We start from the raw sequence: 56,101 nt of genomic DNA, 5'->3' as shown, positions 1-56,101 counted from the left end.
CCCGCAGGCGAAACGCGCCTCAACATCGTGCCTGGCCTGATGGGGACGATATTGACGCTCACCATGCTGATCTTCACCGCCCTGTCGGTGACCCGCGAGGTGGAGCGCGGCACCATGGAGAGCCTGCTCTCCATGCCGATCAGGCCGGTCGAGATCATGCTCGGCAAGATCGCGCCCTATCTGGTGGTCGGCGGATTGCAGGCGGGTCTGATCCTCGGCGCCGCGAAGCTGCTTTTCGGCGTGCCGGTCGTCGGAAGCCTCGGACTTCTGGTTGTGCTGACCCTGCTCTTCATCCTGGCGAACCTGTCGGTGGGCTACACCTTCTCGACCATCGCCAAGAGCCAGCTTCAGGCGATGCAGATGTCGTTCTTCTTCTTCCTGCCCAACATCCTGCTGTCGGGCTTCATGTTCCCGTTCCGCGGCATGCCGGATTGGGCGCAAGCGGTCGGCGAGATCCTGCCGCTGACCCATTACTTACGCATCGTGCGCGGGATCATGCTGAAAGGCGCGACCTTCGTGGACCTGCAGGTGGATGTGCTGGCGCTCGGCCTCTTCACCCTCGCGGCAATGGGACTCGCGGTGGCGCGGTTCCGCCAGACCCTCGACTAGAGCCTTTTCTGGCAAAGCGGGACCGCTCCCGCAAAACCGTCAATCCGCGATCGCCGCCTCCGCCGCCTTGACCGATCCGCCGCGCAGGGGCCGCTCTTCCATGGCAAGTATGAAGGCGAGCGCCAGACCGAAGCCGACGACGGCCGCCATGAACACATAGGCGAACACGTCCGCGAGATTCACGCCGCGGCTTGCCGCCGTGGCGGCGAGCGTCTCGAAGCTGCCGCCCTCGCTCAATCCGGCTCCGCCAAGCACGATGGCGCCGAAGATCGCCACGATGAAGGCGCCGCCGAGAGACCGGAAGAAGTTGGCCGCTCCGGTCGCTGCGCCGAGATCGTGCAGCGCCACCGCGTTCTGGATCGCCACGGTCGAGACCGGAAGCAGCGTCCCGAGCCCGATGCTGATCACTCCCAGGATGATCTCGATGCCGATGAACGGAACCCGGCCGGCGAAAAGGGCGAGCACGGCCGTCGCCAGAATGGCGACCGACAGTCCGACCATGGGCAGGCGTTTGTAATGCTTCACCCGAGCCATGGCGCGGCCCGAGAATGTCGCGCCGGCGACGGTGCCGACCATGAGCGGGATCAGCGCGAGACCCGAGGAGCTCGCGGATATTCCGCGCACAGCCTCGAAATAGATCGGGAGGTAGATGGTGAGGCCGATATAGGTCCCCATGCCGAAGCAGGCGGACAGGGTGCCCATGCGGACCACGGGATTGTGCAGGACGCCCGGCGGAATCAGCGGCTCCGGAGCTGTCCGCATGCGCAGGCCGAAGAGCACCCAAAGGACCACCGACGCCGCGACTAATCCGAGGATCGGCAGGGATCCCCAGGGATAGCGCAATCCACCCCAGCTCAGCGCCAGCAGGAGCGAGACGGTCGCCGCGACGAGAAGCAGGGCGCCGAGCAGATCGAGCCGGTGCGGGCGGTCGTGCCGCGGCAGCTTCTTGAGACCGTGATAGGCGATCAGCAGCGCCACGAGGCCGAGGGGCAGGTTGATCCAGAAGATCACCGACCAGTGCAGATGCTCCGCGAAGAAGCCGCCGAGTACCGGCCCGATGAGGCTCGACGTCATGAAGACGCTGGCGAAGTAGACCTGATATTTCGCGCGTTCCTTCGGCGCCACGAGGTCGGCAACGATGGTCTGGCCGAGGGCGATCAGTCCGCCGCCGCCAAGCCCCTGGAGACCGCGGGCGAGGATCAGCACGATCATGGTCGGCGCGAGCGCGCAGGCGATGGATCCGATCATGAACACCACGATGCCGATCAGCATGGTGATGCGCCGGCCATGGCTGTCGCTGAATTTCCCATAGAGCGGCGTGACGGCCGTGGCCGTCAGCAGATAGACCGTCACGATCCAGGGCAGATGCTCCAGATCGCCGAGGTCCCGGCCGATGGTCGGCAGGGCGGTGGCGATGATGGTCTGGTCGAGCGCCGCAAGGAGCATCGCCAGCATGATGCCGAGGATGATCGTGCGAATCTCGGCTTGGCTGAGGGCCGGAGCCTGTGGCTGCCGCAGGGTCTGTGACGTGGGCTGATCCATGATGTCCATCGCGTTGCTGCCGCCCTTCTAGGAAAAGAGGGCCGGTTTGTCCTGGAACTCTGCCGCAGGCCAGATATGCGTATAGACCGCCATGAGGATTTACGCACCGGCGGCGTGCGGGTTCCGACGCTGACCTGTCTTCTCCGGCGACAATCCGAGGCAATCCATGGGGGAAGAGCGCAGGAATGGGCTTGCCGTTCCGTTGCGGATCGGGCTAGCTGGACGAAAGTTCTACAATTGTTCACCCATGGCTGCCCGAACCCGCTTCTCTCTCGCCCAGGCGCGCCGCGTCGCTCTTTCGGCCCAAGGTTTCTCCGACGGCCGTCCCGACGCACCCTCCTCCCGCCACCTGGCGCGGGTGCTCCAGCGTTCGAATCTGCTTCAGATCGATTCGGTCAATGTCCTGGTGCGGGCGCATTACATGCCGCTGTTCTCCCGGCTCGGCGCCTATGACCGCGAGCTTCTGGAACGGGCGGCGTATCATCCCCGCAAGCGCACCGCCTTCGAATATTGGGGCCATGAGGCGTCCCTGATCCGTCTCGACCTTCACCCCCTGTTCCGCTGGCGTATGGACCGGGCCGCCCGCGGCGAGGGGATCTATGGCGGGATTGCCCGGTTCGGCCGGGAAAAGCGCGCCTTCATCGAGGACGTGAAGCGGGAGATCGCCGCACGGGGACCCATCGGCGCAGGCGAACTGTCGATCGGTGGCAAGGGCCAGGGGTCCTGGTGGGGCTGGAGCGACGGCAAGCGGGCGCTCGAATGGCTGTTCTGGGCCGGAGAGGTCACGACCGCGACCCGGCGCGGGTTCGAACGGCTCTACGACCTGCCGGAGCGGGTCCTGCCCAGTTCAGTGCTGAATGCGCCGACACCTTCGGAGGACGAGGCACAGCGGGAATTGCTGCGCCTGTCGATCCGGGCCCTCGGCATCGCCAGCGAGCGCTGCCTGCGCGACTATTTCCGCCTCGACACGACGGACGCGAAGAAGCGGATTCCGGAACTCGTCGAGGCTGGCGACCTCGTCCCCGTCACCGTGGAGGGCTGGAGCGGTCCGGTCTATCTCGACCCGCAGGCGCGCCTGCCGCGGAAGATCGAAGCACGCGCGCTCGTCTCGCCGTTCGATCCCATCGTCTGGGAGCGCAGCCGGACGGAACGCCTCTTCGATTTCCGTTATCGGATCGAAATCTATACACCGGCGGAGAAGCGGGAATTCGGCTATTACTGCCTGCCCTTCCTGCTCGGCGACAGGATCGTCGCAAGGCTCGACCTGAAGGCCGACCGCGCGGCTGGCCGCCTTATCGTCCATGCCATCCATCCGGAGGCGTCCTGCCATCCGGACGAGATTGCGGAACCCATGGGCGCGGAATTACGCCTGATGGCCGACTGGCTCGGCCTGAGCGACATCACCGCGCCGAAGACCTGGGCGCGGCGACTGGGGCTGTGAGGAAGACCGTCTTTCTCTGATCGCCCTGCTGTCATTCCGGGGTCGCGTTAGCGGAGCCCGGAACCCATAAACACCAACGTTGCCGGACAGGACGCAGCGGAAAAGATTGTACCTTATTCCGCACCGTCAGTGGGTATAGGTTCCGGGCTCGCACCTTTGGTGCGCCCCGGAATGACGGAGGAGTTTTCGTCAGACCCTCATGCGAGGGTAAAATTCATCGTGATCTCGGCGTTGAGGACTTTCGAGACCGGGCAGTTCTTTTCGGCCGCGCGGGCAAGCTCCTCGAACTTCGTCCGGTCGATTCCCGGCACCGTCGCCTGGAGCGTCAGGGCCGATTTCGAGATCTTGAAGCCCTCGCCCTCCTTGTCGAGCGAGACCACCGCCTCGGTGGCGAGCTCGGTCGGCGTGAAACCTGCTCCCTGCAGCTGGAAGGCCAGCGCCATGGTGAAACAGCCCGCATGGGCGGCAGCGATCAGCTCCTCCGGATTGGTGCCCTTCTCGTTCTCGAAACGGGTCTTGAAGGAATAGGGCGTGCTCGACAGGATGCCGGAATCCGTCGTGAGATGGCCGCTGCCGTCCCGACCCGTGCCCTGCCATACGGCCCTTGCCTTACGATTCATCATGATCTCCCTTGTGCGTTGCATGCTCTCATCTAGGACGCTTTGATGAAGCCTCCAGCCCGGCTCCCGGCCATTTGGTCGTTGAGCCTCGGCGAGCGGCATCGTGTAGAGTCCCCGTGGGAACGTTTAAGTCATGTTCGGTATTCCAGCCCGCCACCATCCGCGCCTTTTCATCGCCATAGCAATCGGCGTAGCAGTCGGATTTGCCTTGCCCGGCAGCTTCAAGCCGAACTCGCGGATCCTGATCGGGTGGGATGTGGGCGTCATCGTCTATGTGGCGATGATCGGCGTCCTGGCCTATCGCTCCACGATCAGCATGATGCAGCGCCGCGCCCAGAAGGAAGACGAGGGCGCGCTCGTCCTGCTGATTTTGACGCTTCTCGCCGCGGTGGCGAGCCTCGCGGCGATCGCGGTGGAACTGCAGGGCATCCGCACGAGCACAGACGACGTCGCCTTCCGGCTGGCGGTCGCGGGCATCACGATCGTGTGCTCCTGGTTCTTCGTGCACATGATCTTCGCGATCCACTACGCCCATGAATATTACGGCGACGCCGGCAAACGGGGCGGCCTCAAATTTCCCGAGACCCCGCGGCCCGACTACTGGGATTTCATGTATTTCTCCTTCAATCTCGGCGCCGCCGCCCAGACCTCGGACGTGATGATCGAGTCCAAACGCATGCGCCGCCTGGCGCTCGCGCACACGATCCTGTCCTTCCTGTTCAACACCACCATTTTGGCGCTGGCGATCAATGTCGGCGCCGGGCTGATCTAGGGTTGAAACCCGCTGAGCCTGGCCGTTTATGCTGGCTTGTGTCCCATATTTTAGCGCCAGAATAAGACGGCAGTGCCAAGAACCGTCACGCATGCGCCGAACCAGGACTGCCATGCGAGCCTGTTACCCGTCCGCAGCCAGAGCATTGGCAGGATGGCGACTGGAGCCATCGAGGAGAGTGTCGAGGCAACCGCCACGCTGGTCGCGGTCAAGGCAATCATCAGCATCGACATACCGGCCACATACCCAATGAAGACCCCAAGCGAAACACGAGCCAGGGTATGCCGGTCCGGAATGCCGATGCCCGATTTCCAAGTCTTCGGTGACGCGAAATGGTATGCCCACAGGAAAACAACGGCCACGAGCCCCCGAAGCGCCATTACGGCGAATGGATCGGGATGGTCGAGCATCACGGGCCGCATGGAGAGGATGCCAACCGCTTGGCCGAAGGCGGCGAGCACAGCCAGCAGAACGCCCGCAGCCGACAGCCGAACTTCCGCATGAACGGAACTGTTACGCGCTGCGTCCGGCTCGGAAGCGGGCCTACGGTTGAAGCCAACCGCAAACGCGATCCCAAAAGTGACCAGCGCGCATCCGACCAGCTGGCTCAGGCCCAGCGTCTCCCCGAGGACCAGGAAGCCGAGCACCGCAGCAAACGGTGCGCTCAACGAGAAGATCAGCCCGGTTCTGCGTGCGCCGATCAGGGCAATGCCTGCGTTCAGTGCCGGGTCCGCCACAACGATGGCGACGAGGCTTGAGAGGAGGATGAGGGGAAAATGCCTTTCCGACACGCTGCTCCAGCCTCCCACCGCTGTGGCGATGATGGCCAGCATCAGGAAGCCGATGAGCATACGCCAGCGCGACAGCGCCATAGGGCCGCCGACGGCCTTCACCACCTCGGCAGAGATGAGGGTTGCTAGTGCGATGCACAGCGACGTGCCGAGGGCGAAGAGGGCCAAGTGTGGGTCCTTACCGGGACTGGACGCTAGCTAAGTGGCTCAATCGCCCTGAGGGTTCAGTGAATCAGTTGAATCGGAGGCTTTTGAAGCTCTCGGTAGTCACTTGTCCAGTCTCTGGAAAGACCTGTACCGGCTTGACCCGACGGCCTTCCTGCGCTCGACCCCGGTGGAGCTTCTCGGTGTCTTTGAGATAGAGACCAGGGTTGTAATTAGTCCCGTGAAGAGCCGAATGGCATCTCCCTTACGGGCGCGGTTTGCCATTTCGAGCTGTTATCGCCGCCTTCGTTGATGCCAATTCGTGACGTATATCGGTCCCGAAGACGCTATCCGCCTGGCGACCGAACCCGCTGACTGGAAGGGCATTCAACGCAATCGCCGGCAATCGGAGGATTTCGAATGGCCAGCTTTGACGATGTGGGAAAGACGATTCTTCGCAACAAGCTCCTCGGCAGATGGGCCGCAGAGAAATTGGGGATCACGGGCCAGGACGCCGATGCTTATTCCGACGCTCTCGCGAGGGGCACGGTTGATCCGGAGCGCGCCGACGTGTTCAGGAAAATTCGCAAGGACTTCGATGCCGCAGGCGTGGCCCAAACGGACGAGCAGATCCTGCATGTCATGACCGAGCTCACGCTCAAAGCCGGTAATCTGATGCCAACGGCGCGAGGAGATTCCCTCGATGCCGCAGCGGTAGCGCTCGCACGCAAACTCACATCGCAATGAGGTCGGCTGTTGATTTTCCGTACCGCGATGCCAGGGCGACCGAGACGAATAGAATGCTTGCCGCAGGTCGATGACTGCCAATGGCACTCTGATTGGATTTGACCCTAAGCTCTGAGCCGATTCCTTTCGTTGAGAGGTATGCACGTGCTCAAATCCGACCTCTGCGAGCTCTACCGGGCCTACATTGCCTGCCTGAACGCGCGGGACTGGCCAACGCTCGGACGCTTCGTTCATGAGGAGGTCGTCCATAACGGCCGGCGACTCAGGCTATCGGGCTACCGCGACATGCTGAAGAGAGACGTCGACGACATTCCGGACCTCTCTTTCGATGTCCAGATGCTACTGTCCGACCCGCCCTACATCGCAAGCCGGATAGGCTTCGATTGCACACCCAAGGGGATGTTCCTGGGCCTCCCTGTCGACGGCAGAAAAGTCTCGTTTGCCGAGAACGTGATTTATGAATTTCGCGACGAAAGGATCGTGCAGGTGTGGTCGGTGATCGACAAGGCGGCGATCGAAGCTCAGCTCTTTGCGCGCCGAAACTGAAGGATTCTAGGTCTCGTCCTCGCCCGTCACATCACCGTCGATGACGCGGCGGGCGAGAGTGAAGGGAAAGCCGGCGCGCGCCAGAATGGCGAGATCCTTGTCGCGGTAGGGTGCGCGTTCTCCCAACCGGAACGGGCCGATTCGCCGGCGACGGGCAAGCGCGCGGGCTGCCTGCTCCTCCTGGTCGGCGCCTTCCTCCTCGCCAGCCATGACCGTCGCGATGGTGTCCCGGTCGACGCCCTTGAGCGCGAGCTTGGCCCGGATGGAGCGTGTCGAGCCGCCGCGCCGGCGCAAGCTCGCAAGCCGCGCCTCCGCATAGCGCGTATCGTCGATCAGGCCGGCGCGCAGGCTCCTTGCCACCACCTCGTCGATGGCATCGCTGAATTCCGCCGGGTCCTCGCCACGCAGGCGGCAGCGGTTCTCGACTTTGCGGCGAAGCACCCGGCGTAAGTTCTCGGCCGAGGAGGCATAGCGTTCGAGATAGGCCATAGCCGCCCGTTGCAGATAGGCCGGCGTGATCTTGCGCGGCGGCTTGCGGGCCGGTTTGCGTTCGTCATCGGTCATGCGGGCGCCGATGTTCCGCCAGGCTTGTCGACTTCTCCGGGCTTCTCGACCTGGCCCCGCCGCTGCAACTGCAACGCCACGAACCAGCACAGGGATGCCCATGCGGCGCCGACCGCCCAGCCGCCGAGAACGTCGCTCGGCCAATGCACGCCGAGATAGATGCGGCTGATGCCCACGAGCAGGGTCACGGCTACCGCTAGACCTACGATGAATGCCTTGATGCGCCGCCGCTCCTGGACCCGCGCCAGCAGGGCACCGAGGGTCAGGTAGGTGACGGCGGACAGCATGGCGTGGCCGCTCGGGAAACTCGCGGTATAGACCCGTGTTGCATGCGGCACGAGATCGGGCCGCGGCCGCTCGAAGCCCATCTTCAGACCGGTCGAGAGAAGCGTTCCGCCGATTACGGCCACCGCGAGCAGTGCGGCAGCGCCCCGCTTACCCGCCATGAGCAGGTAGATCACCACCGAAACGGTCACGAGAGTCAGAATGGCGTAGCCGCCGAGACCCGTGATGTCCCGCGCCGTTTCCTCGAGCCAGCCCGGCCCGATGGGGTTTGCGGGATTTTGCGGATCGCGCAAGGCCAGGAGAAGGGCACTGTCCAGGGCATGGGTCTCGCCCTCGAAGACCTCGTCCGCGAGAACAATGAAGATCCAGGCGAAGAGCCCGAACCCGGCCAACGAGATCAGCGGGCCGATCTCGTTGAGGCGCAGGCGGAGCCAGAGGCGGGTGACAGAAGCCGGTAGCATGTTCATGCAGTCAAGATAAGGGTCCGGGGTCCGGCTGACGAGGTCAGCCATGAGTCGTCGTCTCGAGTCCTGCGGGAACACTCGGCCCTTGGCCGATGCGACTTCGCGCCTCCCCTGTCGCCCTCGCCAGACTCACGCCTTTTTGTTAGAACAAATATAGAACAAAAGGCAAGACCATGGACGACAGGCTAGCCCAAAAGCGGGGCATTCTCGCCGGTGAGGATCTTTGCCGGCAGCTCATCGAAAACCCGAACAGCTGAGGCTTTTTGCATGGCTCCTCATCGCATCACCCTCAACGACGGCGCCGACATCGACGGCTTTCGCCAGGCCGTGCGTCGGCTGATCTTTGAGGAACTCGCGCCTCAGCATGTCGTCTTCGCCGTGACGAAGGAGCCGGATCTGTTCGGCCACGAGGTGGAAGGCGAAGCGCCTGCGGTCTCCCTGCCTCGAGCCGTCGGAGAGACCATCGGTCTCGTCATCTGCCACAGGGATCCGGAGCGCTACACCCTGCTCTATCAGCTCGTCTGGCGGGTTCTGAACGGCGAGCGCGAGCTTCTCGAGATTCCGAGCGATCCGCTCGTGCACCGTCTCGACCTGATGGCGCATGCCGTCCGGCGCGACCTGCACAAGATGCACGCCTTCCTGCGTTTCCGTCGCGTCGGAGGCGAACATCTCGAACGGTTCGTCGCATGGTTCGAACCGGATCACTTCATCCTGGAAGCGGCGGCGCCCTTCTTTGTCGATCGCTTCCGGTCCATCGAATGGTCCATCCTCACGCCGATCGGATCCCTGCACTGGGACCGCGAGACGCTCACGCTCGGACCGTCGGCGCGCCGGGAGGACGTGCCGGACGAGGACGATTTCGAGGCCGATTGGCTCGGCTACTACGAGAGCATGTTGAATCCGGCACGGGAGAATCCGAGGGTCGTACAGGCGGAGATGCCGGAGAAAGTTCGGCATATCTTCGAACCTGCCGCAGTCACGAGCCCGATCCAAACGGCGTCGAAGCGCGTTGAACAGATGATCGAGCAGGAGAGCACCATGCCCACCAAACGCAATCCGGATCACACGGTCGAAGTCATGTGGGACGAGGAGCCGAAATCCCTGCGCGCCCTCAATACCGTCATTGCCGAGGCAGGCCCCCTGGTGCCCGGCGCCACCCAGGCCGTGTTCGGCGAGGGTCCCGCCCACGCGGACATCGTGTTCGTCGGCGAGCAGCCGGGCGATCAGGAGGATCGGCAGGGCCGGCCCTTCGTAGGGCCCGCAGGCCGCCTATTCGACAAGGCGCTGAAAGAGGCCGGCATCGACCGCGACAAGGTCTATCTCACCAATGCGGTGAAACACTTCAAATTCGAGCAGCGCGGCCACCGCCGCATCCATTCGAAGCCGACCGCCGGCGAGGTGAAGCACTATCGGCCCTGGCTGATGAAGGAGCTGGAGCTGGTCAAGCCCAAGCTCGTCGTGGCCCTCGGCGGCACCGCCCTTTTGGCCCTGACCGGCAAGTCGACGCCGATCTCGCGATCCCGCGGCCGCGCGATGTTCGGGAATATGAACGGCTACATCACGGTGCATCCGTCCTATCTGCTCCGCCTTCCGGACGAAGAGACCAAACGGCAGGCCTATGAGGCTTTCGTTCGTGACCTCGCGCACATTCGCGATCTGGCCAAGGCCGATCTTACGACGGGTGAACTGCCTCTCGCGGCCGAGTAGTGGACGTCTTACCCCGGCGGTCCCGAATCTGCCGGCGCCGGTCGAGATGCCTCATGGTTGGTGTCACCGTCACGCCGTGCAGGAGGATGGAGACCAGGATGATGAAGCCCGTGGTGCTCCAGAGAAGGTTCGGTGCTTCGAAGGCGCCTTTGGGAAGCGCGTAGGCGAGGTAATACACCGAGCCGATTCCGCGGATGCCAAAGAAGCTGATCGTCAGCTTCTCGTCCATCGGCCGCTTGATCCCGATCAGACTGACGAGACCGGAGAGCGGGCGCACCAGAAAGATCGCCGTCAGAGCGAAGAGAACGGCCGGCAAGGTGAGTGTGTCGAAGAGGTGCGCTCCTGTGATCGCGCCGCCGAACAGAACAAGGAGCATCATCATCAAGAGGCGCTCGAGTTCCTCGGCGAAATCGTGCAGGCGCCGGTGATAATCGTGCTCGCGCTGGGTCGAGCGCAGGGCGAGCGCGGCCACGAAAACGCCGATGAATCCGTATCCGTGGGCCATCTCGCACAGGCCATAGACGAGGCAGGTGATCCCGAGCGCCACGAAGCCCACGCCGGTGCGGGAGAGACGGGCGCGGTTCGGCAAGTGGAAGGTGAGCCATCCGAGTCCGCGCCCAGCCAGGAGCCCGATGCCGATGCCTGCGATAGTCTTCCAGATCACCGCATAAGCGACCCAGATCGTGAACGATCTCAGACTGGCCTCTTGCGTCAGGAAGATCGCCAGCAGCACGAATGGAAAGGCCAGCCCGTCGTTGAGGCCCGCCTCGGAGGTCAGGGAGAAACGGACCTCATCCTCCTCGCCGCTCCCCGGCGGTCCCACTTCCACGTCGCTGGCGAGGACCGGATCGGTCGGGGCAAGAGAGGCTGCCAGGAGAAGCGCAGTGGCGATACCAATTCCGAACAGGGCGCGCCCAAGAATCGTGAAGGCGGCAATGGTCAGGGGCATGGCGATTCCGAGCAGCCGCCAAGTCACCCGCCAGCGGCGCCAGTCGAAGGGGCGGTCGATCTTGAGACCGGCTCCCAGAAGGGCGATGATCACCACGAATTCGCTCAAGCGCTCGACGACTTCGATCCGCTCGCCGGGATGTGGCATGATGCCTGGCACCTTGGGAATCGCGAACACGGCCGCGCCGAGGGCGACGCAGAAGATCGGCAGCGTCAGCGGCAGCTCTTTGAGCACCATCGGCAGCCAGGCAGTGAGCAGAACCACCACCCCGAAGCCTGTCAGGACGACGATATAAGAGTCCATGAGACAGCGAACGCCCTGCAAGCTCGGCAGTTCCCCCTGCGGCACCATGATCCGGGCGTGACGGATCCGACTCAAGCGGACTGAATTCCGCAAACAAGACTTAACCGCCCCTTAAACCGCCACAATTACAGTGCTCCAGAACATGCGATAAGGCTGCACGAAGCGGCTGCATGATAACGGGGTAAGACGTGGCGAACGGACGCGACCGGCGCGAGCCGTCCTTCGAGGCGCCGGCGACCGATGCGGGGGAGATGGATGTCCGCCTCTCGCCCGAGGATCGCGCAGGGGGCAGAATGGCGCAGAAGCGGAGTTCTCAGGGCAGCGGTTCACCGCCGCGCCGTGCGACGCGCACCAAAAAGGTCAAGCGCCGCCGTGGCGGCTCTTTCCTGCGGCGGCTCGTCTATAGCGGCATCGTCCTGTGCCTCTGGGGCATCATCGCGGTCGGCGCCGTCGTGGCCTATTATGCCGCGCAGCTTCCGCCCATCGACCAGCTCACCGTGCCGAAGCGGCCGCCAAACATCGCCATCATGGCAAGCGACGGCTCGCTTATCGCCAACCGGGGTGAGACCGGCGGACAGACCGTTACTCTGAAGGAACTGCCGCCCTATCTGCCGAAGGCTTTCGTGGCCATCGAGGACCGGCGCTTCTACGACCATTTCGGCGTCGATCCGATCGGCATCGCGCGCGCTCTCTTCCGCAACGTCGCTCATCGGGGAGGCCTGCAGGGCGGCTCGACCCTGACCCAGCAGCTCGCCAAGAACCTGTTCCTGACCCAGGAGCGAACCGCCTCGCGCAAGATCCAGGAGGCGATCCTGTCTCTCTGGCTGGAGCGCAACTACACCAAGGATCAAATCCTCGAACTCTATCTGAACCGGGTCTATTTCGGCGCCGGCGCCTATGGCGTCGAGGCGGCTGCCCAGCGCTATTACGGCAAGTCGGCGCGCAATGTGTCCCTGTCGGAGGCGGCCGTGCTCGCGGGCCTCGTGCAGGCGCCCTCACGCCTGGCGCCGAACCGCAATCCGGAGGCGGCGCAGGCCCGCGCGGAACTCGTGATCGCCGCCATGAACGAGCTCGGCTTCATCACGCCCGGCATGACAAAGACAGCGCTCGGCGCTCCGGCCCAGCCCGTGCGCCAGAAGGGCGCCGGCTCGATGAACTATGCGGCCGATTACGTGATGGACGTGCTCGACGACTTCGTCGGGACCATCGAGTCGGACATCGTGGTCTCGACGACCATCGACCCGTCTCTGCAGAGTGCGGCCGAGCGGGCGCTGGTGGACGAGCTCGATTCGAAGGGCCAGAAATTCAATGTCAGCCAGGGTGCCTTCGTGGCCCTGCAGCCAGAGGGCGCTGTGAAGGCCCTCGTCGGCGGGCGAAACTACGAGACGAGCCAGTTCAACCGTGCCACGGCGGCAAGGCGGCAGCCCGGTTCCTCCTTCAAGCCGTTCATCTATCTGACGGCAGTCGAGCAGGGCCGGACGCCCAATGACGTCCGGGACGACTCGCCCGTCAACTACAAGGGCTGGACGCCCGAGAACTATGATCGGAAATTCCGCGGCCCGGTGACCTTACGCGATGCGCTCGCCCTGTCGCTCAACACCATTGCCGTCAAGCTCAATCTGGAAGTCGGCCCGAAGGCGGTGGTTCAGACCGCGCAGCGGCTCGGCATCACGTCGCCGTTGCAGGCCAATCCGTCGCTGGCACTAGGCACCTCCGAGGTGACACCGCTGGAGCTCGTGAGCGCCTATGCGGCCTTCGCCAATGGCGGCAACGGCGTCATCCCCTACGTCATCACTCAGGTGAAGACGACGGACGGCAAGGTCGTCTACAGGCGCCCTGCGGGCGGCGGGCTCGGCCGCGTCGTGGATCCCGGTGCCGTCGCGATGATGAACGAGATGATGCACAATACCTTCGTCATCGGCACCGCCAAGCGCGCGCAGATCCCCGGCTGGGTCATGGCCGGCAAGACGGGCACCACCAATGACTATAAGGACGCCTGGTTCGTCGGCTTCACGGGTTCGCTGGTAGCAGGCGTCTGGCTCGGCAACGACGACGGGGCGCTGACCAAGCGCGTCACCGGCGGCAATCTTCCGACCGAGGTATGGCACAATTTCATGAAGGTCGCCCTGAAGGACCAGAAGCCCGTCCCTCTGCCCGGCAGCGAGTATTTCCAGCAGATTCCGGCGGACACGCCGGTGGCGAGCGCGGGTGAGATTCCGTCTGTCGGATCGCCCCGTGAAAGCGCCTGGATCCAGCCACAACCGGCCCGCAGCAACGCCCGGGACAAGAACTTCTTCGAGAAGCTCTTCGGGCTCTGACACTTCGGCGATTCGACGCTGCATCCGCGCGGCGTCGCTTCGAGTCGCACTTTCAACCGTGCGATGCACCCCTGATCCTTCCAGCAATTGCTGGGGGGCATATCGCTATTTTTGCAAGCTCACGACGGCATTTTTGGCGGCAGTTCCCTCCCCGGGCAGAGAGCTGTGATGGCGGACGGTTTAGATATGATCTGTCATAACGTAACAGATCATATCTGCGTCCGAGCCAGCGATGGCGGGCGCTTTCGGAGGAGAGGGGCGTCATGACGAGGTTTGCTTCCAACCGTGGCAACGGAACGAGCGTAGCGCAGCCGAAGGCCTTGAGCGTCCTCGAGGGCAAAGGCGCCGATGCGGGCAAGATCCAGGTCGAGTCCGACATCTTAGCCGCGGCCGGCGCCCCTTCCGATGATTCCGTTCCGGCAACGCTAGCGCATATCCCGGGCACACGTCCCGACCACGTTCCGGGCCTGCCTCCGATCATCGACACTGAGACAACGGCGTCCCTCGCCGGTACCACATCCCACGAATCGAGCACGCAGACCACGATGGCCCCGGCGCCTCTCGCGGCCAACACCATTACGGGCACGATGGACGACGACGTGCTCGGCGATCTGAGCGCCACGACGGCTGTCACCATTTCCGGCGGTGACGGCAACGACACACTCTATGGAAGTAGCGCCGCCGACCTGCTCAAGGGCGATGCCGACTATGATTATTTCGTCGGTGGGGCCGGCAACGACACTATGGATGGCGGCGACGGGGATTACGATCTGGTTTCCTACGCGGAGGAGACGGGCGGCGGGGGCATCGTCGTCAACTTGAGCGATGCCGCCTGGACCTTTGGCACCGCGACCTATCAGTCCCGTACCGGAACCGACACCTGGGGCAGCCTCGACACCTATCTCAATATCGAAGCGGTCACCGGCTCTGCGCAGGGCGACGTCATCTATGCCGGCAACTCAGCCACCGGCTGGATCATCGACGGTGGCGCCGGCAACGACACCCTGACCGGCGGCGGCAACGACGACATGCTCATTGGCGGTGCCGGCAACGACACGCTCATCAACGGCCAAGTTGTCTATCTCGGCACCCAGGCAATCAACGCCAATCTGATCACCAACCATGTGAGCGGCCAGGGCGAGGACACGCTGTCCAACGTCACCTATTTGGTCGGCAGCGAAGGCAACGACACGATCTATGGCGGCAATGTCCTTTCCACGATCGACGGCAGCCTTGGGAACGACGTTCTGTACGCCGGCAAGGGGACCACGATCTTTGCCAACGAGGGCAAAGACACCGTGCATGGGGGCATGGGGCCGAGCGGCAATTTCGCGCAGCCGAGCGGGAACTCCATCACCGGCAACTTTACGACAGTGCTCACCTACGAGGATCTCAGCCCGAGCAAAGGAGCGGTCAACGCCAACATCGACCAGGGATGGGTGGACGAATATTTCAACGGCACCCGAGTTGCGGTCGACAGGATCTACAAGATCAACGTGCTGATCGGCTCAGGCGGCAACGACACGATCACCGGCAGCGCCAATAACAACACCCTCGTGGGCGGCGACGGCAACGACCAGATCAGCGGCTTCGGCGGCAGCGATTCCTTGGACGGCGGCAACGGCAACGATACGCTCGCCGGCAGCGATGGCTACGTCGATACGCTTGTCGGTGGGCTTGGCGACGACTATTACATCACGGGCGATATCAACGACGTGCTGATCGATGTCGGCGGCATCGACACCATCCAAACCTATCTTTCCAGCTACACGCTTAAGGCCGATTTCGAGAATCTGGTCAGCACGGCGTACAATGGAACCCTGATCGGCAATAGCAGCGACAACAAGCTGACCAGCACCAGTTACGGGAACGACACCCTCGATGGCGGCGCCGGCAACGATACGATGATCGGCGGCGACGGCGATGATGTCTACTATATCCGCGACCTTGGTGATGTCGTCATCGAGCTCAACGGCCAGTATAGCGGCAACGACACGGTCATCATCTCGGTCAAGAACTATGACGGGACCAAGCTCGCCAACATCGAGCACATCCAATTCGTCGGCGAGGGCAGCATCCTCGGAAGCAATTCCGCTCCCGTGATCGGCGGACTTGGCTCTCCCGTGACCCTGAACGTGGACGACAACCAAGTCATCAATCCATTCTCGTCGATCACCGTCACGGACACCGACAGCGCCACGGTAACGGCCGTCGTCACCATGAACCACAATGATGGCGTGCTGACGAATACCGGCGGCATCGGCTCCTATGATCCGCAAACGCTGCGCTACACCGTCACGGGAACGGCGGCGCAGGTTCAGGACGCCTTGCGCAACCTCGTCTTTGATCCGACCGATCGCCCTAATGGCGCGGTCGGCAGCACGCAGACGACCGGCTTCACCGTCACTGTGACGGATGTGGAAGGTGCTGGGGCAACGCCGAACTCCAACGTGTCGGTCACGTCCACCACGGTGAACCGTGCGCCATGGATCTCCTATGCCCCTCACTTCTTCACGATCTACGATACGGAGAACGCGAATCTCGTCCAGCCGTTCGGCTATGTGGCGATGAACGAGCTGAATGCGAACGACGTTGTCACCGTCAAGATCATGCTGGATGTCGCGGGCAAAGGGGCTCTCGTGCCGGTACAGGGCGGCACCTACGACGCCGCCACTGGCATCTTCACCTTCGTCGGCATCCTCCAGGATGCGCGAGCAGCCGTCGCGTCGCTTTTGTTTAATCCGACCGACAGGCCGAATGCGGCAGCCGGCACCGTCGAGGCCACATCCTTCTCGATCACCATCACGGATTCGAGCGGAGCCACAGCGTCTGTGACCGATTTTGCGACCGTCAATTCGGTTGCGGTCGGACACGTCAACCAGGCGCCGAACGCACCGATCTTTGTGGGCGGCAACACCACCGACAGGGCAAGCGCTGGGCAGCTTGTCGGAACGCTGTCAGCCTCCGACCCAGACGGCGATCCTCTCACTCTTACCTTCGATTGGGCTCAAACCAATTCCAACGGCCTGATCAGCGCCGACGGCCGCTTCAAGATTGTGAACGGGACCGTCGTGGTCAACAATCCGCAATGGCTCCAGGTCGATAAGAACGAGACTTTCACCTACGCGGTGACCGCGTCCGACGGCCACGGCGGCTCGGCGTCGAGCACCATTGCGATCAATGTCGCGGATGCAAACCATGTCCCGACGGCACCGGTTCTCCAAGGCAACGGCAAGGTGTCCGAGTCAGCGGCCGCTCACACGGTAGTCGGGACGCTGTCTGCGACGGATGCGGACAACGATCCGTTGAACTACACCTTCGTCAATGCCCTGGGTGGCACCAACGGGCAGGTCAGCGGGGACGGGCGGTTCGAGATCGTCAACGGCACGATCCAGGTCAGAGATCCATCCCTGATCCAGGTGAATGCGGACACCACCTTCAACTATGGCGTCTATGTCACCGACGGGTACAGCACGAAGGTCATGGGTGCCGTGGCGATCACCGTCACGAACGTGAACCAAGCCCCGGTCGATCTGAAACTGTCGAACACGGTGGTTCAGGAACATACGGCAATCGGCCAGACCATTGCGATCGTCAACGCCAACGATCCGGATCAGAACGGCCTGACTTACACATTACTCGACGACGGCGGCGGGCGCGTCGAACTCGTGAACAACGAGCTGCGCGTGAAGAACAACACCAAGATCGACTACGAGCAGGCCACTTCGTTCCAGGTCAAGCTCGCGGCGAGCGACGGCACGACATCGATCTCCAAAACCTTCACGCTTACCGTCAGCGACGTGAGCCCTGAGAACGTCACCGGCACGGCAGCAGCGGATCTGATCCGCGGCGGCAGCGGTCACGACACGCTCTCCGGCGGCGCCGGGAACGACACTCTCGCCGGTGGGGCCGGCGACGATCGTCTGACCGGCGGGCTCGGTTCCGACGTGTTCCTGTTCGATACGGATCCCACCAAGGCCGGTGCGGATACGATCCTCGACTTCAACACGAAGGACAACGACCATATCTATCTGGCGCGGTCTGTCTTCAAAGGCTTTGGAGCCTTCGACATCGGCGCGCTCCAGGCAAAGGCCTTCGTGCTCGGAACGGCCGCCATGGATGCGGACGACCGGATCATGTACGACCAAGCCACTGGCAAGGTGTTCTACGATGCGGATGGGAACGGAGCGGGCAGCGCGGTCCTCGTCGCGACACTCACGACGAAGCCGGTCCTGACGGCCTCCGCCTTCTTCGTCATCTGATCAAACGATCGGAGCGGCCTCCTCCCACGGAGCCGCTCCGATACCGACGCTTCATCACGGCCCGCCGGCAATCTCCGGCAAATCCGGCTAAAGCGCTCGGTCAGGCATGGCGAGGCGACAAAAGCTTCGTCATGTAGACGCGCCTGAAGCCGTTCTCCTCGGCGCGATGCGTTTCAACGAAACCGAAGCGCCCATAGAGCGTCAGGTTCTCGGTCATGGCTTCATTCGTATAAAGGCGCAGGACACGGCATCCCGCTTCGCGAGCCCGCCGTTCCGCGAAATCGAGAAGCGCTCGTCCATAGCCGCGGCCCTGAGCCTGCGGATCGACGGCGATATTGTCGAGAAGCATCGCCGTTTCTTCCAGCACGAGCACCACGAGGCCACGGATGCCGTCCTCGTCCACCAGCACGTGCACGCGATGATCCGCGATCAGCGTCGCGTAATCGTCGAGCATCGGTCCGGGCTCGCGTCCGATGCGCGGAACGTAGCCGGAATAAGCAGCTTCCACGATCGCCTCGATGGCCTTGCGATCCTTGGCATGGGCCCTGCGGATGGTGAACATGGCTTGCCCGGTCTCTCGGACCTATTTCGGTGCGCGCGCCTTGCCATCATGCGGCCCGAGGGGACGAACCGGCGCATCCTCCCACCAATCGGTCCGTAACGCACGGCGTTCGGGATTGGCCGGATAGACGATCCGGTTCTCCGGCTTGGTGGCCTCGCCGACCACCAGAAGCCGCACCGGCTTGTCGGTGTTGTTGAGGAAGCTGTGCGCGATCCCGGTTCCGGCGGGAAAGCCAACGCCGTCGCCCGGTGCAAGCCGGAACAGATCGCCATCGATCCAGACGTCCGGCGTTCCTTCGAGCACATAGACGAACTCCTCCTCGGCGCTCTCCGCATGCGGAAGCGACGTTCTGCGGCCCGGCGGCAGCAGTTCGTGATGGATGCCGAGCCGCGTCAGGCCGAGCGCCGGCGAGAAGGGAGAACCGATGCTTCTGAGTTCATCCGTTCCCTGAAACCGCACACCGTCGTCGTTCTGGATGTCGCTGTAGTTCCGGATGAAGGAGGGACGTTCACCGTGGGACATGGTCAGCCTTTCGAAGAAACATGCGATCGTAGCGATCAGGCCGCCGCCTCGCTGCTCCGCGCCCGTCCCGTCGCGGAGAAGAGCAGCAGGGCAAGCGTTCCGGTCGCCGCGATGGTGAGCGGCAGCGGCAGCGCGGAGGCTCCGAGATTCTGGCCGAGCACGATGCCGAGAATCGCCGCGAAAGTCATCTGGCAGATCCCCAGCAGCGACGAGGCGGCGCCGGCGCGCTCCGGGAACGGCATCAGGGCCGAGGCCATGGCCTGCGGCATGGTCAGGCCGACGCCGAGGGCATAGATCGCCATGGGGCCGGTGATCGCCATGAAGGAACCGATCCCGATCGCCACCAGGACCAGCATGAGCAGGCCGCCCGCCGCGAGGCATGTCACGCCGATCCGGATCGTGCCGTCGAGGCCGCGCGGCCCGACGAGGCGTTGCGCCAGCGATGTGCCGGCAATGTAGCCGATCACCATGAAGCCGAACGAGAAGGCGTAAGGGAGCTGGCCGAGGCCGTAGATCTCCTGCAGCACGAAGGAAGAGCCGGAGATGAAGGCGAACAGGCCGCCATAGGTGAGCATCGCCAGGGCCACATAGATCCGGTAGGCCGGATGGCGCAGCAGGCTGCGGAATCCTCTGAGGATCGCCGGGAAGGATATGGGGTGAGGCGATTTCTGCCGGATCGGTTCAGGCAGCCGCCAGACCACCGCGGCGGCGAGCGCGGCGCCGCCCAGGATGGTGACGATGAAGTTCATGCGCCAGCCGCCCGCCTGGGTGACCAAGCCTCCGATCACCGGCGCCAGGGCCGGGACGACGCCCATGATCGTGCCCATCCGCGACAATTCCCGCCCCGCGCGCGGCCCCTCGTAGAAGTCGCGCACGATGGCACGGGCCAGGACGATGGGGCCAGAGGCGCCGAGCGCCTGCAGGAAACGGGCGGCGATCAGGGTCTCGATGGACGGCGCGACGGCGCAGACGAGGCTTGCGAGCGTGAAGAGCCCGAGACCGAACAGCAGCATCGGCTTCCGGCCGACCCTATCGGAAATCGGACCATAGAAGAATTGCCCGGCCGCGAAGCCGAGGAGAAAGGCCGAGAGGGTGAGCTGCGCCTGTCCCGTGCTTGCCCCAAGCTCGACCGCGATCGACGGCAGGGCCGGCAGATACATGTCGGTCGAGAGCGGCCCGAGCGACGTCAGAAGCGCGAGCAGAATCGTCAGGGCAAGGGTATCGGGCTTGAGCATGGCAGCGGCGCAGCAGGAACGGGACATGCCGGACTAAGCGCAAAATGCGCATCTGTCACGACCTCCTCTTACCGGATTCGGGACGAATCCCGGTCAAGCTGACAGGAAGGCCGAATTATGGGACAGTCGCGCGGTAGAAGTCCTTCAGCATCGGATCTCGTGCCGATGAGCCCGCAGTGACGGGTCCGACAGACCCTCTAGCCGGCTGAGCGGCGACAAGTGTCGATGCGCCCAGGCATGGAGGCGCGGGTTGCACAGGATTGCGGAACGGTTGCCCTTCTATGTGGGCCTGGGGCTCGTCACTGCGGCGACGCTGATGCTGCAGATCGTCGAGACGCGGATCATCTCGGTCACCTCCTGGTACCATCTGGCCTTCTTCGTGATCAGCATCGCGATGTTCGGGCTCACGGCCGGCGCCGTCTGGGTCTATCTCCGGCCCGGCACCTATCGTCCCGAGTATCTCTCCTACCATCTGGCCGTCGCGTCGCTCTGCTTCGCCCTCACGAGCGTCCTGGCGCTTCTGGTGCAATTGACCATCGTCACGAGCCTTCCGGCCTCGGTCATGTCGCTGGTGGTCTGGACCGAATTCGCCATCGCCCTGGCGCTGCCCTTCTTCTTTTCAGGGATCGTCGTCAGTTTCGCCCTGACCCGCAGCCCCTACCCGATCGGTATCGTCTACGGCGCGGACCTCCTCGGCGCGGCGCTGGGTTGCCTCGGGGCTTTGGCGATGCTCAACCTCGTCAGCGGCCCTTCCGCCGTGCTGTGGATCGCCGCTCTGATCGCCGTGGGCGGGGCATGTTTCGCGGGCCATGGCGGGCTGGGAGAAATTCCCGCCGGCGCAAAGATCGGCGCGAAGCTGTTCCGGCACCGCACGCTGATCCTCGCGGCTCTCGTCCTCCTCGCCGGCGCCAACAGCCTCAAGGAGGGCGTCCGGCCGACGGTCGTGAAGGACAATATCGAGCAGCCGGCAACCATCGCATACGAGAAATGGAATTCGTTCTCGCGCATCACGATCGGGCAGAGCCGGATGACCCAGCCCGTGCTCTGGGGTCCCTCGCCGCGTTTCGTGCCGCCGCTGATCGACGAGCGCTGGATGCACATCGACGGAGGCGCCGCCACCGCGGTCTACCGGTTCTCCGGCAATATCGAGGAGGTGTCGTTCCTCCGCTACGACGTGACCAATCTCGCTCACGCGATTCCCGGTCACCGGACCGGTGCGGTGATCGGCGTCGGCGGCGGGCGGGACCTTCTGTCGGCGCGCCTCTTCGGCGTGCCCGATCTGGTCGGCGTCGAGATCAATCCGATTTTCGTCGATCTGCTGACCCGGCGCCTCTCCGGCGAGACCGCGATCGGCCGCCTGCCCAACCTCGCCTTCGAGGTCGACGAGGCGCGAAGCTGGTTCGCCCGGACGGAGCGCTCCTTCGACGTGATCCAGATGAGCCTGATCGACACCTGGGCCGCCACGGGAGCGGGCGCCTTCACCCTATCGGAAAACGGGCTCTATACGGTCGAGGCCTGGCGGATCTTCCTCAGCCGCCTGACGCCGGGAGGCGTCTTCACCGTGAGCCGCTGGTACGCGCCCGGCGAGGTCAACGAGACCGGCCGCATGGTGAGCCTCGCGGTGGCCACCCTTCAGGACCTCGGAGTAGCCGAGCCGAAGCGGCACCTGTTCATGGGCGCCTCGGGCAGCATCGCCACTCTGGTGATGTCGCGCTCGCCCTTATCCGATGAGGCCCTGGCTGCCTTGAGACAATCCGCGGCAACTTACGAATTCCCGGTCCTGCTCGATCCCGGAAAGCCAGCGGCCTCACCCCTGCTCGAGCGCATCGTCACGGCCACCGATCCCGCCGCGCTCCAGCGCGCCACGGCGGATTCTTATCTCGACCTGAGCGCCCCGACCGATGCGCGACCCTTCTTCTTCAACCAGCTGCGCCTCGATCGCCTGCCCGACCACGACCTCTTCGCTTTGGCATCCCGGCCCGGCGTCTATGGCGGCAACCTGAGTGCGACCCTGACGCTCGCCATTCTGATCCTCATCTCGGCGGTCCTGGTCGTGGCGACGATCATCGTTCCCCTCCGCTCCACCGTGACCACGGCTGCAGCTCCACTGACGGTTGCCGGCACCGCCTATTTCGCCCTGATCGGAATCGGATTCATGATGGCCGAGATTGCCCTGCTCCAGCGCATGAGCGTCTTCCTCGGCCACCCCGTCTATTCGCTCAGTGTCGTGCTCTTCAGTCTGATCTTGTCGACTGGGATCGGCAGCCTGGCCTCGGAGCGCTTTCCTCTCGACAATCGCCTCAGACTTCTCATCTGGCCGATCTTGACGAGCCTCTATCTGCTGGTTCTGCCCTGGTGGCTGCCGGACATCCTGCTCCGGCTCGAAAGCGCTGGCCTGCTGCTTCGGGCGGGTCTAGCGGTCGTCGTCCTGGCGCCGGCCGGTTTCCTCATGGGCTTCGGATTTCCCACCGGGATGCGGCTGGTCTCACAGGTGGATGAGGGGCCGACGCCATGGTTCTGGGGGATCAACGGGGCGGCTGGTGTGCTTGCGGCCAGCGTCGCCGTGCTGGTGAGCATCGAGTTCGGAATCGATACGACCTTGAGGGTCGGGGCGATCTGCTACCTCCTGCTCCTCGGCCCGGCCCTGATGCTCCTCAGGTGTTTCGAGGCGCCGCAGCGTTCGGCAGCGCCTTCATGAATCAACCGAACCGGTGCAGGGCGCTGCCATAGGCCTTCAGCCAGGCCTCCGCCTCCTCCGTCCGGGGGCAGAGGTCGTGCGTCAGCTTCCAGAACCGATGGGAATGGTTCAGCTCACGCAGATGCGCCACTTCGTGGGCAGCCAAGTAGTCGAGCACGAAGGGCGGCGCCATGATCAGCCGCCAGGAAAAGCTCAACGCGCCGCTCGCGGAGCAGGAGCCCCAGCGGCTTTTGGTGTCGCGGACCGTAATCCGCTTCGCCTTCAGGCCGAGCGCAGCAGTATGGCGCTTCACGGCCTCGGCGAAGTCGCGCTTGGCCTCCATCTCGAGGAAGTCCTGGACGCGGCGCGCCACATGCGGACCGTCGCCCGAGACGGCCAGGATCGGCGTCCCGTCACTGGCCCGGGCAGCCTGCGTTGTTCCCCTAATGTTCGACCAATGAACGATCTTGTGGGGCACCCCACGCAGGGGGACGAGGGAACCGGGCTCGAACGGGACGCGCACGGGCACTTTGGCGAGGCGGGTTGCGATCCAGCCGCCATGGCTGTCGGCGAAGCGCTGGGCCGTCGCGAGGTCCGTGCGCTCCGGAATCGTCATGACCGCTTCGCCCGTCGCATTGGACACACGCAGGGTGATCCGCTTGGCCGTCGGACGACGTTTCAGCGCCACTTTGAAGGCTTGGCCTTCGTGGGAAACTTTGAGATGGGGAGGGTCCGCAGGGACGCGGCGGAACAGGGCGAATCTCATGTCCGCAATCTGCCCCGCCGGGGTATTTTTGTCAGCGCAGCCGTTTGCCGCTGGTCCGGTCGAGCCAAAATCGTTCAGAGACTCTTGACGTCTCTGCGACTCCCCCCACAGCCAGAACTGCCTTGTCACGGCAATTGATTCCCGTCAGCTCGGCGGCTTCTTGACGGCGGAGCGGTTGAACAGAATCGCCCGCGGATCGGCCACCACCGTCTCATCAATACAGGATTCCGGTCCCAGATGCGATGCCAGTTTCGGATAGCGCCGCGCCAGCTCCTCGAGCGAGACATGCTCCGGAACCCGAGGATGGGCGACGCATATGGCACCGTCAGGGCCCCAGGCGGCCTCGAATTCCATCCCGTCGGCCATGTCGGCCGCGAGGACTCCGAATCGGTCCCAGAAATTGATCGGGATGCCATTGCGGGTGGAAGGGGTGCCATCGCCGCCATAATCGGCCCGGTGCATATGGACGCAAGCCCTGAAGAGATCCTGAAGGGGCAGATCGTCGTAGTGGGCCCAGGGACGATAGCCGTAGAGAATGCACTTGCCTTCTGCCCCTGACGTGCAGGTGAAGCTGAAGCCACCGATACCGTCAGGCATAGCAATCGCCGCGCGACGTCCCATCGAATCGGCTTCGCAGAGAAGGACCGCTTCAGGAGCCTTCGGGTCTTTGACGGAGACGACATAAAGCGGGAGTGATCCCCAGATCGCCTCTGGAGCGGTGCTCAGGCCGTCGATGCGAAGCTCGGTGTTTTCCTTGCCCGAGATCAACCTGAGGCCTACGAGCGCCTCGCCCTTGAGGGAGTGCCCGTCCGGCAGGCGGAGCACGAGCTCGCCATCGTCGGACGTCAGAGGCGCGGATTCGAGCCCCGTAGGCTGCAGCCAGAAGGCAGCCCATGCGACAAGGCCCAAAAGTAAACGGAAACGCATCGTGGAATGCGCGGCGCCATGAGGGGGACGCCGCGGCTAAAAACTATTTCAGGTCGAGAACGCGCCCGTCCGAGAGAACGAGACGTTCAAACTGCACGACGTGCGTGCCAACGTCATGGCTGAAACCTTTGGCGCTCATGCCGTTCATGCCATTCGGCGGCGGACGATCGGCCCTGGAGAAGGCGCTGGCGTGCGTGGCGCCTATGAGGGTCGCTACGAGCGACAATATAGCGAAGACGGAACTGATTTTCATGTCTTGCTCCCGTAAGAGGCGGTCAAGCCGACCGCTCCTAGGAACATATATGCAATATAGTCTCAGTAAAGAGCTTCGCTGTAACCTCATGGCGGATATGTGCCCTCCCGCACATGCGGGAGCACCCTTCAGCCAGGATGTCTTCGGCATCAGCCGCGGCGGCCCTCAATGGACCGTCGCAGGCACACGTTACTGCATAACGGCGAAGCGTCGAACGATCAGGCCGCGGCCTGGATCTTCTCCCCATGCATCGCGATGAAGTCGCAGATTCGAGGAGCGATTTCAGCCCGGAACCGGGAGCCGTTGAAGACGCCGTAATGGCCGACGCCCTTCTGCAAGTGGTAGAGCTTCTTGTCGGACGGCAGGTTGGGGGTCAACTCCAGGGCCGCCTTGGTCTGGCCGATGCCGGAAATGTCGTCGCGCTCGCCCTCGATCGCCATGATGGCGCAGCGGCGGATCGACATCAGGTCGACCGGTTTGTCCCGGTGCATCATCTCGCCCTTCGGCAGCTCATGGCGGACGAACACCTTGTCCACGGTCTGGAGATAGAACTCGGCCGTCAAGTCCATCACCGCAAGGTATTCGTCGTAAAAGTCGCGGTGCTTCTCAGCCGAATCGCCGTCACCTTCGACCAGATGGTCGAACATGTCCCAATGGGCGTTCATATGCCGGTCGAGATTCATCGCCATGAAGCCCGACAGCTGCAGGAAGCCCGGATAGACGCTGCGCCAGAACCCGGGATGGGACGGCGGCACCTTGGTGATGCAATGCTGCTTGAACCATTCGATTCCCCGCTCCTCAGCCAGCTGGTTGACGGCGGTCGGCGAGCGGCGCGTGTCGATGGGGCCTCCCATGAGGATCATCGAGCGCGGCGTGAAGGGATCCTTCTCGGCCTCCATGCGGGCGATGGCGGCAATGACCGGAACCGCGGGCTGGCACACGGCCATGACGTGGAGATCGGGCCCGAGAGCCCGGAACATGCCCATCATGTAGTCGATATAATCGTCGAGATCGAAGGTGCCCTCCGCGAGAGGCACCATGCGGGCGTCCTCCCAGTCGGAGATCATCACCTGATGGGTGGGCAGGAAGGTCTCGACCGTGCCGCGCAGCAGCGTGGCATAGTGGCCCGACATGGGTGCGACGATCAGGAGCTTCGGCTGCTTTTTGGCGCCGGCGAAATTCCTCTCGAAGGAAATCACGTTGCAGAAGGGCCGCTCCCATACGGTCCGCTCGGTGACCGCGACCTGCTTGCCGTCGATGAGGGTGCTGTGCAGTCCGAAGGAGGGCTTTTCATAGCGCCGCGTGGTGCGTTCGAACATCTCGCAGGCGGCGCTGACGGTGCGGCCATAGGCCGTGTTCGTCAAAGGATTGTCCGGGCTTTCAAACAGGAGCTTGGTAATGTCGGACGCAGCACGGGCAGGACCGAGTAACCAATGGGCAGTCTCATACCAATAATAGGAAAAGTTCATCTAAAAATCCCCACACGGCCGAGTGTCCTATTTTCCTCCAAAAAGCGGGGCCGGACTTATCCTCAACCAAGCAATAAAGATGGAAGTTCCTGCTCTTAAATGCAAGACTCCATAAGTCTTATGCGAAATTCTGCACCTGATGGCAGCCCTGGCGGACCTAAGCGCCGGAAGAAACCGATGTTTCCTGTCAAGCCCGATTCGGCACGGCTTTCTTGGCGAATGCTGTGCGAGCCCTATCCTGGTGGCTGATGATGGACATCAAACCCGCTCGCCTGAGCCCGAGCGCCCGGCAGCTGCGCCTCGATACTCTGGTGCGGCTGCGCTGGCTCGCCATTGCGGGGCAGACGGCCGCAGTCACGATCGTGCGATTCGGGCTCGGGTTCAGCCTGCCTTTCGGGCTGTGTTTTGCGGTGATCGCAGCCTCTGCCATCGTCAACCTGATGCTGCGCATCGAGTATCCGGCAAGTCACCGGCTCGGCGACAACCCCGCGACGGTACTACTCGCCTTCGACACCCTGCAGCTCGCGGCTCTGCTCTATCTGACGGGCGGCCTGGAGAATCCCTTTGCGATCCTGTTTCTCGCCCCCGTGCTTATCTCAGCCACCGCGCTGACGCCGGAGCGGACCTTGAGCCTCGGGCTTCTGGTGATCGGTCTCGCCACCCTTCTCACCCTCGCCCACAGGCCCCTGCCGTGGTTTCCGGGGCAACCTTTTTCCCTGCCATTCCTCTACGTGACCGGCATCTGGACGGCGATCCTGCTCGGGACCGTCTTCATCGGTATCTATGCCTGGCGGGTAGCGGAGGAGGCGCGCCAGCTCGGCCAGGCGCTTGCCGCGACGGAGCTGGTGCTGGCTCGCGAGCAACATCTGTCCCAGCTCGACGGTCTGGCGGCCGCGGCTGCCCATGAGCTCGGCACGCCGCTCGCCACCATCGCTCTCGTGGCAAAGGAGCTCGATCATGCCACCCCGGCCGACAGCCCGATCGCGGATGACCTGAAGCTCCTGCGGGAGCAGGTGGAACGTTGCCGGACCATCCTGACCAAGCTCACCTCCATGGGGCAGGAAGAGGGCGACTTCCTCGAAACCATCTCTTTCCAGCACTTGGTCCAAGAGATCATCGAGCCGCACCGGGCGCTCGATCTCGACATCGAGGTCCTGTGCCATGGCGAAGGTCCGGAGCCGATCGTTCGCCGCAACCCGGGCGTCGTCTACGGCCTGTCGAACATCCTCGACAACGCGGCGGACTTTGCCGAAAGCCGGGTGACCCTGGAAGCGACCTGGACCCCGCAGGAGGTGTCGTTGGAAATCCGGGATGACGGACCCGGCTATGCCCCGGATATTCTTCTCAGGGTCGGGGAGCCCTACGTCACCACCCGCAGCGCAGCCAAACGGGCGGAGGGCGACGACGAGGAGGGTGGATCAGGCCTCGGTCTCGGGCTTTTCATCGCCAAGACCCTGATCGAACGCTCGGGCGCGCAACTCACACTGACGAACGCCCTGCCCCCCACCCATGGAGCCATCGCGCGGATCGTTTGGCCCCGTCATGCGTTTGATCAGGGTGCGGCAATATTGCCGCAGGTGGAGACCGGAGAGGGCCTCACGAATTAGGGGAACAATTCCCATATACGAAGGCGAGCCGCACCGGGCTCGTAATTTCAAGGAGCCTTCTCGGATGCAAGGAGACGTTCTGATGGCCGACGCGCCCGTGGCGTTCGAAGATCGCGCCGACAAGAGCCTCTTGATCGTGGACGACGACCGTCCCTTCTCGACCCGACTCGCCCGCGCCATGGAGGGCCGCGGCTATCAGGTCCGCGTCGCGGAGAGCGTGGCGGAAGGACTGGCGGCGATCGAGACGAGCGCTCCCGCTTTCGCGGTGATCGACATGCGCCTCGGCGACGGCAACGGCCTCGATGTGATCGAGCGGTTGAAGAACCGCCGCCCCGATGCCCGCGGCGTGATCCTCACCGGCTACGGCAACATCGCGACCGCCGTGACGGCCGTGAAGATGGGCGCCTTCGACTATCTGGCAAAACCTGCCGATGCGGACGAGATTCACGCCGCCCTCATGGCCGCCCCCGACGAACGGGCGACCCCGCCGGAGAACCCGATGTCTGCGGACCGGGTCCGCTGGGAACACATCCAGCGCGTCTACGAACTCTGCGGCCGCAACGTTTCTGAGACCGCCCGCCGCCTCAACATGCACCGCCGGACGCTCCAGCGCATTCTCGCCAAGCGCGCGCCACGATGAGGCTGCGCGGCCTCTAAGGCCTGATTTCACAATCGTCCGTCGTAAATGACGTCAGGATCGGCGAGCGCATGCAGGGCGAGGGCTGCGGCCTGGGCGAAGCGCAGGGTCACGGCCTTGCGGCGGGCACCGGCCAGGGCGTGACGCCTGGATTCGCGCATGACGGCGGCGCCGAAACTGTCGGCGACGATGAGACCGCGATCCTCCGGCAGGATGTCGAACGGCAGCGTTTCCGGCACGGCGAAATAGAACCGGTCGCAGAAATCTTCGTAATCCGGCCATTTCCGGTCAGCCCGAAAATCCGCCACGCTCGACTTGATCTCGACGATGGTCAGCGCCCCGTCCGGCGCCAGCGCCATGACGTCGGCGCGGCGACCACTCGCCAATGTGAACTCCGGAATCGTCACATGACCGAGCTGCGCGAAGAGACGGCGCACGCCGCGCTGTACACCGGCAGCGACCAGTGATTGGCGGCCGTCGGCCGGAATGAGAGGCGGAGTGACGGAACGAGCGAGCGAATCGGACATTCTCTCAGCCTAGCTGCTGCGACGACGTCCGCAACGGCGCCTTTGTCGCGCATGCATCGCAAGCCCGTCAGTGCAGCATCAGGTTCTGTGGCGCGAGATCTTCCAGCATGTCGCGCAGTTCGTCGAGATGCGGATTGATCGACAGGGCGATCTGGAACGCCGCCCGCGCCTCGTTGAGATGACCGTGACGCAGACAGATCTGACCGAATCCGGAGATCGCTCCGAAATGTCGGGGCTCGAGCTCCAGGGTCCGGCCAATGTCGGCGAGACTGTCCGCATCGCGATTCTCGATGAAGCTCAGCGTCGCGCGCTTGTTCCACGCCTCCGCCCAGCCGGGATGACGGGAGACGAGATGATCGAGAAGCGCGCGGGCTTGCTTGAGCGACCCGGAAGCCAGGGCTTCGACGGCCGCCTCCATGGTCTCTTCCGCCGTCTCGTCCTCGTGCGAGGCCCAGATCACCCAGATCATGTCCTCCACGTCCTCCGGGCTCTGCGTACCCTCCGTCTCCGACAGCTCGCGGAATAAGTCCTCCAACCGGCACGGCGTGCCCGGCGCAGGCTTGCGAGACGACAGTTCGAGGATGAGCCCGAAAACGGGATCGAGGGGCAGTGAGGGCGAAGAAGGTGATATCATAGCGAATAGTCCCGGGGGCCGCGGAATCCGGTGCGGTGTGACACATAGGGAGGTGCAAGGGGTCGGGGAGGGGTTGCGGCGAACTTTATCACGACATCTCGCCGCAGAACCTCTGGTCCTTCGAGCGCGCCTTGGCTAGGGTCGGATCCGACCACTACGTTTTTGGAGCCGACATGGAGCGCGACCCGCTGCGCCTGGCCTGGAAGACCAATCGCATTCGCCACCTGCTGGGCTTTCTGCTCCTGGCTGCCGCGGGAGTCTTTCTCGTGCTGGGCCTCGATCTCGTGCGGGAGGTCGTCGATCTCGCGATCGGCGCCCTGTCTCCGACCACGCCGTTTCTGTCGATTGTCTTCAGCCTCCCCGCCCTCATGGGACCTGAGCCGTTTGTGCTGTTTCCCGGCCTTTCCTTGAGTCCGGAAACGCATGCCCGCGCATCGATCGCGGCATTGGTGCTGGTACCCCTGCTTATCGCCTTGATCTTGACGGTGCTGAACTGGGTGACGGTCGGGATCCGCTCCCAGACGCTGGCCCGGATCCTGTCGCGGATGCTCGAGACGATCCTGAAGGCCTCTCCGACGACCGGGACGGACGTGACCGAAACGACCACCCTTGCGAGCGAAATCCTGTCCCGCGAAGGCGGCATTCTCGGCTCCGCCCTGATCTCCTCCGTCCGTCAGCTCGGCATGATCGGCCTGTGCTTCGCCTATGTGCTTGTCACGGACTGGCGGCTCGGCCTGACCCTTGCGGTCATGCTTGCGCTCGGCAGCATCTTCAATGCCCGCCGGGTAACCCAGCGGCTCGAGACGGCGAATGCCCGCCGCCGTGAGGGCGAGGGGATCGAGACCGCCTGGGCCGATCTCATTCATCGCCTTCCGGCCCTGCGGGCCCACGGGACGGCCGCCTTCGAGCAGAACCGCATCACCCGGACATTGTCGCAGCGCCATCGCCCGGTCATTGCCCGCGAGCACCGTCTCGCCTTGGCGGATTCGATCGCCGCCGCAGCGCTCCTGCTCGCCCCGCTCGCCGTGCTCGCGGTGGGGGCGTGGTTTGCCCCCGGGCGGTCGCTGACAGCCGGCGCCCTGGTGGCCTCCGCTCTGGCGGCCTCCCTGGCCGCCTTCGGTGTCCGCGAATTCGTCCAATGGCGGCAGCTCGTCGATCGAACCCGCCTGCTGTTCTCCGAGCTGGTGCAGAACCTGTCCAGCCTGCAGTCACGGGACCGGCTTCCGGCAACGGTGCCGCTGCCGCAGAACGGCGCCCTCGTCGCCCAGGGCGTCTCCGCCTACGATCCGGCGAGCGGCGCCCGCGTGACCGGCGTCGATCTCCACATGTCTTTCCCGTCCCACGTTGCCCTCGTGGGCGACGGCGATGCGGGACCGCGGGTGCTGGCCGCGCTCATCGGCGGTCAGCTTGCAGCCTCGACCGGGCAGCTGACCTATGGTGGCGTCGATCTGAACACCGCCGATCCGGTGTCCCGGGCGCACCGCATCGCGCTTGCCGGGGATACGGTGCTGATCCCGGGCTCGCTACGGGACAACCTGGCCTATGGCGCGACCGCCGCCACCGAGGAGCTCGATAAGCGGCTCAGGGATGCAGTCGTCACGGCCGGCCTCGACCGGCTGATCCATGCCCGCGGCCTATCCGGCACCGTGGACCCCAAGAGCGAGCCGCAGGTCGCCGCTTCTCTTGTGGAAACGCGCCAGGACGTGCGCAGGGCCCTGGCACGCGAGGATCTCGACCGTTTCGTCGACCCCTTCAGCGCCGATCGCTACAACCGGTACGCGACCATCGGCGAGAATCTCCTGTTCGGAAAGGCGATCGGCGATACGTTCCGGGAGGACCGGCTCGCAGGTCATCCCTTCGTGCGGGCGATCCTCGAAGCGGAGGATCTGACGAAACCGCTCGCCCGCATCGGCCTGTCGATTGCCACCAGCATGATCGAGATCTTCGCCGATATCCCGGACGGGCACCCCTTGTTCGAGCGCTTCTCGTTCTTCGCCGCCTCCGACCGCACCTATTTCGAGGATCTGGTGGAACGGCGGAAGGAGAACCGGCGCGGCATCCAGACCGGTCGCGACCAGGAGCGCCTGATCGGCCTCGCTCTCCTCTACAACGAGAGCCGTCACCGCCTCGGCCTTCTCGAAACCGGCATGGAAGGCCGGATCGTGGCCGCACGGGCCGACTTCACCCGCATGCTGCCGGTGAGCCTCCAGCCGGCCATCGAGTTCTACGACGAGAGCCGCCTATGCACGGCGGCAAGCGTCCAGGACAACCTGCTCTTCGGCCGCATCGCGGCCGACCAGGCTGGCGCCGCCGATGCCGTGCAGAAGGTGATCCGCCGCGTGCTGACCGAACGGGGCCTCGACGACGACGTCTCCCGGATCGGTCTGAACATGCCCCTCGATGCGCAGGGCGGCGACCTGACCTTGAGCGAGATCGCCGCCATCGACGTGGTGCGATGCCTTGTCCGCCGTCCCGACATTCTGGTGGTCCAGCGTGCGCTGGACGGGCTGCCGGGCCCTGCAGCCGAGCGTCTCGTGGCAGACCTGCGCCGTGCCATGATCGGGCGCGGGCTGATCATCGTCACCCCCGAAGTCACCTCTGCCATGGATCATCCGCCCTTCGATTCCGTTATTCGTTTCGACCGGGGCGAGCCTGTGGAGGATACGCGTACCCGCCAGCCGGAGGCTTTGACTGCATGAGCAACACCGTTCGGGGTCTGGATCCCTTCCATCCGTGTGCGATAGCGCACATGCGCCATTCTCAAGATCAGCGATTGTCCTGAGATGGTCAGGCGCGCCGTATCCTCAGAGCCGCTCCAGATCCGTTTCTGGGGCACCCGTGGCTCGACCTGCGCGTCGGGACCAAACTTCGTCGAGTTCGGCTCTCATACCGCCTGCGTCGAGGTCCGGTGCGGGGATCGTCTGTTCGTGGTCGATGCCGGAAGCGGTATAGCCGCTCTCGGAGCCGAGCTTGGCGCCAATGCGCCGATGGAGATCGACCTTCTCTTCAGCCACCTTCATCTCGATCACGTCTGCGGGTTGCCGTTCTTCAAGCCCGTTCTTCTGAGCAGCGACCGGGTGGTACGGACCTATTGCGGCAATCTTGACGGCGAGAGTGCCCAGGCCGCGCTGGAACGCCTCTACGCCCCACCCCTCTTCCCCATACGCCTCGACCAGCTGCCGGCCCAATTCGAGCATTACGGCTTCAAGGCTGGCGAGACGCTTACCTTCACGGACGGCGCCACCGTCACGACCCATCGCCTGAACCATCCGGGCGGCGCCACTGGCTACCGGTTCGAGCACGGGGGACGAAGCGTCTGCTATATCAGCGACATCGAGCACAGCGACCCCTGGCCGGATCCGGGTCTCGTCGCCTTTGTTCGTAATGCCGATCTCCTGATCTATGACGGCATGTTTTCTGAGGTCGAATATCCTCGCTGCCGGGGCTGGGGTCATTCCACCTGGGAGAAGGGCGCGGAACTCGCCCGGGCTGCCCATGTAGAGACGCTCGCGATCTTCCATCTCTATCCGGGTCACGACGATGCCTTCCTGAAGGCGGCCGAGGCCGAGATGCAGAAGGTGATGCCCTCGTCCTTCGTCGCCAGGGAGCGCCAGACCGTCTCCCTTGCGCCCGTGACTGCCGAAACGGTTGCGGAACAGGCAAAGGCCGCTAAGGTGCCGGCCGTCTAAAGCCTCGTGACCGATCGACTAAAAACGGGCCTTCTTCCCTGATGTCAGCACCTATTCTCGTGACCGGCGCTGCCGGCTTCATCGGCTTTCATGTGGCCAAGAGGCTGCTTGCGGACGGCCATCTGGTGGTCGGTGTCGACAGCTTCACGCCCTATTACGACGTGAGCCTCAAGGAAGCGCGTTTCGCGAATCTGACGCCCCATAACGCCTTCATGGCGGAGCGGATCGATCTCGCGGATTCGCAGGCGACACAGGACCTCTTTCAACGGCACCGTTTCGAGCGGGTCATTCACCTCGCAGCGCAGCCCGGTGTGCGCTTCGTCGACGTCACGCCCTATGCGCGTTCGAATCTCGTCGCTTTCGTCAATATGCTGGAAGCCTGCCGGCACGCGGGCGTCGCGCATCTCGTCTATGCCTCATCGAGCTCGGTCTACGGAGCCAATCGCAAGTTGCCGTTCTCGGAACACGATACGGCCGACCACCCGATCAGCGTCTATGCGGCGACGAAGCGGGCTAACGAGATGCTGGCCCATTCCTATTCTCATCTCTTCGGCCTGCCGGCCACGGGCCTGCGCTTCTTCACCGTCTACGGCCCCTGGGGACGCCCCGACATGGCGGTCTATACCTTCACCCGCGCCATTGCTGAGGGTCGGGAGATCCAGGTCGCCAATGCGGGAAAAGTCTGGCGCGACTTCACCTATGTGGATGACATCGTCGAGGGCATCGTGCGGCTCATCGGCAAGGCGCCGGGCGGTGATCCGTCCTGGAATGCCGTCGACCCTGATACCGCCACCAGCAGCGCGCCGCACCGGGTCTACAATATCGGCAACGACCATCCCGAGGAGGTTAACCGCCTGATCACCCTCATCGAGGATGCACTCGGCCGCAAGGCGATCCGGGTCGACAAGCCTCTGCCTCCCGGGGACGTGCTCGAAACCCGCGCCGATGTATCGGACCTGCGCCGTGACGTGGGATTTGCACCCTCGACGTCGCTGGAAGAGGGCGTGCGCCGGTTCGTGGAATGGTATCGCGGTTATCACGGCGCCTGAGATGATTGTCCGAGACTATTTCATCCTCGTTGCCTGCTGGATCGCTCTGCTTGCAATCGGCTTTCTACTTTCCGTGATGATCGAGCCGTTCGCTTTCCTAGCAGTGATGCTCGATTTCTCTATCCTGTTTGCGGCGGGTCTTCTGTCCACCTTGCTGATTCTTGTCCTGAAGCCGCTTCTCGTCCGCTACGCACTGGCACGCCCGAATGCGCGGTCAAGCCATAAGGTACCGACACCGCAAGGTGGCGGTATTGCAGTTGTCAGCGCCGCGCTTCTCATCGCACTCGGCACATTTGTCCTCTTCGGCTTGCCGTCCGGCCCATTTCAAGACTTCCTGATCGTGGCAGTTGCCTCGATTATATTAGCCGTCGTCGGCGCTATAGATGATATTCGCCCATTACCGGCCGTATTGCGCCTTGTGCTGCAGATGATTGCCGTGGCCGCAGTTGTTCTTGTCAGCCGCGCACACGTCTTTCCCGAACTCGTTCCTTTCGGTGTGGAAGCAATCATCCTCATTCTCGCTGGCACTTGGTTCGTGAATCTTGTGAACTTCATGGACGGGCTTGACTGGATCACTGTTGCCGAGATGGTGCCGGTCACGGCTGCTATCGCCACGCTCGGGCCGATGGCCGGGTTATCGATCCCGATGGTTTTTGTCGCGATCGCCCTGTGCGGAGCCCTCATCGGATTCGCACCCTTCAACAAACCCGTCGCACGCCTTTTTCTCGGCGATGTCGGATCGCTGTCGATCGGCCTTCTCGTCGGCTGGCTGCTGCTGCAACTGGCCGGAACCGGTGCCCTCGCCGCTGCGATCCTGCTGCCGCTCTACTATCTGATGGATGCCACCATCACCCTGTTCCGCCGCCTGGCGCGCGGCGAGAAGGTATGGGAGGCGCATCGCAGCCACTTCTATCAGAAGGCCACGGATAACGGCTTCTCGGCGCTGGCCGTCAGCACCCATGTGTTCGGGCTCAACATCGCGCTCGCCGGCCTCGCCGCCGTGACGATCTTTTGGTCTTCGCTTCTCGTCCAGATCGCCTGTCTGGCAATCGGCGTCGCTCTCGTGGCATGGCTTCTCAACCGCTTCGCGCATCCCCGTCCGGAGATTTCCCGATGAACGGAAAGCTCATCGCCCTCACCGGTGCGACAGGCTTCATCGGTCGCCATCTGCTCACCGAACTGCCCAAGCGTGGCTACCGGATCCGTGTGCTGCTGCGCCGTCCGGCCGAGGTGCCGGAAGGCGCCACGAGCGCGGTGATCGGCGATATCGCCCAGCCCTTCAACATGGCGGCGGCGTTGCGGGACGTAGACGCCGTGATCCATTCCGCCGGCCTCGCCCATGCCATGTCGGGCCTGCCGGAGGACGATTACCGGGCAATCAACACGCAGGGAACGATCCGGCTTGCCCAGGCCGCCGAGCGGGCGGGCGTGAAACGCTTCGTCTTCCTGTCCTCCATCCGGGCCCAGAGCGGTCCGGTGGCGGCGCGCATCCTGACGGAGGAGGATTCGCCGCAGCCGACTGATCCCTACGGCCGGTCCAAGCTCGAGGCGGAACAGGGGCTGACCGATCTCGGAATCGACTGGGCGGCCCTGCGCCCGGTCCTGGTCTACGGGTCCGGGGTCAAGGGCAACATGGCGGCCCTCATGGCCCTCGCCCGCTCGCCCTGGCCTCTGCCTCTCGGTGGATTGAAGGCGAAGCGTTCGCTCCTCGCCCTCGACAACCTGACGGCGGCGGTGGATGCGGTGCTCAGAGTGCCAGGCCACTTGCGGCGCCCCTTCATCGTGGCGGATCCCGATCCGGTGACGGTGCCCGAGATCGTGACGGCCCTGCGGGAAGGGCTCGGCCGCGCCCCGGGTCTTCTTCCCGTTCCGCCCGCCCTCCTGAAAGTGGCCGCGTCCCTTGCCGGACGCAGCGAAGCCTATGAGCGGCTCGCAGGCGCTCTCGTGGCGAGCCCGGCGGCCCTCAAGCAGATCGGCTGGGTTCCGGTCACCGCGACGCGAGACGGGCTGGCTCGGCTGGCCGCTCGGGACTCTTCGTCCGCCGGGTGAATTCCGGGATCGCTTCCTCGAAAACCTCTTCGGCAGCGGCGCGGTCGCCCGCCTCCACGGCCTTCGCCAACCGTTCGAGCCATTGATGAACCCTGGCGCGATCGGCGAAGATCGGCCGGGCGGCCATGACGCCGTCGATGCCGATCTCGGCCCTGGGCTCCTCGCGAGCAAAGAGAATCTCGTGCAGGCGCTCACCGGGACGTGTCCCGGTGACGGAAATCTCGATCTCCTCGCCGGGCTCGTAGCCGGCAAGGCGGATCATGCGCTCCGCGAGTTCATAGATGCGGACGGGCTGGCCCATTTTCAGCACATAGATCGAGGTGCGCTCGTCACTGTTGGCCCCGTCCGTCAACTTCCGGCCCTCCGCATCGGCATGGGAGGCGGAGGTCAGCACGAGATCGGCAGCCTCGCGGGTGGTCATGAAATACCGCACCATGTCGGGATGGGTAACGGTGACCGGACCGCCGCGGGCGATCTGCGCCTTGAACTTGGGCACGACGGAACCCACGGAGCCGAGCACGTTGCCGAAGCGCACGGCGATCAGCCGGGTGGACCGATTGCGGCCCATGAATTCCGCATCGAGCGCCTGCCCGTACATTTCGGCGAGGCGCTTGGTGGCGCCGAGCATGGAGACCGGATCGATGGCCTTGTCGGTGGAGATGATGACGATGGCGTCGGCTCCCACCTCGACGGCCGCATCGGCCACGTTCACGGAGCCGAACACGTTGGTCTTGATCCCCTCGGTCCAGTTGCGCTCCAGATAGGGCACATGCTTGAGGGCCGCCGCATGGAACACCACGTCCGGGCGGAAATCCTTCATGATCTCGCGGACACGGTCTCGGTCGCGCACATCGGCGATCACCCCGTCCACATCCGTGTCGCTCGACAGGAGGGTCGGGTTTTCGAGGATGTGGTGCAGGGACGGCTCGGAGCTTTCCACGATCAGCAGATGGCTCGCCCCGAAAGCCACGACGCGGGTGCAGATCTCGGACCCGATGGAGCCGCCGCCGCCTGTAACGAGGACGCGCTTGCCGCGGATGAAGTTCTCCAGCCGGCTGCGGTCGATCTGCACGGTGGGCCGTAGCAGCAGATCCTCGATCTCGAGGGGCGCCAGCTCCGCATCGCGCATGCCCTCCCCGAGGCTCGTCACGCGCACGAGCGGCAGGCCGAGTCTCCGGGCGCGGGCGATCAGCATGTCGGGATGGGCTTCCGGCACCAGGGCGCCCGGGGTTGCGACGAGGCGGCGGATCGGTACGCCGCGTTCCTGGAACTCCTGGACCACCCGGTCGAGATCGGCGAAGGTGCCGAGCACCGGGACGCCGCGGATCGACTGGCCAAGCTCGTCCGAGCGATAGGACAAAACACCCTTGGGCTGGAGCCGCTTGACCGCGCCGGACTCGATGGCGCGCAGCACCACCTCCGTATCGCTGCCGCGGCCGAGCAGCAGGGTCGGCGTGTTGGCGTCCCGCTCGATGGTGTTGCGAGAGCGGGCATATTTCACATAGCGGAAGGCCAGACGCGGGCCGCCCAGAAGGAACATCTGGATGAGCCAGTAGAGCGCGATGGTGATCTTGCCGAAGAAGAAGGCCCCGAAAAGCTGCGGCGAGACCAGCACGTAATCGATGACGAGGAGCGTCAGCGCCAGGACAGTGGAGGCCCGGAAGATGTTGAACAGGTCGGGCAGCGAGGCGAAGCGCCATTTGGACCGGTAGAGCTGGAAGAACCAGTAGACGACCCCTGCGAAGGCCACGAAGGGCGGCAGGAACATCGGCAGCACATGCAGACGGTCGTTGAGAAGCGCGCCGTCGAAGCGCACGAAGAACGTCGCGAGGACGGCAGCCGCCGTCATCACGAGATCATGCACGATGATGAGTACTTTCTTGAAATCCTGCCTGGTCATGGGCCCCGGTCACATTTTGTGAGGGGGTATCCGCCGGGCCTGAGGCTTTGTCAATGTAAGCCCATAACGCAACGCCTTCGTTTCCAAGAGCGGCCCCTCAGGCCTGCGGCAATGGGCGGTCGGCCACCACCACGAAGCCGCCTGCCTCATGAGCGATGTGGGCGGCAATGCCGAAGCTCTGCGCCAGCCGCGCCTCGGTGAGAACCTCCGACGGACGCGCATGCGCCTGGAGATGCCCCCGATCGAGCAAGACGATCTCGTCGGCAAAGCGGGCGGCAAGGGTCAGGTTGTGCATGATGGCGACCACGAGGGCGCCTGCCTGCGCATGGGCCTTCAGTACTTCGAGCACCACCAGCTCGTGTCGGGGGTCGAGCGCGGCGATGGGCTCATCGACGAGCAGCACGGGCGCTTTGGTCGCAAGGGCGCGGGCCAGCAGGACCCGGGCGCGCTCTCCTCCGGACAGTTCCGTGGCAGGCCGGTCCTCATACCCGCCCAGTCCCACCGCCGCGATGGCAGTACCGACCGCCTCGCTGCCGGACGGGGGAAGGGCATCCGGCGCCTCGCCATGCGGCAGGCGGCCGAGGGCGACCACGCTTGCGACGGTAAGGGGCCAGGCCACCTGCCCTCCTTGAGACAGATAGGCGATGGCGCGCGCCCGCTCGGCCGAGCGCATCCGCCCCACCGGCCTGCCATCGAGGAGGACGCTGCCCGCCGTGGGCTCGACAAGGCCGGCGAGCGCCCGCAGCAGGGTCGACTTTCCCGCTCCGTTGGGGCCGACGATCACCGTGAACCGCCCCGGTGTCAGGGTGAGATCGATGCCCGAGAGAGCCTGATTGCGTCCCAGACGCACCGACAGGGAGCGGGCCGAAAGGGTGCTCATGCAGGGGTCTCCGCAAGCTCGGCCTTGCGGCGGGCAATGACCCAGAGAAAGAACGGCACGCCGAGAATGGCGGTCAGGACCCCGATCTTGACCTCCACCCCGGACGGGATGAGCCGCACGGCGCAATCGGCCGCAAGCAGAAGAACGGCGCCGACGAGGCCGGCCGGAACGAGGGTCCGGGCCGGGTCGTAGCCGACGAAGGGGCGGATCAGATGGGGCGCGACGAGCCCCACGAAGCCGATGGATCCGGCGACAGCCACCGAGGCCCCAGTGCCGATGGCCGCCCCGCCGACGATGAGAAGGCGTAGGCGGGCCACGTTGACACCGAGGCTCTTTGCCGTTTCCTCCCCAAGCGCCAGCGCGCGCAGGCCGGCCCCCGCCGACAGGAGCGCCAGGCTGGCGACGAGGACGAAGGGCGCCGCCAGCCCCACATGGACCATCGAACGGTCTTCGAAGGAGCCGAGGAGCCAGAAGACGATCTCCGTGACGGCGAAGGGATTGGGCGAGAGGCTGATGGCAAGCGACGTGCCGGCCCCGGCCAGGCTTCCGACCGCGAGCCCGGCCAGGACAAGGACGACCACGGTCGCATGGCGGCCGGCGACCGCCACTACGAGGGCGATGGACACCAGGGCGCCCGCGATCGCCGCGATGGGCAAGGTCCAGGACAGCGCTCCCGCAAGCCCGAAATAGAGCACCACGACGGCCCCGAGGGCCGCCGCCTGCGGCGCCCCGAAGACGGCGGTGTCGGCAAGGGGATTACGCAGCAATCCCTGGAGCCCGGCCCCGGTGAGCCCGAAGATCCAGCCGATCATGAGGCTGAGCAAGGTGCGCGGCAGGCGGATATCCCGCACCACGATGCTGGCGCTGCCCTGGTCCGAGACGAGCGCCTTCACGGCCATGACCGGCGAGATCGGCGCGGGGCCGATCGCCAGCGACGCGGCGAAAAGGATCACGGCGAGAAGCGCGAGCGTGAGGACGAGGATCGTCCGGGAGGTGAACATGGCGGCCGTTTCGTTACGCCCCGTGGCGATAGCAACAGCGAAGCGCGGTGTCACCCGTTCATTCTCTCTCGCCGTCATGACACCATCCGTCATTCCGGGGCGAGCATAGCGAGAGCCCGGAACCCATAAACACCAGCGGTGGAGATATGAATGCAGCGATGGCCGCTGCTCTTTGTTCTGCGATGTCAGCGGCTATGGGTTCCGGGCTCGCCTGCGGCGCCCCGGAATGACGGAACGAGCCGGGTTCGATTGCACACGGCTCCGTGCTACCAACGGAGGAATCGTCATCCGTAGTCAGCGAGAGCGCCGCATGAATCCGATCTTCGCCAATCTCCCCACGACCGTGTTCGAGGTGATGTCGAGCCTGGCGCGCGAGACCGGCGCCATCAATCTCGGCCAGGGCTTTCCGGACGATCCAGGCCCGGAGGACGTGCGCCGCAAGGCGGCCGACGAGGCCCTGAACGGCTACAACCAATATCCGTCGATGATGGGGATCCCCGACCTGCGTAACGCGATTGCGACCCATTACAAGCACTGGCAGGGCCTAGACCTCGATGCGACGACAGAGGTGATGGTCACCTCCGGGGCGACGGAAGCGCTCGCCGGAGCGATCCTGGGCATCGTCGAGCCGGGCGATGAGGTCGTGCTGTTCGAGCCCATGTACGACGCTTATCTGCCGCTGGTGCGCCTCGCCGGCGGCATTCCCCGCTTCGTCACCCTGCAGCCGCCGCATTTCCGCCTGACCGAAGAGGCTTTGGCGAAAGCCTTCTCGCCAAAGACCAAGGCCGTATTGTTCAACAATCCGCTCAACCCGACGGCGACGATCTTTTCGGCCGAGGATCTGGCGCTTCTAGCGGAATACTGCCGTCGCCACGATGCGATCGTCATCTCCGACGAGGTCTGGGAGCACGTGGTTTTCGACGGGCGCCGGCATCAGCCGATCCTGGGGCTCGACGGCATGCGCGAGCGGGCGGTGAAGATCGGCTCCGCAGGCAAGATCTTCAGCCTCACGGGCTGGAAGGTGGGCTTCGTCTGCGCCGCGCCGCATATCCTGAAGGTATTGGCAAAATCGCACCAGTTCCTGACCTTCACGACGCCGCCCAACCTTCAGGCGGCCGTGGCCTATGGGCTTGGCAAGGACGACAGCTATTTCGAGGGGATGCGGCAGAACTTCGCCCGAAGCCGCGACCGCTTCGTGGCGGGGCTGACCACCCTGGGCTTCGACGTCATTCCGAGCCAGGGCACCTATTTCGTCAATATCGACATCGCGGCGTTGGGAGAGACGGACGACGTCGCGTTCTGCCGCCGCCTCGTCATGGAACATGGCGTCGCGGCGATCCCGGTCTCGGCCTTCTATGCGGAGGGGGCGGTGAAGAACGTGGTCCGGTTCTGCTTCGCGAAGAAGGATTCGACCCTCGACGCCGGATTGGAGCGGCTGGCGGGAGCGATGCGGAAAGCCGCCTAAAGGACGAAGAACATTGTCCTTTTTGTCGTTGTATCCGCGATCTTAACCTCTTAGCCTTAAATCCCGTTCCGAGGCTCAACCCAAAGGAGTCCCACCCTCGATGATCCGTCTTTTCGTTTCGCTGGTCATGGCCTTCGGCCTTGCGACGGCCGCCGCCGCTCAGGAGCGCGTCGTCAACGTCTACAACTGGTCCGATTATATCGATCCGAAGGCTCTGGACGAGTTTACGAAGGCGACCGGCATCAAGGTCGTCTACGACACCTATGACAACAACGAGATCGTCGAGACGAAGCTGCTCGCGGGCAAGTCGGGCTACGACATCGTCGTGCCATCAGGCCCCTTCCTGCAGCGGCTGATCGGCGCCAAGATCTTCCAGAAGCTCGACAAGGCAAAGCTGCCGAATCTCGCCAATCAATGGCCCGAGATCACGCAGCGCCTCGCCGTGTTCGATCCGGGCAACCAATATGCCGTGAACTACATGTGGGGCACGACGGGCATCGGCCTCAACGTGAAGAAGGTGCGCGACATCCTCGGCAACGACATGCCGCTCAACACCTGGGATCTGGTGATGAAGCCGGAATATGCCTCGAAGCTTAAAAGCTGCGGCATCTACATGCTCGACAGTCCCGAGGATCTCTTTCCCGGTATCCTGGCCTATCTCGGCCTCAACCCGGATTCCAAGCGCAACGAGGATCTGACCAAGGCCGGCGATGCTTTGTTCCGCATCCGCAGCTATGTGCAGAAGTTCCATTCCTCCGAATACATCAACGCGCTCGCCAACGGCGATATCTGCGTGGCGGTGGGCTATTCGGGTGACATCATCCAGGCCAGGAAGCGAGCCGAGGAAGCCAAGAACGGCGTGGAGGTCTCCTATGTGATCCCGCGTGAAGGCGCATTGATGTGGTTCGACAACTTCGCGATTCCGTCGGACGCCAAGAACGTCGCCGAGGCGCATGAATTCATCAATTTCATGCTCAAGCCGGAAATCGCGGCCATGAATACCAACTTCGTGTCCTATGCATCCGGCAATCTCGCGGCGAAGAAATTCGTGAAGCCTGAAATCCTCAATGATCCGGGCATCTATCCGGACGACGCGACGTTCAAGCGCCTGTTCACCAACACGGCCTATGACGAGCGCTCCCAGCGCACGGTGACGCGGCTCTGGACCCGGGTGAAGACCGGGCGTTAATCCGCCGCTCAGGATAGGGCCGCCATTCTGGCGTCCAGCTTTGATGCTCCGCCCTTGGCGCATCGTGCGGAAAAGTGGATCCGGTTTTTCGCAGCAAACGATGCGCCGCTTCTAGAATTGGGGCATCGGATGGGTCCTAAAAGTGGCTTCCACTTTTAGGTCCGATGCCTCAGGTGGGGCATCTTTTTTTCGACGGAGTGTTTTGCCTATGCGCCTCGCCCTTCTCGCAGCCTCTACCGCCCTTCTCCTTGCAACGCCGGTTCTCGCGGACAACCCGTCGACCCCACCGGTTGCGACGGTCAGCGTCATGGGCAGCGGCGAAGCGCAGCTGAAGCCGGATTTCGCCCGCCTCTTCGTGGCCGTCGAGACCCAAGGGGATACGGTCGGCAAGGTGGTGGAAGCCAACCGGGCATCCTCCGAGGAAGTCCTGGCGCGGCTCCAGTCGCTCGGCGTCAAGAAAGAGGACATCCGCACCGAGAACTTCCAGGTGTTCCAGACGCCGGCGCGCGTCGACAATACCGGCAAGGAAATCAAGACTCCGAAATTCACCGCCAATCACCGGCTGCGAATCACCAGCCGCGACTTGGAAGGCGTCGGTCGGCTCGCCGGCGAGATCCTGGCGAGCCCCAACATGCTCTTCCAGTCCGTGGCCTTCGGGCTCGACAAGCAGGAGGAAGGCGGTGACGAGGCCCGCCGCGCGGCCGTCCGCGACGCGAAGCGGCAGGCCGAGCTTTACGCCCAGGCGTCGGGAGTGACGCTCGGCCGGATCCTGGAGATCCGCGACGGCTCGGCCCAGCCCTATGAGGCGCCCCAGGGCGGATTCCGCGTGCAGGCCATGAAGGCGGCGGCGCCCGCCGAGGAGATCCCGATCGTTCCTCCTGCCAGCCTGCGCTACACCTCGACTATCCAGATGGTGTGGGAAATCGCGCCGAAGCCGTGAGGCGTCCCGGTCTGCATAACCGGCCCGACGACCTTGACCGCGATCTGCGGTTCAGTAGGTTGTCCGGGTCAAAAAAGGCGGACCGGTTTGGTTAGCCCGGTCGTTCCCGGTTCCGGGGGCTCTGGCTGGCGCATGCGCCAAGTCCCGTGACGTTGACCCAGGCGCATGGTGCTCCTGGGAACGTAGGGACATGTCAAATGCAGCAACAGATTTCAGTCGTCACACTCGGCATCCGCGATCTTGCACGGTCGCGGCGATTCTACGTCGAGGGCTTCGGATGGAAGCCGGTCTTCGAGAACGAGGAGATCGTCTTCTACCAGATGAACGGCTTCGTCCTCGGAACCTGGCTCGAAGCCCGTCTGGAGGACGACATGCAGCGGGCGAATCCGGCCCGTTCCGGGCCTTTCTCCCTCGCCCACAACGTCCCGCGCCGCGAGGACGTCGCGACGACCATCGAACGCCTGTCGCAGTTCGGAGGTCGGATCCTCAGGCCGGGAGACGCGCCGATCCACGGCGGCTTTCGCGGCTATATCGCCGATCCCGACGACCATGCCTGGGAAATCGCCTGGAATCCCGCCTGGTCCATCGATGCCAATGGGATGGTGACGTTCGGCGTCTAAAGCATCGGACCCGAATTCGGGTTCGGTGCTTTAAGCTTTTGATTTTGAGCATCAAACGCAAAACCGATTCCCACTTTTGCGTTTGATGCTCTATCGTTTCTACGCGAAATGAATCCGATCGCCCGCTAAAAAAGCGGCACGGCAAAGAAAAGGGCCGGCTCCACGCGTGGAGCCGGCCCTTTTCTGTCATGGAAGAACCTTACGCTGCCTTGGGCAGCTCGGTCATGATGGCGTAAAGCGCGTTGGCGTCGCGCGTGGCGCGGACCCGCTCCACGAGGCCGGGTTCGCGCAGTACCCGGGCCACCCGGGCGAGGGCCTTGAGGTGGTCGGCGCCTGCGCCCTCGGGCGCCAGGAGCAGGAACAGGATATCGACCTGCTGACCGTCGAGGGCCTCGAAATCGATCGGCTTGTCGAGCCTGGCCACGAGCCCGAAGATACGATCGAGGCCGGCAAGCTTGCCGTGCGGAATCGCGACGCCCTCGCCGATGCCCGTGGAACCCAGGCGTTCCCGCTGCAGCAGAGCCTCATAGATGGTGTTCTCGCTCAGGCCGACCAGCTTGGCCGCGTGAGCGGAAATCTCCTGCAGGGCCTGCTTCTTGCCGCTGACGCGCAGGGCAGGCAGGACGGCCTGGGGATCAAGAAAGTCCAGCAAAGGCATCGATCAAGCTACATCCGTTGTGAAGCCGACACGGCCTCGCGCCCTTCCAAGCAAAATTCGGGCCAAAAAAGGAAGGCAACCTCACGATTGGCCGTGCGGCGGATCGACCCAACCGATCGCCCCGTCGCTGCGGCGGTATACGACGTTCACGCGGCCGGTGCTAGCGTGGATGAAAACAAGGGCTGGAACTCCCGTCAGGTCGAGCTGCATGACAGCGTCGCTGACCGAGAAACGATGCAACGGCTTAGTCGTCTCGGCAATGACCACAGGGTGGTATGCCTCCTCCTGGACGGTTTCGTCCGTCGGCGACTCGAAGACGGCATAGGGGGCCTCGACGGTCATGTCCCGCCCATTGCGGGTCGGATGCTCCTTCAGGCGCCGCGTATAGCGCCGCAGGCGCTTCTCGATTCGCTCCGCGGTCTGGTCGAAGCTGGCATAGGCGTCGATGGCGGCGCCGGAGGCTTCCAGTGTCATTCCGGTCGGCAGATGCACCACGCAATCCGTGCGGAAACCGCCGCCGTCGCGGGTCACGGTCACATGGCCCTTGTAGCTTCCATCGAAATATTTGGTCAGCGCCGTCGCCATGCGCGCCTGGACCTGGGATCTCAACGCTTCTCCAATATCGAGATTCTTTCCGGAAACTCTCAACGTCATGTCTTCCATCCCTCCTCGTTCTTGGCGGCGAGCCGCGTCCTGATCGGGCGACATAGGGATGATGATGCTTCCTGCGCCCATTACAAGACTTGACGATGCCGATCAGAAAGGGCGACGATGCCTCCCCTTCGCGCGCCGTTCGGCGGAGGAGGGAATGCGCAACGCCTCCCGATATTTGGCGACCGTCCGTCTGGCGATCCGGATGCCATCGACCTTCAATTTTTGAGCAATTGCATCGTCCGACAGCACCTGAGCAGGTTCTTCGGACGCGATCAGTTCGCGGATACGATGCTGAACGGACCGCGCGGAATGCTCGCCGCCATCCTCTCCCGCCAAACCGCTTCCGAAGCAGAATTTCATCGAAAACGTGCCGCGAATCGTCCCAAACGCCTTGTTGGCGGTGACGCGCGAAATCGTCGATTCGTGAAGTCCCGTTTCTTCCGCGACAGTATGCAGCGTCAAGGGCCGCAACCGGGACACCCCGTGACGGAAGAACTCCTCCTGGTGTCGCACGATAGCGGTCGCAACCTTCAGAATGGTCGTTGCCCGCTGGTCGAGACTGCGGGTGAGCCAGTGGGCCGTCTGCAGGCAATCGGACAGGAAGGACTTGTCGGCTTCGCTGCGCGTGGCGGACGCGACGCGTGCGTAATAAGACTTGTCGAGCAGGATTCGCGGCAAGGTCTCCGGATTGAGCTCGACCAGGAAGCCGCCGGCGGAATCCGGGCGCACCAGGACGTCCGGAACGAGAAGGTCGACCGCCGCGGCGGAGAAGGCGAGACCGGGCTTCGGATCCAGCCGCCGGATTTCGGCCACCATGGCCTGGATCCTGTCACCATCGACGGCGCACAGGCGTTCGAGGGCGGAAAAGTCACGCTTCGCCACGAGATCGAGCCGGCTCAGCAGAATCCTCATCGGTTCGTCGAGACGGCCACGCTCGTTCAACTGAAGCGACAGGCATTCCGCGAGATTTCGGGCCCCGATGCCGGCAGGATCGAGGTTCTGCACGAGGGCCAGCGCCGCTTCCACCTCCTGGATGGTGCAGCGAAGACGCTGAGCGACATCGTCTAACTCTTCCGTCAGATAGCCCGCGTCGTCGAGGCTGCGGATGATGTCGTGGCCGATGGCCCGCAGAGCCGGATCGGCCGTGGCAAGGTCGAGCTGGGCTTCGAGATGCTCGGCGAGGGACACGCCTTGGACCAAAGTCGCCTCGACATCATCAGTGGCGTCGGCGGCCAACGAGCCGCCGGACAGGCCGGAGCCTTTCGCCATCGCGATTTCCCGGCGTCGGCTAGGAGGAGCCGGAAAGAGCCGGCCCATGACCGCCGCACTCCCTGCTTGAGCCTTTCCGCTCGCGGTGGTGGCGGATTTCAATTCATCGGAATCGGCCTCGGCCTGCTGGAGCAGAGGATTGCGCTCCAGCTCCGCTTCCACGAAGGCGCAGAGTTCAAGGTGGGAGAGCTGCAGGAGCTTGATCGATTGCAGCAACTGCGGGGTCAGGGTCAGGGTTTGTCCCTGACGCAATTCCAGCCGTTGCATAGACGTCATGACGGCATCCCGGACACGCGACTGCATGATTTCTCATGCCGGCTCAAGATTTACCGCGCGATTCCGGCGCCGTCAAAGTCGAGAATGACGCAACATCAGAGGCGGAAATCCTCGCCGAGATAGAGCCGGCGCACATCCTCGTTCGCCACGATGGCGTCCGGGTGTCCCTCCGTCAGCACGCGACCGGAATGGATGATGTAGGCCCGGTCGATCAGGCCCAGGGTTTCACGGACATTGTGGTCGGTGATCAGCACGCCGATGCCGCGACGGGTAAGGTGGCGCACCAGATTCTGGATGTCGCCCACGGCGATCGGATCGATACCGGCGAAGGGCTCATCGAGCAGCATGAAGGTCGGCTCGCCCGCGAGCGCTCGGGCGATCTCGCAGCGCCGCCGCTCACCGCCGGACAGGGCGATGGAGGGCGCCTTGCGCAGGCGCGTGATGTTGAACTCGTCGAGCAGGGCGTCGAGCTTGCGCTCGCGCTCCTTGCGGCTCGGCTCGACAATCTCGAGCACGGCGCGGATGTTGTCCTCGACGTTGAGGCCACGAAAGATCGATGCTTCCTGCGGCAGATATCCGATGCCGAGGCGGGCGCGGCGGTACATGGGGAGGTTCGTGACATCATGCCCGTCGAGGCTGATGAGGCCGCGATCCGCCGAGACGAGGCCGGTGATCATGTAGAAGATCGTGGTCTTGCCGGCGCCGTTGGGACCGAGCAGGCCGACCGCCTCGCCCGCCCTGACATTGAGGGCGGCGTCATGCACCACGGTGCGGCCGCGATAGCTCTTCTGAAGGCCCTTCACCGCCAGGGTTCCGGGACCGCCGAAGGTGGCGGTGCCGCCCTTCGGATCGAAGTCCGGAAGTTCCTGGTCATACGGCGCGGCCATGAAGGGCGGCTTGGCCGCGGCGGGCGGGCGTTTGAAAAGAGTTTTCAAGGGAATGAACCGCTACAAACAAACGATGAGGGAGAACACGGCAACCTCAGTTGGTCGCCGGCTTCTGCGGCTTGGGCTTGGCAGCATTGCCTGCCGGAGCTGCATTTCCACCCGGCGCGGCATTCGCCTTGCCTTCACCGCTGCCGGGCACGAACAGCGCACGCACGCGGCCGCCGGGCTTGGTCTCGACATTGGCGATGCCGGTATTCAGGTCGTAGACCACCCGCTCGCCGCGGGTCACGTTGGGTCCATCGCTGAGCGCCGCATTGCCGATGAGATAGATCTTGTTGGCGACCCGGTCGAAGGACGCGTTGTCGCCCGTGGCGACCTGCGTCTTCGACACGATCGTGACGGGGCCCTTGCAGTCGATCTTCTTGATCGCGCTGTCGTCGCCTCCGGGCGCGGCGGGAGCATTGTTCTGTCCGTCCCGCTTCTGCTCATAGAGCACCGTCATCAAGGTGCAGTTCATGGTGCTTTCGCCCTGAACCGCGACCACATTGCCGGTGAAGACCGCCCGGCCTTCCTTGTCGTAGACGTCGAGCTGGTCGGCATCGATCTTGATCGGCTCCTTGCTGGCGCCGAAATTGCCGAACCCGGCCGCCCGCTCCTTCTGCGCGGGCTGGGCCGGCTGTGCGGAGGCGGCCTGGATCGCGAGCGGGGCCGAGAGAGCGAGCGCGCTCAGGAGCGCCGCGTGCTGGAGCATCATCATGGGTGGAGACTTGTCGGTTGCGCCGGCAGATTGGGCTGCCCAGCGTCAGGAGCGGAAGAATGCGTGGCGCCATCATTCGCGAAGGTGGTGCGGACACGGCCCTTGAAATGCATCACCTTGCCGTTTTCCGTCACCTCGAGCCCCGTCGCCTCGATGAGGCCGTTGCTGAGGGTCACGGTGACGGGCTCTTCGGACAGGACCCGGCCGGCTTTGAAGTCCACGAAAGCGGAACGGAGATCGACCTGCTGGCCCCCATCGGTATGGACACGGACGGCATCGCGCAGGTTCATCTGCTCCTTCTGCGTGTCGAGCACGCCGAAATCCGCCTGGAGGCGCGCGGCGCTGCCCTTCTCGTCGGTGACGATCCGGGCCCGCAGGTCCTTGAGTTCGACGAAGTTGGGCTTGCGCACGTCCTGCGTCGCCTGGCTCGCGGTCACCTCGTAAGGCCGGTTGTCGTTTCGAAAGCCGGTGAGCTTGGGGCTCTCCATGGTTACCTGGGTCCCGCTGACGCCGACCGCCTCCACCGACAGCCCCTGGATGTTCCGGAACGGGTTGAAATAGGCGAGCAGCACGACCACGCCCATGGCGAGCAACGATCCGATCGGGATGGCGATCTTCGCGAAGCGGACCCAGCGGGAATGGCGGCGCGCCTTGGAGAAGTCGCGCAGGCGCGAACGCGGCTGTGCGGCCGGTCCGGTCCCCATCGTGATGCCCTTCGCTCCTGCCACGCTCGAACGATCCTTTTCCGCCAAAAGCCGCGATGCGCCATGGCGGACGGCCGTGGCGAAGTTATGACGGGATATGAGGTTATATCCTCAGAAGTTTAAGCGCCCGTCAACTATGGGCAAAAATGTCTGTCTCGGCCCAGCCGAGCAGATCGAGCTGAGCCCGGGTCGGCAGGAACGAGAAGCATTGATGCGCGATGCCGAGGCGATTTTCGCGCTCCAGCATCCCGTCGAGCTTCTCCTTCAGAGCGTGGAGATACAAGACATCGGAAGCGGCATAGTCGAGCTGCGCCTGTGTGAGGGTCGGCGCACCCCAATCCGAGGATTGCTGCTGCTTTGAGAGTTCCACGCCGATGAGCTCCCGCGTCAGGTCCTTCAGACCGTGGCGGTCGGTATAGGTCCGCACGAGGCGGGATGCGATCTTGGTGCAGTAGACCGGGCGCGGCATCACGCCGAAGGCATGGAAGAGCACGGCAAGGTCGAAGCGGGCATAGTGGAAGATCTTGAGGACGCTCTCGTCGCTGAGAACCCGCATCAGATTCTGCGGAGCGGGGCCGTCCTTCGCGATCTGGACCACGTCGGCGCTGCCGTCGCCGGTGGAGATCTGCACGACGCAGAGCCGGTCTCGGTGGGGATTGAGGCCGAGCGTCTCGGTATCGATCGCAATGGCCGGGCCGGGCCGGTAATCGGCGGGGAGGTCGCCGCGGTGGAAGCGCGTGGTCATGAAGGGTCCCGTTTCCGAAGAAGGCAGATCTGAGCCTCTAGCCTGTTCCCGCCGCCTCATCAACGCACAAGGTCGCAGCCGCCCGATGTAACCCCATGGCGAATGCGGAACGGAGGCCAGGGACTACCGTTGACCACCCCTGACGATCCTTTTTCACGTGATGAAGGAGATCCATCATGCGTGTTACGCTTCTTACGACGGTTGCCGCGGCGGTCCTGTCCTTGAGTGTCGCGGCGGTTGCCCAGACCGGCGGCAGCACGGGCGGGACTTCGGGCGGATCATCCGGCGGCATGTCCAGCGGAGCCTCTGGCGGCACCTCCGGTGGCGCTTCAGGTTCCATGTCCGGTAGCGGTGGCGGCACGACCGTGAGGCCGCCCTCCACGACCGGGGCGACCAGTCCTTCGCCCAGTGGCACCAGCGGCACCATGGGCCAAGCACCCTCCGGATCCTCCACCGGAACCACGTCGGGCAATGCCGCGACCCGGGCTCCAAGCGGGTCCGCGAACCCTGGCGCGGCTTCGACCCAGCACAACACGGCGCCGAACACGACCGGCAGCACGAGCACAAACGTCTCCGTCACGACGGAGCAGCGCACGGAGATCGGCCACGCTTTCCAATCGGTGCGTGTGGAGCCCCTGAACAACGTCGACTTCACCGTGAGCGTCGGATCCGTCGTGCCGGCATCCGTCACCACGCTGCATACCTGCCCGAGCGACGTCGTCCGCATTCTTCACGGCCTGCCCGAATGCCGTTACGTAGTCGTGAAGGACCAGATCGTGATCGTCGAGCCGAAGACCCGCAAGATCGTAACGGTCATCGAGCGGCAGGGCTGACGATATAGCTTCTCCACGAAGCAGAATTGAGATGAAGCGGCTGCGACATGAATCGTCGCAGCCGCTTTTTCGTCATGAGCAAGAGGACCCGTATAATTCCTCTTGGACAAGAAGCATATTGCTGTCGAATGGAACGCTTTTCGCCCTTTCGTCTTTGTTATGGCGAGAGAAACTCAGGAGAGACAGCATGAAGACGCTCGTTGTTGCGTTGAGTACTGCGCTCATCGCCGTATCCGCCTTCTCCGGATCGGCGGAAGCACGCCCCGGACGCGGCCATGCCTATGGCCATTACAAGCAACATGGCTGGCATGCCTCGCGCGGATACTATGCGGCTCCGCGTTATTCTTACCGGCGCTCGAACAATGCCGCGATCGCGGCAGGCGTGACGGGAGCGATCATCGGCGGTGCCTTGGGCGCTGCGACGCAGCCCGCCTATCGCCGCCCCTATTACAGCCCCTACTACGAGGCACCGCGGCGCTATTACCGTGAGGACTATTATTACGGCTACTGACGATCACGACCCGGCGCCGATGGGCGCTGATCAGGCCGGCGTGCTACGTGCCTGCTGCGCGAGAGCGACAAGCGTGGAGCGCAGTTCGCCGGCCTCCTTGAGGGGCGTGGGAAACGGCAGGCGCAGGAATTCGTCGCCGAGCGCCAGCTGCAATCCTTCCGGATCGATCCCGATCAACCGCCACGCCCCTTCCTGCGCGTCCAGCAGGCGCGTGGCATAGAGCGCGACAGCCTCCCGGTGATCCTCGTTCATATGGGCAATCGCATCGGCCTCGCGGTCGTAGAAGTCCGGAAAGCCGTTCAGATTGGTGACCAGATCGGTCCGTTCCAGCCGATAGGCGCGGCCGAACCCGCCGTTGAGGCTGGCCGAGGCGAGATTAAGGCGCCAGAACGAGAAATCCGGAAAATCCGCGTAAAGCGCAGCCTTCGGATGCTGCTGGAGATAACGGCGACGGATCTGCTGCGTCGTCGGCACCTCCCGGTCCAGCCGCTCCGCCTGAGCGAGAAGCGTCAGTCGCGGATGCGCCAAGGGATCGCCCTTGCCGATGGCGGAGAGAAGAAGCGAGCAGCGCGGGTCTGCCGCGAGCAGCTTCGTGTGACCGGACAGCTCGGAGGTTAGGATAAGAGGCGTACCGTCGAGGTCAGTCGCGACCTGCACCAGGCTCGCGAAAGGCATGCCGGTCTCGTGCTCGTAGGTCGCAAGTGCTCCCGAGCGCGCCGTCCGCATCAGCCGTTTCGCCAGAAGGCGGGCGTCATCGTCGACCGGCAGAGTCCGATCCTTCGTCATGCCGCTTTCCCTCTCCCCTTCATTCATCGTCTCAAGCCCGTCCGCGCTGTGCCTCGCGCAAAGCCTCGAATCGGGCCAGCTGATCCGCCTTCAGACTACGATCCTCGTTGCGTCCGACGAATATCTTGAACATCACGCCGCCCTCCTCGTTCACGAACTGCACCGAGCAGGAGCGTTTCCCGAAGAATAGCCGATCGATGAAATAGATGAACCGGCAACGCTCCATACGCAAATGGCCGCTGATGGGGCTGTCGCCGTGAAGGTTGAAACTCCCGCGGCCCTGGGCGCCGGGAGGGACGCGGCCCTTGCATTCGAAGACGCCGTCGCGGGTGTGCACGATGAAGGTGATTTCGCCCCAGCCGGTCAGATCCTTCCAGATCTCCTCGAACAGGCCGCCCGGGATCCGGACCGCCGCCTCGGCGGGCAGACAATCCAGGACCGCTTGAAGCGGGGCGCCATGAGCATCGGCGATGGTTTCGAGCACGCCGTCCGGCTTCGCCGCCAGATCCTGCCGGATCAATTCTTCCACAGACCGTCGCATCAGCCTCACTCCGCCGCCCGGACGACAGGTCCGATGGTCTGAATCACCTCGAAGCCTTCGAACTCCGGATGTCCGAGGGTGAGTGGCCGGTTGTTGCCGGTGCTGGCGCGCGTATGGGACGTGCGGAACTGATCCGAGCGCGTCCAGGCCTCGAAATCAGCCTTCGATGCCCACAGAGTGTGCGAGGAATAGAGGATGTGATCCTCACGCTCCGGTCCTCGCAGCATGTGAAATTCCAAAAAGCCTTCGAGCTCGTGGAGATAGCTCTCCCGCGTGAGCCAGCGCTGCTCGAAATCCTCGGCAGCGTCTTTGAGGACCTTGAAGCGGTTCATGGCGATGAACATGACGATCTCCTTCACATGTTTTCCGGTCGCGGGTGCCGGGATTCTCGGGCCGCGTCATCTGCGGCCCGTCTGATGTCGTGGGTGCCTCCGGCAATGCATCGCCGGAGGCTCGTGGAACGCCTATCGACTGGCGAATTTCACCGTCAGGCCGAACTTGGCGGTGAGGCCGGGACTTGCGTTGCTGTTCTGGTATTGGATGTATTGCCGGTTGAAGACGTTCTGGATCGAGATGTCGCCGCTCACGCTGTCGCTGTAGCGATAGGACGCGAAGAGATCGACGAGACCGTAGCCCTTCGCCGGATTCGCGACGTTCCACTTGGTATCGTCGACGAAGGTCAGACGCGTTCCTACCGTGAGCTTGTCGTTGAGGAACCGCAATCCGAGCGTCGTGCTCAGGCGGTTCGGGGAGACCGAGTTGAGCGGTTCGTCGGTCACCTTGTTCTTGCCGTTGACGATGGACCCGGCCACGGTCACGAAGCCTCCGCCCCAGTCATAGGCCGCTTCGAGCTCTGCACCTTCCAGGCGTGCCTGGGTGATGTTCTGATACTGCTGATCCTGGATGCCGATGGCACACAATCTCGGTACGAATCGACAAACGCTGACCGGCATGCCCGGGACCACCGGGACGTTGTAGACGGGACCGACCGCGACGCTGTCGATATAGTCGTCGACCACGTTGTGGAACACGGTCGCCTTGGCGCGGAAGCTGTCGCCGTCCCGCAGGACGTTGTCGTACTGGATGTTGACGCCGCCTTCCAGATTATGGGCCACTTCCGGCCGCAGGGCGGGATTCGGCAGGATGTTGAAGATCGGGAACGGATGGGAGCCCTGGATCAGCGTCTCCGTGATGGTGGGCGCGCGATACCCTTCGGCATAGGTGCCGTAGAATTCGATTCCCTTGAACGGCTCGACGCCGATCGTGAGTTTCGGCGACACGTGAGATCCGTCCGAATTGGTCCCGCCGCCGCTCAGTTCATAGCTGTCGAAGCGCAGCGCTCCGATGGTGCGCAGCCATGGCGTGAAGCGAACCTCGTCCTGCACGAAACCGCCGAACAGGTTGCGCGTGCCGGACGGCGTGAAGGCCGCACCATAACCGCCGGCGCGGTCGCGGGTGCGCGCATCGTCCTGCGCGCCGTCGATGCCGACCGTCAGAGCATGGGTGAAGCCGTAGGTCTCGAACCGGGACGTATTGTTGAAGTCGAACCCGGCCGTATGCATGCTGTAGGACAGAGGTGCGCCCGGCAGCACACCGAGCGCGCCGTAGGTCGAGGTCGGCGTGATGACGCGCTTCTGGTCCTCGGTGGTGGTGTAGTAGCCCTTCAGGCTCAGATCGAGCCATGGCGTGTCGGGTCGGTTGAACCGATAGCCGAGCGTGAAGGTGTTCGCCGTGACGTCGTTCTTGAACCGCGTGCCGGCACCGGTGTCGCCATTGTTCGTAAAGTTGTAGTTCTGCAATAGCGCAGAACCGCTCACCGTGTGGCCGTCCGCCGGATAGAGATTGAACTTGAACAGGCCGGAGGTGAGTTCGGAATCGGAATCGCGGACCTTGATGTCGTCGCCGTCGCGATAATTGCCCGTGTTGCGGTAGAGGAACTGACCGAACACATCCGCTGCCGTGCCGACGCGCGCGCCGACCATGCTGTTGGTGAAGATGCCGGCACCGTTGGTGCCCACGCCCACCCGCTGAGTCGCGCCGTAGCGTTCATCCGGCGCAAGGATATCGTCGATCGTGCGGGTGCGAAACTGGACGACGCCGCCGATGGCGCCCGAACCATAGACGGTGGACACCGGTCCACGCGTCACGTCCACCTGGCCGATCAGTTCGGGATCAAGATAGAAGGTGCCGTTGGCGCCATGGCCGCTCACCTGATAGTCCTGCCGGGCTCCATCCACCAGCACGTTCACGCGACCGAAATCCTGAAGGCCGCGGATATTGATCGCCTGCCCCGGATCGGTCCCGGTTTCCTGCACCGCCACGCCGGGCACACCCTGCAGCACATCGGAAATGCGTGACGATTGCAGAAGATCGATCTGCCGCCGTGTCACGACGCTCGATCCGGCGAGGTCGTTGATCACCTTGTCCTCGGTCTTGCCGGACGTCACGGTGATCGTGTCGAGTTCGAGGACCTTGCCATCGCTCGGTGCGGTGGAGGCAGCGGGCGTGGTCTGAGCTTCAGCCGCGAAAGCGAAAGGCGCGCCGGCCAGCGGCGCCAGAAGAAGAAGTGCCCCATGGGATGTGGACGCGCGAAGTCCTTCGCGCAGGAACGTAATCATCCTGACGATTCCAGTCTTTAGCGATGTTTTTCTTGGTGACTGGCTGGCTCGCGCAGAAACAAATCACGCTGGCTGGCTATCCCCCTCAGCCGTCGGCCGGAGAGGGTTTGCATTCGTTATCCAAATCAAGTAACGCCGTCAATAGAGCCTTGATATCTCGTAGTTTTACGTAATTCTAAACTACGAATACATGGCACTCG

51 protein-coding genes (1 of these 51 running past the window's edge) are annotated in these 56,101 nt (G+C 63.9%); 22 read left to right on the top strand and 29 right to left on the bottom strand.

Features of this window, described 5'->3' with window-relative positions:
• On the top strand, window positions 1–609 hold the 3' portion of the coding sequence (locus K9B37_RS12840) for an ABC transporter permease (protein ID WP_224313471.1). Its footprint begins 576 nt before the window's first position; only the last 609 of its 1,185 coding nucleotides appear in the window; its start codon lies off the left edge, out of view; the stop codon is at window positions 607–609.
• A gap of 39 nt (window positions 610–648) precedes the next feature.
• Here the strand turns inward: K9B37_RS12840 and K9B37_RS12835 are convergent, their stop codons facing one another.
• Entirely contained in the window at window positions 649–2,151 is a 1,503-nt protein-coding gene (locus K9B37_RS12835; protein WP_439651723.1) for an MDR family MFS transporter, read from the bottom strand.
• Window positions 2,152–2,398: 247 nt separating this feature from the next.
• Between K9B37_RS12835 and K9B37_RS12830 the strand changes: the two genes are divergently transcribed.
• Window positions 2,399–3,592, top strand: a complete 1,194-nt coding sequence (locus K9B37_RS12830; protein WP_224313469.1) for a winged helix-turn-helix domain-containing protein — start codon at window positions 2,399–2,401, stop codon at window positions 3,590–3,592.
• A 197-nt stretch (window positions 3,593–3,789) separates the two neighbouring features.
• On the opposite strand, the gene K9B37_RS12825 is transcribed toward K9B37_RS12830, so the two are convergent.
• The gene (locus tag K9B37_RS12825; RefSeq protein WP_224313557.1) at window positions 3,790–4,212 is read right to left on the bottom strand and encodes an OsmC family protein; all 423 of its coding nucleotides are present in this window, start codon (window positions 4,210–4,212) and stop codon (window positions 3,790–3,792) included.
• Window positions 4,213–4,420: 208 nt separating this feature from the next.
• Between K9B37_RS12825 and K9B37_RS12820 the strand changes: the two genes are divergently transcribed.
• Window positions 4,421–4,984, top strand: coding sequence for a DUF1345 domain-containing protein (locus K9B37_RS12820; protein ID WP_224313468.1), 564 nt, complete (start codon window positions 4,421–4,423; stop codon window positions 4,982–4,984).
• Between the two features lie 50 nt (window positions 4,985–5,034).
• Here K9B37_RS12820 and K9B37_RS12815 read toward each other — a convergent pair whose 3' ends face one another.
• Window positions 5,035–5,943: a DMT family transporter gene (locus K9B37_RS12815; RefSeq protein ID WP_224313467.1), complete on the bottom strand. Its 909-nt coding sequence runs from the start codon at window positions 5,941–5,943 to the stop codon at window positions 5,035–5,037.
• Window positions 5,944–6,339: 396 nt separating this feature from the next.
• Between K9B37_RS12815 and K9B37_RS12810 the strand changes: the two genes are divergently transcribed.
• Entirely contained in the window at window positions 6,340–6,666 is a 327-nt protein-coding gene (locus tag K9B37_RS12810) for an ATPase inhibitor subunit zeta (RefSeq protein WP_224313466.1), read from the top strand.
• Between the two features lie 138 nt (window positions 6,667–6,804).
• Window positions 6,805–7,212: an ester cyclase gene (locus tag K9B37_RS12805; RefSeq protein WP_255616564.1), complete on the top strand. Its 408-nt coding sequence runs from the start codon at window positions 6,805–6,807 to the stop codon at window positions 7,210–7,212.
• A gap of 6 nt (window positions 7,213–7,218) precedes the next feature.
• On the opposite strand, the gene K9B37_RS12800 is transcribed toward K9B37_RS12805, so the two are convergent.
• Window positions 7,219–7,776: a regulatory protein RecX gene (locus K9B37_RS12800; protein ID WP_224313464.1), complete on the bottom strand. Its 558-nt coding sequence runs from the start codon at window positions 7,774–7,776 to the stop codon at window positions 7,219–7,221.
• A complete protein-coding gene (locus tag K9B37_RS12795) occupies window positions 7,773–8,528 on the bottom strand; it encodes a phosphatase PAP2 family protein (protein ID WP_224313556.1) in 756 nt (251 codons plus the stop codon). Before K9B37_RS12795 ends, K9B37_RS12800 begins: the two co-directional genes overlap by 4 nt.
• 264 nt (window positions 8,529–8,792) lie before the next feature.
• Between K9B37_RS12795 and K9B37_RS12790 the strand changes: the two genes are divergently transcribed.
• On the top strand, window positions 8,793–10,232 hold the full coding sequence (locus tag K9B37_RS12790) for a UdgX family uracil-DNA binding protein (RefSeq protein WP_224313463.1): 1,440 nt from the start codon (window positions 8,793–8,795) through the stop codon (window positions 10,230–10,232).
• Here K9B37_RS12790 and K9B37_RS12785 read toward each other — a convergent pair.
• On the bottom strand, window positions 10,198–11,484 hold the full coding sequence (locus K9B37_RS12785; RefSeq protein ID WP_224313462.1) for a cation:proton antiporter: 1,287 nt from the start codon (window positions 11,482–11,484) through the stop codon (window positions 10,198–10,200). The genes K9B37_RS12790 and K9B37_RS12785 overlap by 35 nt on opposite strands.
• Before the next feature lie 188 nt (window positions 11,485–11,672).
• On the opposite strand from K9B37_RS12785, the gene K9B37_RS12780 reads away from it, so the two are divergent.
• Together K9B37_RS12780 and K9B37_RS12775 are read left to right on the top strand one after the other, a co-directional pair.
• Complete coding sequence (locus K9B37_RS12780) at window positions 11,673–13,802, top strand: transglycosylase domain-containing protein (RefSeq protein WP_224313461.1); 2,130 nt, start codon at window positions 11,673–11,675, stop codon at window positions 13,800–13,802.
• Window positions 13,803–14,065: 263 nt separating this feature from the next.
• Window positions 14,066–18,064 carry a beta strand repeat-containing protein gene (locus tag K9B37_RS12775; RefSeq protein ID WP_224313460.1) on the top strand — a complete coding sequence of 1,333 codons (3,999 nt, stop codon included), beginning with the start codon at window positions 14,066–14,068 and terminating at the stop codon, window positions 18,062–18,064.
• Window positions 18,065–18,164: 100 nt separating this feature from the next.
• On the opposite strand, the gene K9B37_RS12770 is transcribed toward K9B37_RS12775, so the two are convergent.
• The 3 genes from K9B37_RS12770 to K9B37_RS12760 are packed head-to-tail and all read right to left on the bottom strand — an operon-like array spanning window position 18,165 to window position 20,383.
• Window positions 18,165–18,626, bottom strand: a complete 462-nt coding sequence (locus K9B37_RS12770) for a GNAT family N-acetyltransferase (RefSeq protein WP_224313459.1) — start codon at window positions 18,624–18,626, stop codon at window positions 18,165–18,167.
• Between the two features lie 21 nt (window positions 18,627–18,647).
• Window positions 18,648–19,148, bottom strand: coding sequence for a cupin domain-containing protein (locus tag K9B37_RS12765; RefSeq protein ID WP_224313458.1), 501 nt, complete (start codon window positions 19,146–19,148; stop codon window positions 18,648–18,650).
• A gap of 35 nt (window positions 19,149–19,183) precedes the next feature.
• On the bottom strand, window positions 19,184–20,383 hold the full coding sequence (locus K9B37_RS12760) for a multidrug effflux MFS transporter (protein WP_224313457.1): 1,200 nt from the start codon (window positions 20,381–20,383) through the stop codon (window positions 19,184–19,186).
• Between the two features lie 250 nt (window positions 20,384–20,633).
• Between K9B37_RS12760 and K9B37_RS12755 the strand changes: the two genes are divergently transcribed.
• Complete coding sequence (locus K9B37_RS12755) at window positions 20,634–23,081, top strand: spermidine synthase family protein (RefSeq protein WP_224313456.1); 2,448 nt, start codon at window positions 20,634–20,636, stop codon at window positions 23,079–23,081.
• A gap of 1 nt (window position 23,082) precedes the next feature.
• On the opposite strand, the gene K9B37_RS12750 is transcribed toward K9B37_RS12755, so the two are convergent.
• From K9B37_RS12750 to K9B37_RS12735, 4 genes are all read right to left on the bottom strand, one after another.
• Window positions 23,083–23,826 carry a M48 family metallopeptidase gene (locus K9B37_RS12750; RefSeq protein ID WP_224313455.1) on the bottom strand — a complete coding sequence of 248 codons (744 nt, stop codon included), beginning with the start codon at window positions 23,824–23,826 and terminating at the stop codon, window positions 23,083–23,085.
• 144 nt (window positions 23,827–23,970) lie between these two features.
• Complete coding sequence (locus K9B37_RS12745) at window positions 23,971–24,753, bottom strand: ADYC domain-containing protein (protein WP_224313454.1); 783 nt, start codon at window positions 24,751–24,753, stop codon at window positions 23,971–23,973.
• A 43-nt stretch (window positions 24,754–24,796) separates the two neighbouring features.
• Window positions 24,797–25,006 (bottom strand): hypothetical protein, encoded by a 210-nt coding sequence (locus K9B37_RS12740; protein ID WP_224313453.1) that lies wholly within the window; start codon window positions 25,004–25,006, stop codon window positions 24,797–24,799.
• A 218-nt stretch (window positions 25,007–25,224) separates the two neighbouring features.
• Complete coding sequence (locus tag K9B37_RS12735; RefSeq protein ID WP_224313452.1) at window positions 25,225–26,475, bottom strand: polyhydroxyalkanoate depolymerase; 1,251 nt, start codon at window positions 26,473–26,475, stop codon at window positions 25,225–25,227.
• Window positions 26,476–26,723: 248 nt separating this feature from the next.
• Between K9B37_RS12735 and K9B37_RS12730 the strand changes: the two genes are divergently transcribed.
• Window positions 26,724–28,082: an ActS/PrrB/RegB family redox-sensitive histidine kinase gene (locus K9B37_RS12730; protein WP_224313451.1), complete on the top strand. Its 1,359-nt coding sequence runs from the start codon at window positions 26,724–26,726 to the stop codon at window positions 28,080–28,082.
• An 82-nt stretch (window positions 28,083–28,164) separates the two neighbouring features.
• A complete protein-coding gene (locus K9B37_RS12725) occupies window positions 28,165–28,722 on the top strand; it encodes an ActR/PrrA/RegA family redox response regulator transcription factor (RefSeq protein ID WP_224313450.1) in 558 nt (185 codons plus the stop codon).
• 26 nt (window positions 28,723–28,748) lie between these two features.
• Here the strand turns inward: K9B37_RS12725 and K9B37_RS12720 are convergent, their stop codons facing one another.
• The gene (locus K9B37_RS12720; protein ID WP_224313449.1) at window positions 28,749–29,246 is read right to left on the bottom strand and encodes an MmcB family DNA repair protein; all 498 of its coding nucleotides are present in this window, start codon (window positions 29,244–29,246) and stop codon (window positions 28,749–28,751) included.
• A 67-nt stretch (window positions 29,247–29,313) separates the two neighbouring features.
• Window positions 29,314–29,880: a hypothetical protein gene (locus K9B37_RS12715; RefSeq protein WP_224313448.1), complete on the bottom strand. Its 567-nt coding sequence runs from the start codon at window positions 29,878–29,880 to the stop codon at window positions 29,314–29,316.
• 173 nt (window positions 29,881–30,053) lie between these two features.
• Here K9B37_RS12715 and K9B37_RS12710 point away from each other — a divergent pair, with 173 nt between their 5' ends.
• From K9B37_RS12710 to K9B37_RS12690, 5 genes are all read left to right on the top strand, one after another.
• Complete coding sequence (locus tag K9B37_RS12710; protein ID WP_224313447.1) at window positions 30,054–32,579, top strand: ABC transporter ATP-binding protein; 2,526 nt, start codon at window positions 30,054–30,056, stop codon at window positions 32,577–32,579.
• Window positions 32,580–32,663: 84 nt separating this feature from the next.
• Complete coding sequence (locus K9B37_RS12705) at window positions 32,664–33,569, top strand: MBL fold metallo-hydrolase (RefSeq protein WP_224313446.1); 906 nt, start codon at window positions 32,664–32,666, stop codon at window positions 33,567–33,569.
• Window positions 33,570–33,610: 41 nt separating this feature from the next.
• Window positions 33,611–34,618 (top strand): NAD-dependent epimerase/dehydratase family protein, encoded by a 1,008-nt coding sequence (locus K9B37_RS12700; RefSeq protein ID WP_224313445.1) that lies wholly within the window; start codon window positions 33,611–33,613, stop codon window positions 34,616–34,618.
• 106 nt (window positions 34,619–34,724) lie between these two features.
• Window positions 34,725–35,735, top strand: a complete 1,011-nt coding sequence (locus K9B37_RS12695; RefSeq protein WP_224313555.1) for an MraY family glycosyltransferase — start codon at window positions 34,725–34,727, stop codon at window positions 35,733–35,735.
• On the top strand, window positions 35,732–36,667 hold the full coding sequence (locus K9B37_RS12690) for an NAD-dependent epimerase/dehydratase family protein (protein WP_224313444.1): 936 nt from the start codon (window positions 35,732–35,734) through the stop codon (window positions 36,665–36,667). The genes K9B37_RS12695 and K9B37_RS12690 overlap by 4 nt, the downstream gene beginning before the upstream one ends.
• Here the strand turns inward: K9B37_RS12690 and K9B37_RS12685 are convergent.
• The 3 genes from K9B37_RS12685 to K9B37_RS12675 form a co-directional block, all read right to left on the bottom strand.
• Window positions 36,606–38,567 (bottom strand): nucleoside-diphosphate sugar epimerase/dehydratase, encoded by a 1,962-nt coding sequence (locus tag K9B37_RS12685; protein WP_224313443.1) that lies wholly within the window; start codon window positions 38,565–38,567, stop codon window positions 36,606–36,608. The two genes, K9B37_RS12690 and K9B37_RS12685, sit on opposite strands and share 62 nt — an antisense overlap.
• 97 nt (window positions 38,568–38,664) lie before the next feature.
• Window positions 38,665–39,447, bottom strand: coding sequence for an ABC transporter ATP-binding protein (locus K9B37_RS12680; RefSeq protein WP_224313442.1), 783 nt, complete (start codon window positions 39,445–39,447; stop codon window positions 38,665–38,667).
• Window positions 39,444–40,448 carry a FecCD family ABC transporter permease gene (locus K9B37_RS12675; protein WP_224313554.1) on the bottom strand — a complete coding sequence of 335 codons (1,005 nt, stop codon included), beginning with the start codon at window positions 40,446–40,448 and terminating at the stop codon, window positions 39,444–39,446. Before K9B37_RS12675 ends, K9B37_RS12680 begins: the two co-directional genes overlap by 4 nt.
• Before the next feature lie 310 nt (window positions 40,449–40,758).
• Here K9B37_RS12675 and K9B37_RS12670 point away from each other — a divergent pair, with 310 nt between their 5' ends.
• From K9B37_RS12670 to K9B37_RS12655, 4 genes are all read left to right on the top strand, one after another.
• A complete protein-coding gene (locus K9B37_RS12670) occupies window positions 40,759–41,913 on the top strand; it encodes an aminotransferase (RefSeq protein WP_224313441.1) in 1,155 nt (384 codons plus the stop codon).
• 100 nt (window positions 41,914–42,013) lie between these two features.
• The gene (locus K9B37_RS12665) at window positions 42,014–43,102 is read left to right on the top strand and encodes a polyamine ABC transporter substrate-binding protein (protein ID WP_224313440.1); all 1,089 of its coding nucleotides are present in this window, start codon (window positions 42,014–42,016) and stop codon (window positions 43,100–43,102) included.
• A gap of 208 nt (window positions 43,103–43,310) precedes the next feature.
• Window positions 43,311–44,042: an SIMPL domain-containing protein gene (locus tag K9B37_RS12660; protein ID WP_224313439.1), complete on the top strand. Its 732-nt coding sequence runs from the start codon at window positions 43,311–43,313 to the stop codon at window positions 44,040–44,042.
• A gap of 197 nt (window positions 44,043–44,239) precedes the next feature.
• Window positions 44,240–44,662, top strand: coding sequence for a VOC family protein (locus K9B37_RS12655; protein WP_224313438.1), 423 nt, complete (start codon window positions 44,240–44,242; stop codon window positions 44,660–44,662).
• A gap of 199 nt (window positions 44,663–44,861) precedes the next feature.
• Here K9B37_RS12655 and ptsN read toward each other — a convergent pair whose 3' ends face one another.
• The 7 genes from ptsN to K9B37_RS12620 form a co-directional block, all read right to left on the bottom strand.
• Window positions 44,862–45,320: a PTS IIA-like nitrogen regulatory protein PtsN gene (gene ptsN, locus K9B37_RS12650; protein WP_224313437.1), complete on the bottom strand. Its 459-nt coding sequence runs from the start codon at window positions 45,318–45,320 to the stop codon at window positions 44,862–44,864.
• Between the two features lie 81 nt (window positions 45,321–45,401).
• On the bottom strand, window positions 45,402–45,974 hold the full coding sequence (gene hpf, locus K9B37_RS12645; RefSeq protein WP_224313436.1) for a ribosome hibernation-promoting factor, HPF/YfiA family: 573 nt from the start codon (window positions 45,972–45,974) through the stop codon (window positions 45,402–45,404).
• Window positions 45,975–46,076: 102 nt separating this feature from the next.
• The gene (rpoN, locus tag K9B37_RS12640; RefSeq protein ID WP_224313435.1) at window positions 46,077–47,519 is read right to left on the bottom strand and encodes an RNA polymerase factor sigma-54; all 1,443 of its coding nucleotides are present in this window, start codon (window positions 47,517–47,519) and stop codon (window positions 46,077–46,079) included.
• A gap of 95 nt (window positions 47,520–47,614) precedes the next feature.
• On the bottom strand, window positions 47,615–48,406 hold the full coding sequence (gene lptB, locus K9B37_RS12635; RefSeq protein WP_224313553.1) for an LPS export ABC transporter ATP-binding protein: 792 nt from the start codon (window positions 48,404–48,406) through the stop codon (window positions 47,615–47,617).
• Window positions 48,407–48,500: 94 nt separating this feature from the next.
• On the bottom strand, window positions 48,501–49,163 hold the full coding sequence (locus K9B37_RS12630; protein WP_224313434.1) for an LptA/OstA family protein: 663 nt from the start codon (window positions 49,161–49,163) through the stop codon (window positions 48,501–48,503).
• A complete protein-coding gene (lptC, locus tag K9B37_RS12625; protein ID WP_224313433.1) occupies window positions 49,160–49,891 on the bottom strand; it encodes an LPS export ABC transporter periplasmic protein LptC in 732 nt (243 codons plus the stop codon). Before lptC ends, K9B37_RS12630 begins: the two co-directional genes overlap by 4 nt.
• A gap of 106 nt (window positions 49,892–49,997) precedes the next feature.
• The gene (locus tag K9B37_RS12620; protein WP_224313432.1) at window positions 49,998–50,612 is read right to left on the bottom strand and encodes a ribonuclease D; all 615 of its coding nucleotides are present in this window, start codon (window positions 50,610–50,612) and stop codon (window positions 49,998–50,000) included.
• A gap of 176 nt (window positions 50,613–50,788) precedes the next feature.
• Between K9B37_RS12620 and K9B37_RS12615 the strand changes: the two genes are divergently transcribed.
• Both K9B37_RS12615 and K9B37_RS12610 read left to right on the top strand, forming a co-directional pair.
• A complete protein-coding gene (locus K9B37_RS12615; protein ID WP_224313431.1) occupies window positions 50,789–51,445 on the top strand; it encodes a DUF1236 domain-containing protein in 657 nt (218 codons plus the stop codon).
• A gap of 187 nt (window positions 51,446–51,632) precedes the next feature.
• Window positions 51,633–51,956 (top strand): hypothetical protein, encoded by a 324-nt coding sequence (locus K9B37_RS12610; protein ID WP_224313430.1) that lies wholly within the window; start codon window positions 51,633–51,635, stop codon window positions 51,954–51,956.
• 30 nt (window positions 51,957–51,986) lie between these two features.
• Here K9B37_RS12610 and K9B37_RS12605 read toward each other — a convergent pair whose 3' ends face one another.
• The 4 genes from K9B37_RS12605 to K9B37_RS12590 form a co-directional block, all read right to left on the bottom strand.
• Entirely contained in the window at window positions 51,987–52,742 is a 756-nt protein-coding gene (locus tag K9B37_RS12605) for a HugZ family pyridoxamine 5'-phosphate oxidase (RefSeq protein WP_224313429.1), read from the bottom strand.
• 31 nt (window positions 52,743–52,773) lie between these two features.
• Window positions 52,774–53,283 (bottom strand): heme utilization cystosolic carrier protein HutX, encoded by a 510-nt coding sequence (gene hutX / locus K9B37_RS12600; protein WP_224313428.1) that lies wholly within the window; start codon window positions 53,281–53,283, stop codon window positions 52,774–52,776.
• 5 nt (window positions 53,284–53,288) lie between these two features.
• Window positions 53,289–53,627 (bottom strand): heme-degrading protein HmuQ, encoded by a 339-nt coding sequence (hmuQ, locus tag K9B37_RS12595; protein ID WP_224313427.1) that lies wholly within the window; start codon window positions 53,625–53,627, stop codon window positions 53,289–53,291.
• A gap of 120 nt (window positions 53,628–53,747) precedes the next feature.
• Window positions 53,748–55,901: a TonB-dependent hemoglobin/transferrin/lactoferrin family receptor gene (locus K9B37_RS12590; protein ID WP_224313426.1), complete on the bottom strand. Its 2,154-nt coding sequence runs from the start codon at window positions 55,899–55,901 to the stop codon at window positions 53,748–53,750.
• Window positions 55,902–56,101: the final 200 nt, after the last annotated feature.

Source organism: Microvirga puerhi, assembly GCF_020089865.1.
Lineage (GTDB): Bacteria > Pseudomonadota > Alphaproteobacteria > Rhizobiales > Beijerinckiaceae > Microvirga > Microvirga puerhi.
Note: the sequence above shows the minus strand (reverse complement) of the source record. Positions and strands in the feature narration are given on the sequence as shown.

What these genes read in the sequence shown, in the direction of transcription:
- K9B37_RS12705 (WP_224313446.1), top strand. Translation starts at nt 32,664, where the DNA reads ATGGTCAGGCGCGCCGTATCCTCAGAGCCGCTCCAGATCCGTTTCTGG.
- rpoN (WP_224313435.1), bottom strand. Translation starts at nt 47,519, where the DNA reads ATGACGTCTATGCAACGGCTGGAATTGCGTCAGGGACAAACCCTGACC.
- K9B37_RS12825 (WP_224313557.1), bottom strand. Translation starts at nt 4,212, where the DNA reads ATGAATCGTAAGGCAAGGGCCGTATGGCAGGGCACGGGTCGGGACGGC.
- K9B37_RS12770 (WP_224313459.1), bottom strand. Translation starts at nt 18,626, where the DNA reads ATGTTCACCATCCGCAGGGCCCATGCCAAGGATCGCAAGGCCATCGAG.
- ptsN (WP_224313437.1), bottom strand. Translation starts at nt 45,320, where the DNA reads ATGCCTTTGCTGGACTTTCTTGATCCCCAGGCCGTCCTGCCTGCCCTG.
- K9B37_RS12610 (WP_224313430.1), top strand. Translation starts at nt 51,633, where the DNA reads ATGAAGACGCTCGTTGTTGCGTTGAGTACTGCGCTCATCGCCGTATCC.
- K9B37_RS12760 (WP_224313457.1), bottom strand. Translation starts at nt 20,383, where the DNA reads ATGCTCAAGCCCGATACCCTTGCCCTGACGATTCTGCTCGCGCTTCTG.
- K9B37_RS12590 (WP_224313426.1), bottom strand. Translation starts at nt 55,901, where the DNA reads ATGATTACGTTCCTGCGCGAAGGACTTCGCGCGTCCACATCCCATGGG.
- K9B37_RS12805 (WP_255616564.1), top strand. Translation starts at nt 6,805, where the DNA reads ATGCACGTGCTCAAATCCGACCTCTGCGAGCTCTACCGGGCCTACATT.
- K9B37_RS12730 (WP_224313451.1), top strand. Translation starts at nt 26,724, where the DNA reads ATGATGGACATCAAACCCGCTCGCCTGAGCCCGAGCGCCCGGCAGCTG.
- K9B37_RS12735 (WP_224313452.1), bottom strand. Translation starts at nt 26,475, where the DNA reads ATGAACTTTTCCTATTATTGGTATGAGACTGCCCATTGGTTACTCGGT.
- K9B37_RS12620 (WP_224313432.1), bottom strand. Translation starts at nt 50,612, where the DNA reads ATGACCACGCGCTTCCACCGCGGCGACCTCCCCGCCGATTACCGGCCC.
- K9B37_RS12765 (WP_224313458.1), bottom strand. Translation starts at nt 19,148, where the DNA reads ATGTCCCACGGTGAACGTCCCTCCTTCATCCGGAACTACAGCGACATC.
- K9B37_RS12715 (WP_224313448.1), bottom strand. Translation starts at nt 29,880, where the DNA reads ATGATATCACCTTCTTCGCCCTCACTGCCCCTCGATCCCGTTTTCGGG.
- K9B37_RS12830 (WP_224313469.1), top strand. Translation starts at nt 2,399, where the DNA reads ATGGCTGCCCGAACCCGCTTCTCTCTCGCCCAGGCGCGCCGCGTCGCT.
- K9B37_RS12695 (WP_224313555.1), top strand. Translation starts at nt 34,725, where the DNA reads ATGCTCGATTTCTCTATCCTGTTTGCGGCGGGTCTTCTGTCCACCTTG.
- K9B37_RS12615 (WP_224313431.1), top strand. Translation starts at nt 50,789, where the DNA reads ATGCGTGTTACGCTTCTTACGACGGTTGCCGCGGCGGTCCTGTCCTTG.
- K9B37_RS12680 (WP_224313442.1), bottom strand. Translation starts at nt 39,447, where the DNA reads ATGAGCACCCTTTCGGCCCGCTCCCTGTCGGTGCGTCTGGGACGCAAT.
- K9B37_RS12725 (WP_224313450.1), top strand. Translation starts at nt 28,165, where the DNA reads ATGGCCGACGCGCCCGTGGCGTTCGAAGATCGCGCCGACAAGAGCCTC.
- hmuQ (WP_224313427.1), bottom strand. Translation starts at nt 53,627, where the DNA reads ATGTTCATCGCCATGAACCGCTTCAAGGTCCTCAAAGACGCTGCCGAG.
- K9B37_RS12720 (WP_224313449.1), bottom strand. Translation starts at nt 29,246, where the DNA reads ATGTCCGATTCGCTCGCTCGTTCCGTCACTCCGCCTCTCATTCCGGCC.
- K9B37_RS12660 (WP_224313439.1), top strand. Translation starts at nt 43,311, where the DNA reads ATGCGCCTCGCCCTTCTCGCAGCCTCTACCGCCCTTCTCCTTGCAACG.
- K9B37_RS12785 (WP_224313462.1), bottom strand. Translation starts at nt 11,484, where the DNA reads ATGGACTCTTATATCGTCGTCCTGACAGGCTTCGGGGTGGTGGTTCTG.
- K9B37_RS12690 (WP_224313444.1), top strand. Translation starts at nt 35,732, where the DNA reads ATGAACGGAAAGCTCATCGCCCTCACCGGTGCGACAGGCTTCATCGGT.
- K9B37_RS12630 (WP_224313434.1), bottom strand. Translation starts at nt 49,163, where the DNA reads ATGATGATGCTCCAGCACGCGGCGCTCCTGAGCGCGCTCGCTCTCTCG.
- K9B37_RS12670 (WP_224313441.1), top strand. Translation starts at nt 40,759, where the DNA reads ATGAATCCGATCTTCGCCAATCTCCCCACGACCGTGTTCGAGGTGATG.
- lptB (WP_224313553.1), bottom strand. Translation starts at nt 48,406, where the DNA reads ATGGCCGCGCCGTATGACCAGGAACTTCCGGACTTCGATCCGAAGGGC.
- K9B37_RS12750 (WP_224313455.1), bottom strand. Translation starts at nt 23,826, where the DNA reads ATGAGATTCGCCCTGTTCCGCCGCGTCCCTGCGGACCCTCCCCATCTC.
- K9B37_RS12790 (WP_224313463.1), top strand. Translation starts at nt 8,793, where the DNA reads ATGGCTCCTCATCGCATCACCCTCAACGACGGCGCCGACATCGACGGC.
- K9B37_RS12745 (WP_224313454.1), bottom strand. Translation starts at nt 24,753, where the DNA reads ATGCGTTTCCGTTTACTTTTGGGCCTTGTCGCATGGGCTGCCTTCTGG.
- K9B37_RS12795 (WP_224313556.1), bottom strand. Translation starts at nt 8,528, where the DNA reads ATGAACATGCTACCGGCTTCTGTCACCCGCCTCTGGCTCCGCCTGCGC.
- K9B37_RS12710 (WP_224313447.1), top strand. Translation starts at nt 30,054, where the DNA reads ATGGAGCGCGACCCGCTGCGCCTGGCCTGGAAGACCAATCGCATTCGC.
- K9B37_RS12700 (WP_224313445.1), top strand. Translation starts at nt 33,611, where the DNA reads ATGTCAGCACCTATTCTCGTGACCGGCGCTGCCGGCTTCATCGGCTTT.
- hutX (WP_224313428.1), bottom strand. Translation starts at nt 53,283, where the DNA reads ATGCGACGGTCTGTGGAAGAATTGATCCGGCAGGATCTGGCGGCGAAG.
- K9B37_RS12835 (WP_439651723.1), bottom strand. Translation starts at nt 2,151, where the DNA reads ATGGATCAGCCCACGTCACAGACCCTGCGGCAGCCACAGGCTCCGGCC.
- hpf (WP_224313436.1), bottom strand. Translation starts at nt 45,974, where the DNA reads ATGACGTTGAGAGTTTCCGGAAAGAATCTCGATATTGGAGAAGCGTTG.
- K9B37_RS12685 (WP_224313443.1), bottom strand. Translation starts at nt 38,567, where the DNA reads ATGACCAGGCAGGATTTCAAGAAAGTACTCATCATCGTGCATGATCTC.
- K9B37_RS12810 (WP_224313466.1), top strand. Translation starts at nt 6,340, where the DNA reads ATGGCCAGCTTTGACGATGTGGGAAAGACGATTCTTCGCAACAAGCTC.
- K9B37_RS12800 (WP_224313464.1), bottom strand. Translation starts at nt 7,776, where the DNA reads ATGACCGATGACGAACGCAAACCGGCCCGCAAGCCGCCGCGCAAGATC.
- K9B37_RS12740 (WP_224313453.1), bottom strand. Translation starts at nt 25,006, where the DNA reads ATGAAAATCAGTTCCGTCTTCGCTATATTGTCGCTCGTAGCGACCCTC.
- K9B37_RS12605 (WP_224313429.1), bottom strand. Translation starts at nt 52,742, where the DNA reads ATGACGAAGGATCGGACTCTGCCGGTCGACGATGACGCCCGCCTTCTG.
- K9B37_RS12655 (WP_224313438.1), top strand. Translation starts at nt 44,240, where the DNA reads ATGCAGCAACAGATTTCAGTCGTCACACTCGGCATCCGCGATCTTGCA.
- K9B37_RS12675 (WP_224313554.1), bottom strand. Translation starts at nt 40,448, where the DNA reads ATGTTCACCTCCCGGACGATCCTCGTCCTCACGCTCGCGCTTCTCGCC.
- K9B37_RS12775 (WP_224313460.1), top strand. Translation starts at nt 14,066, where the DNA reads ATGACGAGGTTTGCTTCCAACCGTGGCAACGGAACGAGCGTAGCGCAG.
- K9B37_RS12665 (WP_224313440.1), top strand. Translation starts at nt 42,014, where the DNA reads ATGATCCGTCTTTTCGTTTCGCTGGTCATGGCCTTCGGCCTTGCGACG.